Source organism: Leucobacter sp. GX0328 (genome assembly GCF_053567315.1).
This window is the reverse complement of the sequence record NZ_JBSGPC010000001.1, coordinates 284,044-339,341: the sequence shown is the minus strand read 5'-3', so window position 1 is coordinate 339,341 and position 55,298 is coordinate 284,044. Positions and strand designations below refer to the sequence as shown.

At 67.3% G+C, this 55,298-nt stretch carries 62 protein-coding genes (2 of these 62 only partly in view); 56 read left to right on the top strand and 6 right to left on the bottom strand.

Annotation, left to right across the window (positions count from 1 at the left end; translation table 11 throughout):
- Positions 1–597, top strand: partial view of a class II fructose-bisphosphatase gene (gene glpX / locus ACUYTF_RS01545; RefSeq protein WP_434141224.1) — the 3' portion only. Its footprint begins 390 nt before the window's first position; the window shows 597 of its 987 coding nt (coding positions 391–987); its start codon lies beyond the left edge, outside the window; its stop codon occupies positions 595–597.
- 8 nt (positions 598–605) lie between these two features.
- Here glpX and ACUYTF_RS01540 read toward each other — a convergent pair whose 3' ends face one another.
- Together ACUYTF_RS01540 and ACUYTF_RS01535 are read right to left on the bottom strand one after the other, a co-directional pair.
- A complete protein-coding gene (locus ACUYTF_RS01540; protein ID WP_434141226.1) occupies positions 606–2,018 on the bottom strand; it encodes a DNA recombination protein RmuC in 1,413 nt (470 codons plus the stop codon).
- Positions 2,019–2,102: 84 nt separating this feature from the next.
- Positions 2,103–2,687: an exonuclease domain-containing protein gene (locus ACUYTF_RS01535; protein ID WP_434141228.1), complete on the bottom strand. Its 585-nt coding sequence runs from the start codon at positions 2,685–2,687 to the stop codon at positions 2,103–2,105.
- Between the two features lie 79 nt (positions 2,688–2,766).
- Here ACUYTF_RS01535 and ychF point away from each other — a divergent pair, with 79 nt between their 5' ends.
- From ychF to ACUYTF_RS01465, 14 genes are all read left to right on the top strand, one after another.
- Positions 2,767–3,858: a redox-regulated ATPase YchF gene (gene ychF, locus ACUYTF_RS01530; protein WP_434141230.1), complete on the top strand. Its 1,092-nt coding sequence runs from the start codon at positions 2,767–2,769 to the stop codon at positions 3,856–3,858.
- Positions 3,859–4,051: 193 nt separating this feature from the next.
- Positions 4,052–5,770 (top strand): AIPR family protein, encoded by a 1,719-nt coding sequence (locus ACUYTF_RS01525; RefSeq protein ID WP_434141232.1) that lies wholly within the window; start codon positions 4,052–4,054, stop codon positions 5,768–5,770.
- Between the two features lie 303 nt (positions 5,771–6,073).
- Positions 6,074–6,424: a type II toxin-antitoxin system RelE/ParE family toxin gene (locus ACUYTF_RS01520; protein ID WP_434141234.1), complete on the top strand. Its 351-nt coding sequence runs from the start codon at positions 6,074–6,076 to the stop codon at positions 6,422–6,424.
- Between the two features lie 5 nt (positions 6,425–6,429).
- Positions 6,430–6,735, top strand: coding sequence for a helix-turn-helix domain-containing protein (locus ACUYTF_RS01515; RefSeq protein ID WP_434141674.1), 306 nt, complete (start codon positions 6,430–6,432; stop codon positions 6,733–6,735).
- Between the two features lie 69 nt (positions 6,736–6,804).
- Positions 6,805–7,443, top strand: a complete 639-nt coding sequence (locus ACUYTF_RS01510) for a methyltransferase domain-containing protein (RefSeq protein ID WP_434141236.1) — start codon at positions 6,805–6,807, stop codon at positions 7,441–7,443.
- On the top strand, positions 7,440–9,110 hold the full coding sequence (locus ACUYTF_RS01505) for an ATP-binding cassette domain-containing protein (protein ID WP_434141238.1): 1,671 nt from the start codon (positions 7,440–7,442) through the stop codon (positions 9,108–9,110). Before ACUYTF_RS01510 ends, ACUYTF_RS01505 begins: the two co-directional genes overlap by 4 nt.
- 60 nt (positions 9,111–9,170) lie before the next feature.
- Positions 9,171–10,268, top strand: coding sequence for a tellurite resistance/C4-dicarboxylate transporter family protein (locus tag ACUYTF_RS01500; protein WP_434141240.1), 1,098 nt, complete (start codon positions 9,171–9,173; stop codon positions 10,266–10,268).
- 55 nt (positions 10,269–10,323) lie between these two features.
- The gene (locus ACUYTF_RS01495) at positions 10,324–11,136 is read left to right on the top strand and encodes an alpha/beta fold hydrolase (protein WP_434141242.1); all 813 of its coding nucleotides are present in this window, start codon (positions 10,324–10,326) and stop codon (positions 11,134–11,136) included.
- Between the two features lie 292 nt (positions 11,137–11,428).
- Positions 11,429–11,800: a 30S ribosomal protein S12 gene (gene rpsL, locus ACUYTF_RS01490; RefSeq protein WP_434141244.1), complete on the top strand. Its 372-nt coding sequence runs from the start codon at positions 11,429–11,431 to the stop codon at positions 11,798–11,800.
- A complete protein-coding gene (gene rpsG, locus ACUYTF_RS01485) occupies positions 11,800–12,270 on the top strand; it encodes a 30S ribosomal protein S7 (protein WP_434141245.1) in 471 nt (156 codons plus the stop codon). Before rpsL ends, rpsG begins: the two co-directional genes overlap by 1 nt.
- A 133-nt stretch (positions 12,271–12,403) precedes the next feature.
- Complete coding sequence (gene fusA, locus ACUYTF_RS01480) at positions 12,404–14,524, top strand: elongation factor G (RefSeq protein WP_434141247.1); 2,121 nt, start codon at positions 12,404–12,406, stop codon at positions 14,522–14,524.
- Between the two features lie 164 nt (positions 14,525–14,688).
- Entirely contained in the window at positions 14,689–15,882 is a 1,194-nt protein-coding gene (tuf, locus tag ACUYTF_RS01475) for an elongation factor Tu (protein WP_434141249.1), read from the top strand.
- Between the two features lie 215 nt (positions 15,883–16,097).
- Positions 16,098–17,897: an SDR family NAD(P)-dependent oxidoreductase gene (locus ACUYTF_RS01470; protein WP_434141251.1), complete on the top strand. Its 1,800-nt coding sequence runs from the start codon at positions 16,098–16,100 to the stop codon at positions 17,895–17,897.
- Complete coding sequence (locus tag ACUYTF_RS01465; protein WP_434141675.1) at positions 17,897–19,003, top strand: UDP-phosphate alpha-N-acetyl-D-fucosaminephosphotransferase; 1,107 nt, start codon at positions 17,897–17,899, stop codon at positions 19,001–19,003. Before ACUYTF_RS01470 ends, ACUYTF_RS01465 begins: the two co-directional genes overlap by 1 nt.
- A gap of 13 nt (positions 19,004–19,016) precedes the next feature.
- On the opposite strand, the gene ACUYTF_RS01460 is transcribed toward ACUYTF_RS01465, so the two are convergent.
- Positions 19,017–19,265, bottom strand: coding sequence for a hypothetical protein (locus ACUYTF_RS01460; protein ID WP_434141253.1), 249 nt, complete (start codon positions 19,263–19,265; stop codon positions 19,017–19,019).
- Between the two features lie 51 nt (positions 19,266–19,316).
- On the opposite strand from ACUYTF_RS01460, the gene ACUYTF_RS01455 reads away from it, so the two are divergent.
- From ACUYTF_RS01455 to ACUYTF_RS01335, 25 genes are all read left to right on the top strand, one after another.
- Positions 19,317–19,763, top strand: a complete 447-nt coding sequence (locus ACUYTF_RS01455; protein ID WP_434141254.1) for a MarR family transcriptional regulator — start codon at positions 19,317–19,319, stop codon at positions 19,761–19,763.
- 625 nt (positions 19,764–20,388) lie between these two features.
- On the top strand, positions 20,389–20,697 hold the full coding sequence (rpsJ, locus tag ACUYTF_RS01450) for a 30S ribosomal protein S10 (RefSeq protein WP_025133701.1): 309 nt from the start codon (positions 20,389–20,391) through the stop codon (positions 20,695–20,697).
- Positions 20,698–20,711: 14 nt separating this feature from the next.
- A complete protein-coding gene (gene rplC, locus ACUYTF_RS01445; protein WP_434141256.1) occupies positions 20,712–21,365 on the top strand; it encodes a 50S ribosomal protein L3 in 654 nt (217 codons plus the stop codon).
- Between the two features lie 3 nt (positions 21,366–21,368).
- A complete protein-coding gene (rplD, locus tag ACUYTF_RS01440; protein WP_434141258.1) occupies positions 21,369–22,022 on the top strand; it encodes a 50S ribosomal protein L4 in 654 nt (217 codons plus the stop codon).
- Positions 22,019–22,318: a 50S ribosomal protein L23 gene (gene rplW, locus ACUYTF_RS01435; protein WP_434141260.1), complete on the top strand. Its 300-nt coding sequence runs from the start codon at positions 22,019–22,021 to the stop codon at positions 22,316–22,318. Before rplD ends, rplW begins: the two co-directional genes overlap by 4 nt.
- Positions 22,319–22,338: 20 nt before the next feature.
- Positions 22,339–23,175, top strand: coding sequence for a 50S ribosomal protein L2 (gene rplB / locus ACUYTF_RS01430; RefSeq protein ID WP_434141262.1), 837 nt, complete (start codon positions 22,339–22,341; stop codon positions 23,173–23,175).
- Positions 23,176–23,199: 24 nt separating this feature from the next.
- Positions 23,200–23,481: a 30S ribosomal protein S19 gene (gene rpsS / locus ACUYTF_RS01425; protein WP_434141264.1), complete on the top strand. Its 282-nt coding sequence runs from the start codon at positions 23,200–23,202 to the stop codon at positions 23,479–23,481.
- A gap of 26 nt (positions 23,482–23,507) precedes the next feature.
- Positions 23,508–23,888: a 50S ribosomal protein L22 gene (gene rplV, locus ACUYTF_RS01420; RefSeq protein ID WP_223044592.1), complete on the top strand. Its 381-nt coding sequence runs from the start codon at positions 23,508–23,510 to the stop codon at positions 23,886–23,888.
- A 4-nt stretch (positions 23,889–23,892) separates the two neighbouring features.
- Positions 23,893–24,651: a 30S ribosomal protein S3 gene (gene rpsC, locus ACUYTF_RS01415; protein WP_434141266.1), complete on the top strand. Its 759-nt coding sequence runs from the start codon at positions 23,893–23,895 to the stop codon at positions 24,649–24,651.
- A gap of 2 nt (positions 24,652–24,653) precedes the next feature.
- Positions 24,654–25,073 (top strand): 50S ribosomal protein L16, encoded by a 420-nt coding sequence (gene rplP, locus ACUYTF_RS01410; RefSeq protein ID WP_434141268.1) that lies wholly within the window; start codon positions 24,654–24,656, stop codon positions 25,071–25,073.
- On the top strand, positions 25,073–25,381 hold the full coding sequence (rpmC, locus tag ACUYTF_RS01405) for a 50S ribosomal protein L29 (protein ID WP_434141270.1): 309 nt from the start codon (positions 25,073–25,075) through the stop codon (positions 25,379–25,381). Before rplP ends, rpmC begins: the two co-directional genes overlap by 1 nt.
- A 2-nt stretch (positions 25,382–25,383) precedes the next feature.
- Entirely contained in the window at positions 25,384–25,656 is a 273-nt protein-coding gene (rpsQ, locus tag ACUYTF_RS01400) for a 30S ribosomal protein S17 (protein WP_434141272.1), read from the top strand.
- A gap of 31 nt (positions 25,657–25,687) precedes the next feature.
- Entirely contained in the window at positions 25,688–26,056 is a 369-nt protein-coding gene (rplN, locus tag ACUYTF_RS01395; RefSeq protein ID WP_434141274.1) for a 50S ribosomal protein L14, read from the top strand.
- 4 nt (positions 26,057–26,060) lie between these two features.
- The gene (gene rplX / locus ACUYTF_RS01390) at positions 26,061–26,423 is read left to right on the top strand and encodes a 50S ribosomal protein L24 (protein ID WP_434141276.1); all 363 of its coding nucleotides are present in this window, start codon (positions 26,061–26,063) and stop codon (positions 26,421–26,423) included.
- Positions 26,423–26,983: a 50S ribosomal protein L5 gene (rplE, locus tag ACUYTF_RS01385; protein ID WP_434141277.1), complete on the top strand. Its 561-nt coding sequence runs from the start codon at positions 26,423–26,425 to the stop codon at positions 26,981–26,983. The genes rplX and rplE overlap by 1 nt, the downstream gene beginning before the upstream one ends.
- 116 nt (positions 26,984–27,099) lie before the next feature.
- Positions 27,100–27,498, top strand: a complete 399-nt coding sequence (gene rpsH / locus ACUYTF_RS01380; RefSeq protein ID WP_434141279.1) for a 30S ribosomal protein S8 — start codon at positions 27,100–27,102, stop codon at positions 27,496–27,498.
- A gap of 6 nt (positions 27,499–27,504) precedes the next feature.
- On the top strand, positions 27,505–28,041 hold the full coding sequence (rplF, locus tag ACUYTF_RS01375; RefSeq protein ID WP_434141281.1) for a 50S ribosomal protein L6: 537 nt from the start codon (positions 27,505–27,507) through the stop codon (positions 28,039–28,041).
- Position 28,042: 1 nt separating this feature from the next.
- Complete coding sequence (gene rplR / locus ACUYTF_RS01370; RefSeq protein ID WP_434141283.1) at positions 28,043–28,417, top strand: 50S ribosomal protein L18; 375 nt, start codon at positions 28,043–28,045, stop codon at positions 28,415–28,417.
- A complete protein-coding gene (gene rpsE, locus ACUYTF_RS01365) occupies positions 28,414–29,121 on the top strand; it encodes a 30S ribosomal protein S5 (RefSeq protein ID WP_434141285.1) in 708 nt (235 codons plus the stop codon). Before rplR ends, rpsE begins: the two co-directional genes overlap by 4 nt.
- Positions 29,121–29,306, top strand: a complete 186-nt coding sequence (gene rpmD, locus ACUYTF_RS01360; RefSeq protein ID WP_434141287.1) for a 50S ribosomal protein L30 — start codon at positions 29,121–29,123, stop codon at positions 29,304–29,306. The genes rpsE and rpmD overlap by 1 nt, the downstream gene beginning before the upstream one ends.
- Positions 29,303–29,767 carry a 50S ribosomal protein L15 gene (gene rplO, locus ACUYTF_RS01355; RefSeq protein ID WP_434141676.1) on the top strand — a complete coding sequence of 155 codons (465 nt, stop codon included), beginning with the start codon at positions 29,303–29,305 and terminating at the stop codon, positions 29,765–29,767. Before rpmD ends, rplO begins: the two co-directional genes overlap by 4 nt.
- Before the next feature lie 191 nt (positions 29,768–29,958).
- A complete protein-coding gene (gene secY, locus ACUYTF_RS01350; protein ID WP_434141289.1) occupies positions 29,959–31,281 on the top strand; it encodes a preprotein translocase subunit SecY in 1,323 nt (440 codons plus the stop codon).
- On the top strand, positions 31,278–31,862 hold the full coding sequence (locus ACUYTF_RS01345) for an adenylate kinase (RefSeq protein ID WP_434141291.1): 585 nt from the start codon (positions 31,278–31,280) through the stop codon (positions 31,860–31,862). Before secY ends, ACUYTF_RS01345 begins: the two co-directional genes overlap by 4 nt.
- A 2-nt stretch (positions 31,863–31,864) precedes the next feature.
- Complete coding sequence (gene map, locus ACUYTF_RS01340) at positions 31,865–32,707, top strand: type I methionyl aminopeptidase (RefSeq protein WP_434141293.1); 843 nt, start codon at positions 31,865–31,867, stop codon at positions 32,705–32,707.
- Between the two features lie 5 nt (positions 32,708–32,712).
- On the top strand, positions 32,713–33,609 hold the full coding sequence (locus tag ACUYTF_RS01335) for a polysaccharide deacetylase family protein (protein WP_434141295.1): 897 nt from the start codon (positions 32,713–32,715) through the stop codon (positions 33,607–33,609).
- A gap of 15 nt (positions 33,610–33,624) precedes the next feature.
- On the opposite strand, the gene ACUYTF_RS01330 is transcribed toward ACUYTF_RS01335, so the two are convergent.
- The gene (locus ACUYTF_RS01330) at positions 33,625–35,061 is read right to left on the bottom strand and encodes a PucR family transcriptional regulator ligand-binding domain-containing protein (RefSeq protein WP_434141297.1); all 1,437 of its coding nucleotides are present in this window, start codon (positions 35,059–35,061) and stop codon (positions 33,625–33,627) included.
- Between the two features lie 197 nt (positions 35,062–35,258).
- Between ACUYTF_RS01330 and ACUYTF_RS01325 the strand changes: the two genes are divergently transcribed.
- From ACUYTF_RS01325 to rplQ, 9 genes are all read left to right on the top strand, one after another.
- Positions 35,259–36,566, top strand: coding sequence for an MFS transporter (locus ACUYTF_RS01325; protein ID WP_434141299.1), 1,308 nt, complete (start codon positions 35,259–35,261; stop codon positions 36,564–36,566).
- Positions 36,567–36,645: 79 nt separating this feature from the next.
- Positions 36,646–38,280, top strand: coding sequence for an amidohydrolase family protein (locus ACUYTF_RS01320; RefSeq protein WP_434141301.1), 1,635 nt, complete (start codon positions 36,646–36,648; stop codon positions 38,278–38,280).
- A gap of 3 nt (positions 38,281–38,283) precedes the next feature.
- Positions 38,284–39,282 carry an agmatinase gene (speB, locus tag ACUYTF_RS01315; protein WP_434141303.1) on the top strand — a complete coding sequence of 333 codons (999 nt, stop codon included), beginning with the start codon at positions 38,284–38,286 and terminating at the stop codon, positions 39,280–39,282.
- A gap of 135 nt (positions 39,283–39,417) precedes the next feature.
- Positions 39,418–39,639 (top strand): translation initiation factor IF-1, encoded by a 222-nt coding sequence (gene infA, locus ACUYTF_RS01310; protein ID WP_017885304.1) that lies wholly within the window; start codon positions 39,418–39,420, stop codon positions 39,637–39,639.
- A 68-nt stretch (positions 39,640–39,707) separates the two neighbouring features.
- Entirely contained in the window at positions 39,708–39,824 is a 117-nt protein-coding gene (gene rpmJ, locus ACUYTF_RS01305) for a 50S ribosomal protein L36 (RefSeq protein WP_132201997.1), read from the top strand.
- Positions 39,825–40,009: 185 nt separating this feature from the next.
- Positions 40,010–40,378: a 30S ribosomal protein S13 gene (gene rpsM, locus ACUYTF_RS01300; RefSeq protein ID WP_434141306.1), complete on the top strand. Its 369-nt coding sequence runs from the start codon at positions 40,010–40,012 to the stop codon at positions 40,376–40,378.
- A gap of 48 nt (positions 40,379–40,426) precedes the next feature.
- Positions 40,427–40,825 carry a 30S ribosomal protein S11 gene (gene rpsK / locus ACUYTF_RS01295; protein ID WP_053352811.1) on the top strand — a complete coding sequence of 133 codons (399 nt, stop codon included), beginning with the start codon at positions 40,427–40,429 and terminating at the stop codon, positions 40,823–40,825.
- Between the two features lie 117 nt (positions 40,826–40,942).
- Positions 40,943–41,929: a DNA-directed RNA polymerase subunit alpha gene (locus ACUYTF_RS01290; RefSeq protein WP_434141309.1), complete on the top strand. Its 987-nt coding sequence runs from the start codon at positions 40,943–40,945 to the stop codon at positions 41,927–41,929.
- Between the two features lie 46 nt (positions 41,930–41,975).
- The gene (rplQ, locus tag ACUYTF_RS01285) at positions 41,976–42,479 is read left to right on the top strand and encodes a 50S ribosomal protein L17 (RefSeq protein WP_449279223.1); all 504 of its coding nucleotides are present in this window, start codon (positions 41,976–41,978) and stop codon (positions 42,477–42,479) included.
- Positions 42,480–42,711: 232 nt separating this feature from the next.
- Here the strand turns inward: rplQ and ACUYTF_RS01280 are convergent, their stop codons facing one another.
- Positions 42,712–44,781, bottom strand: coding sequence for an acyltransferase family protein (locus ACUYTF_RS01280; RefSeq protein WP_434141313.1), 2,070 nt, complete (start codon positions 44,779–44,781; stop codon positions 42,712–42,714).
- Positions 44,782–44,922: 141 nt separating this feature from the next.
- Between ACUYTF_RS01280 and truA the strand changes: the two genes are divergently transcribed.
- The 5 genes from truA (at position 44,923) to ACUYTF_RS01255 (ending at position 50,907) form a co-directional block, all read left to right on the top strand.
- Positions 44,923–45,819, top strand: coding sequence for a tRNA pseudouridine(38-40) synthase TruA (gene truA / locus ACUYTF_RS01275; protein WP_434141315.1), 897 nt, complete (start codon positions 44,923–44,925; stop codon positions 45,817–45,819).
- Positions 45,820–45,829: 10 nt separating this feature from the next.
- Positions 45,830–46,564 (top strand): MazG nucleotide pyrophosphohydrolase domain-containing protein, encoded by a 735-nt coding sequence (locus ACUYTF_RS01270; protein ID WP_434141317.1) that lies wholly within the window; start codon positions 45,830–45,832, stop codon positions 46,562–46,564.
- A 36-nt stretch (positions 46,565–46,600) separates the two neighbouring features.
- Positions 46,601–47,908: a histidine--tRNA ligase gene (gene hisS, locus ACUYTF_RS01265; protein ID WP_434141319.1), complete on the top strand. Its 1,308-nt coding sequence runs from the start codon at positions 46,601–46,603 to the stop codon at positions 47,906–47,908.
- 73 nt (positions 47,909–47,981) lie between these two features.
- Complete coding sequence (locus ACUYTF_RS01260) at positions 47,982–50,276, top strand: bifunctional alpha,alpha-trehalose-phosphate synthase (UDP-forming)/trehalose-phosphatase (protein WP_434141321.1); 2,295 nt, start codon at positions 47,982–47,984, stop codon at positions 50,274–50,276.
- Positions 50,277–50,343: 67 nt separating this feature from the next.
- The gene (locus ACUYTF_RS01255) at positions 50,344–50,907 is read left to right on the top strand and encodes a TetR family transcriptional regulator (protein ID WP_434141323.1); all 564 of its coding nucleotides are present in this window, start codon (positions 50,344–50,346) and stop codon (positions 50,905–50,907) included.
- A 12-nt stretch (positions 50,908–50,919) separates the two neighbouring features.
- On the opposite strand, the gene ACUYTF_RS01250 is transcribed toward ACUYTF_RS01255, so the two are convergent.
- Entirely contained in the window at positions 50,920–52,986 is a 2,067-nt protein-coding gene (locus ACUYTF_RS01250; RefSeq protein ID WP_434141324.1) for an oxidoreductase, read from the bottom strand.
- Between the two features lie 123 nt (positions 52,987–53,109).
- Here ACUYTF_RS01250 and ACUYTF_RS01245 point away from each other — a divergent pair, with 123 nt between their 5' ends.
- Positions 53,110–54,087 carry an NUDIX hydrolase gene (locus ACUYTF_RS01245; RefSeq protein WP_449279222.1) on the top strand — a complete coding sequence of 326 codons (978 nt, stop codon included), beginning with the start codon at positions 53,110–53,112 and terminating at the stop codon, positions 54,085–54,087.
- Positions 54,084–55,298 carry the 5' portion of a quinolinate synthase NadA gene (gene nadA / locus ACUYTF_RS01240; RefSeq protein ID WP_434141326.1) on the top strand. The gene runs 102 nt beyond the window's last position, so the window shows 1,215 of its 1,317 coding nt (coding positions 1–1,215); it begins with the start codon at positions 54,084–54,086; the stop codon falls past the right edge of the window. The genes ACUYTF_RS01245 and nadA overlap by 4 nt, the downstream gene beginning before the upstream one ends.

Here is a 55,298-nt window from a genome sequence, read left to right as displayed (position 1 = left end):
TACATGGACAAGCTCGTCTGCGGGCCCGAGGGCGTCGGCGTCGTCGACATCCGCCGCCCCATCGGCGAGAACATCCGTGCACTGGCGCGCGCGAAGAAGGTCGATGTGACCGATATCCGCGTCGCGGTACTCGACCGTCCTCGTCACGAGCCGCTCATCGCCGAGATCCGGGAGGCCGGTGCCGGTACGCGTCTGCTCATGGACGGTGATGTCGCGGGCGGCGTGAACGCGGCCCGCTGGGATTCGCGCATCGACATGTGCGTGGGCGTGGGCGGCACTCCCGAGGGCATCATCACCGCCTGCGCGGTGAAAGCGCTCGGCGGCATGATTCAGGGCAAGCTGTGGCCGAAGGACGACGACGAGCGCCAGCGCGCCATCGACGCCGGCCATGACCTCGACCGGGTGCTCGAGTCGAACGACCTCGTCGCGAGCGACAACTGCTACTTCGTCGCCACCGGCATCACCTCGGCCGACTTCGTCGACGGCGTGCAGCGCCGCGGCCCCTTCGTGCGCGCGGAGAGCATCGTGATGCGGTCGCACTCGGGCACGATCCGCCACATCATCAGCGACATGGACCCGTCGCGCTGGGACGATTGAGCGACTGCTCAATCCTCGACGTCGGGCGTCTCCGGGTTTCCGGGGGCGCCCGACGTTTCCGCGTCACCGGTGCTCGCGGCCGCATCGAGCGCGTCGGCCGAATCGAATAGGCCCGACTCATCGACCGCGGGCAGCGGTACGAGACCGCCGGTCGTCTCGACCGAACGGAGGGTGCGCTCGACGGCGCGGGTGCGCACGCCGGCCTGATGCACCGTGTTCTGGGCGGTCTGCAGCTGCTTCTCGAGCTTCGCCCACACCTGGCCGTACTTCTGGAATTCGGCCTTCGCCGCTCCGAGCACCTGCCAGACCTCTGAGCTGCGCTTCTCGATCGCGAGGGTGCGAAACCCGAGCTGGAGGCTGTTCAGCAGCGACATGAGCACGGTCGGGCCCGCGACGGTGACGTGGTAATCGAGCTGGAGGCGACTCGCGAGCCCCGGCCGGCGCGCAACCTCGGCGAACAGCCCCTCCGTGGGCAGGTACATGATCGCGAAATCGGTCGAGTACGGCGGCGCGATGTACTTGTCGCGAATGAGCTTCGCCTGCGCGACGATCGCCCGCTCGATGTTCTTGCCCGCAGTCTCGACCTGTTCCTTCTCACCGCTCTCCTGCGCTGCGAGCAGCCGCTCATAGTCCTCCTGGGGAAACTTGGAGTCGATCGGCAGCCAGACCGGCGTCTCGCCGGCTTCGCGCCCCGGCAGTTTGACGGCGAACTCCACGCGCTCCGACGCGTGCGGGCGCACGGCGACGTTCTCGGCGAACTGCTCGGGGGCCAGCATGTCTTCGAGCTGGCGCGCGAGCTGCACCTCGCCCCAGCTGCCGCGGTTCTTCACGTTGGTGAGCACCCGCTTGAGGCCGCCCACGTCCGAGGCCAGCGTCTGCATCTCGCCGAGCCCCTTCTGCACCTGCTCGAGGCGGTCGCTGACCAGCTTGAACGATTCGCCGAGGCGGCGCTCGAGGGTGCCCTGCAGCTTCTCGTCGACGGTCGCGCGCATGCTCTCGAGCTTCGCCTCGTTGCCCTGACGCATCTTCTCGAGTTCGTTCTGCAGGGTCTGCAGCAGTTCGAGCTGCGAGCGCGATGACGATTGGGCGCTCCGGTGCATGCGGTCGCTGAGGTGCGCGAGCGCGCGCTCGAGCAGTTCGCGCTGCTCGCGCTCTCCCGCCTCGCGCGCGGCCCGGTCGCGGGCGAGCTCGCCGCTCTGCGCGGCGGCCACCGATTGCAGGCGCGAGTCGAGCTGCTGCTGGCCCGACGCGAGTGCCTGCGCGAGTTCGCCGCGCTGCGCCGCCAGTTCGAGGCGCAGCTCCCGACCGGCGGCCGGGGCGTCGGCGCTCGCCCCGCGCCCGGTGCGGAGCAGCAGGACGACGAGCACGGCGATGAGCAGGGCGAGGTTCGCGACGAGCAGTGCGACGGTGAGTGCGTTCATGATCTCTCGGGTTTCGTGGGGTCTGCGGCTGCTGGCGACCCTAGGCGCGACCGCCGACATCCGGGCGGCGCCTGGAGCGTCCGGTCAGAGCTTCAGCGGAATGGCCGTCAACTGGTGGATGCGCACGCCGGCGTGCTTCGCGAGCGCGGTGACATCGTCGGCTCCGTGACGCACGGCGGCATCGGTGATGATCGCGGCGCACGCCTCGGCATCGGCCAGCGCTTCGTGGTGCGAGAACTCGCCGTACCCGGCGGCGGCCGCCGCGAGCGGCAGGCGGTGCGACGGGATGTCGTAGGTCTTGCGCGACACCTGTACGCTGCAGAGGTAGCGGAACTTCGGTGTCGGCACGACTGATGCGGCGCATGCGGCCTTGATCACGCCCATGTCGAACGAGGCGTTGTGCGCCACCGCGACGTCCGTGCCGATGAACTCGCGCAGTTCTGCGAGCTGGTCGGCCCAGTCGCGCGCGTCGGCGACCATCTGCGGGGTGATGCCGTGGATCTTGATGTTGAAGGGAAGGAAGTCGGAGTGCTCGGCGGGCGGGCGGATGAGCCAGTCGGCGCGCTCGACGACGCGCCCCTCGCGAACCCTGACGAGACCCACCGCGCAGGCGGAGGAGGGGTGGCCGTTCGCGGTCTCGAAATCGATGGCGGTGAAGTCGACGGGCATGGAACAAGGGTGGCACATGCGGCTGACATGCGCGCCGCCGCGGAGGAACCGCCCGCGGCCTCGCGTAGACTAGACCCTCGTGGCTCTTACAATTGGCATCGTCGGACTCCCGAACGTCGGCAAGTCGACCCTCTTCAACGCGCTCACCCATAACGACGCTCTCGCGGCGAACTACCCGTTCGCGACGATCGAGCCGAACGTGGGCGTGGTCAACCTGCCCGACCCCAGGCTCGACAAGCTCGCCGAGATCTTCGGCAGCGAGCGCCTGCTGCCGGCGCCGGTGAGCTTCGTCGACATCGCCGGTATCGTGCGCGGCGCGAGCGAGGGCGAGGGGCTCGGCAACCAGTTCCTCGCCAACATCCGCGAGGCCGACGCGATCGCGCAGGTCGTGCGCGGCTTCGCCGACCCCGACGTGGTGCACGTCGACGGCCAGGTCGACCCCGCGAGCGACATGGAGACGATCAACACCGAGCTGATCATCGCCGACATGCAGACTCTCGACAAGGCGCTCGTGCGCTTCGAGAAGGAGCTGAAGAACCGCAAGATCGACGCCTCGGTCGTCGAAACCGCGAAGGCGGCGCGCGCGGCGCTCGACGAAGGCAAGGTGCTCTCGCAGGCAGGGATCGACCTCGAGCCCATCAAGGAGCTCGGCCTACTCACCGCGAAGCCGTTCCTCTACGTCTTCAACGTCGACGAGGGCGTGCTGCAGGATGCGGCGAAGCTCGAGGAGCTCGCGGCGCTCGTCGCGCCCGCGAAGGCCATCTTCCTCGATGCGAAGATCGAGAGCGAGCTCATCGAGCTCGACGCCGAGGACGCGGCCGAGCTGCTCGCGTCGATCGGCCAGGAGGAGAGCGGCCTCGACCAGCTCGCCCGCGTCGGCTTCGACACCCTCGGACTGCAGACCTACCTCACCGCCGGCCCCAAGGAGGCCCGCGCCTGGACGATCCCGAAGGGCGCCACGGCGCCCCAGGCCGCCGGCGCGATCCACACCGACTTCGAGAAGGGCTTCATCAAGGGTGAGATCATCTCGTTCGACGACCTCGTCGAGGCGGGCTCGGTCGCCGAGGCCCGCGCCAAGGGCAAAGCCCGCATGGAGGGCAAGGACTACGTCATGCAGGACGGCGATGTCTGCGAGTGGCGTCACGGAAATGTATCTGCTACGAAAAAGTGAGTAGGTTTGCGTAAGCGCTCATGAAGGTATGCGGCGCGCCACCACGATGATTCGGCAAGTAGCGTGCTCAACAAAGATCACTTCTTGTTGTTGAGCAAATCTTGGCTGGGGCCGGTAAGGGTTGCATTCCTGCTCCAAACGGTCTCATAGAGTTGAGATAGAAAATTGATGTTTCTGGTTGAAAGGAACGTGAATGGGTGCCAACGATGTCGTCTTGCTTGAAGACATGGTCGAAAGATCTCGGCTTGAGACTGCAGGGTTTAATGCTGCGGAGCAAGAGGCCTACTTCGTTTCTTCTAACTACTTGAACAAGTACCGACCCAGTCATGATGACGTGCTTTCCGGTATCGTCGATGGCACGCGTGATGGTGGTATTGACGCGATCCACATTTTCGCTAACGGTTATTACCTCAGAGACGGTGTGAATGCAGCCGCCCTTGGGCGGAACCCTCAGCTTGATTTGGTGTTAATTCAAGTAAAGAACACAAAAGGGTTTGGCGAGAGTGCCGTTGAAAAACTGATTATCCATCTTCCCAAACTGTTGGATTTCTCGCGTGACGATAGCGCGCTCGCAAAGGAATTTAATCCTCGGCTAGTTGAGATTACTCGACGGTTTCTCAACACATATCGAGCGATGGACCTCCCAAGGCTCAGGATTTCTGTTGCGTTCGCCGCACTAAAAGCTGAACACATACACCCCAACGTTGAGTTGAAAGCCACTCAGCTAGAGGGAACTCTTAAAGATTGCTTCGGGAACTGCGAGCCCGTGGTTGAACTGCTAGATGCGGCGAGTATCGCAGATCTCGTGCGCGACAAACCCCCTGTAACGGCAGAACTTACTTTGGCTGAGAACCCGATTTCTACTGATATGACCGGTGGTTATGTTGGATTAGTCAAGCTGTATGACTATCAGAAGTTCATTACCGATGAAACAGGTCAATTGGACGCGGCGCTCTTTGATGCGAACGTGCGCGACTATGACAGCGGGTCGGAAGTGAACAAGAGCATTGAAGGAACCCTCGGTACGCAGGACAACGAAGTTGACTTCTGGTGGCTTAACAATGGCGTCACGATTGTAGCTGACCGAGTGCAGCCTGCCGGAAAACTTTTGCATCTGGACTCGCCTCAGATCGTGAATGGGCTTCAGACGTCCCATGAGATCTACAAGAAAGGGTCGTCGAGCGAGTATGCGGATGACCGTGGCGTATTGGTAAAGGTGATCCAGGCTGGAGACGATCTAGTCAAGGACCGGATTATTCGCGCCACGAATAGTCAAACCATTCTTGGGTTGAGTTCGCTGCGCGCGACTGATCGCGTGCAGCGAGAGATCGAAGAGTTCTTGAGCATCCATGGCCTTTCCTACGAGCGGCGTAAAAACTTCTATCGAAATCGGCAGATCCCCCTCAGGAAGCTCGTGTCTATCGATCAAATGGGGCAGGCTGTGCTAGCGACACTGGTTCAATCTCCGCACATTTCTAGAGGTGAAGTATCGCGGATCTTTCAAGACGATATCTATCGCGTGGTCTTTAGCGGGACGCAACCGATGAATATGTATTATTCCGCCATCGCGATTGTGCGTACTTGCGAGGAGTTTTTACGAGCACGTCGGGACACTGGACAAGTCGAGGATTTTGTCTTTCATCTTTCGATGGCCGCTGCAATGGCGGTGACGCGGAAGAGGGAGCCCTCCGCGAAGGATCTGGCCTCGATTGGGGAAATGCCTTCTGAAGAAATGCTGACGAGGCTCATGAGAGTTGTGCAGCAAGCGTTCACCGAGGCTGCACGCGAGACTCGGGAGGTGCTATTCGAAAGGCTCGCTAAGGATGCGCGGGCCACGAAGACGCTCAAGGCCCATATGAGACGCTATCTTGCTTCTTCGCCGAGGCGGCGTAGAGAACCCATCTCGAGCTGATCGGATCTGTCATTACCTGGATTGCCGCTCTCCGATACCTTGAGGCGACGTCTGCGAGTGGCGGTTCAACGTCTGATAGGAAATCGGTGGAGCTCCGTATCGGACGAACGTCTGTGAGCGGCGAACAGTAATGCTTGCCTGGGAAGCCGAAGGCGGACGATCGCGCTCGAATCGTCGAGATGCTGGACGGAAATCCCTTCTCGCGAAAAGTGGTTGCATATTCGCTTTCGCACACGCCTCGAGCTGTGACTGGCTGATCCACGACCCATTGCAGGTAGACCCTGTGGGGTCTAAGCTGATGTCATGTGGAGCGTGGACATCGAGTTGATCGCAGGGTGGCTCGCTTCCTTGGACGAGGACTCGTACGTACAGGTGGTCGCTGCGATTGAGCTGCTTGAGGAGCGCGGTCCTCAGCTCGGACGGCTCCTTGTCGATACGGTGTCTTCGTCGAGACACCGCAATATGAAGGAACTCAGGCCAGGTTCGTCTGGCCGGTCCGAACTGCGCCTCCTGTTCGCCTTCGACCCGGAGCGCTCAGCGATCATGCTGATCGCTGGCGACAAGGCCGGCAATTGGACACGTTGGTATGGAAAGAATATCCCGCTGGCCGACGACACGTTCGACGACCACTTGCGCAGACTGAGAGGAAAGTGATCGAGATGGCTGTGTCGCTGAAGGATTTCGTCGCCGAGCGTCCCGTGGACCGGGAGCGCGTCGAGGCACACAAGGAGCGGCTGCTCGCAGAAGTGCGCGCGTACCGGCTGCGCGAGTTGCGCGAGGAAGCCGGCCTCACGCAGGCCCAGCTCGCCGAGCGCATCGGCGTTGGTCAGCGCCAGGTCTCCAAGATCGAGCACGGCGATCTCGACAGTGCGAAGATCGGCACGATCCGCAGTTACCTCAAGGCGGTCGGGGGCAGTCTGGCTATCGAATACGTTCTGGGCGACCAGCGTGTTCAGGTGGTCTGAGAGCAGACGTTCTCAGCCGCGGCGACGTCTGCGAATGGCACCTCAACGTCTGAGCGCAGGGACCTCATGATGCGCGACGCCCGCGAGGCGTACGGCGCCCGGGCGGCCGAGTACATCGACCTCCTCGGCGATGTCGGCGCGATGTCGCCGATCGATCGTCGCACGATCGAGGAGTGGGCTGCGAGTATCGACGGCCGCATCCTCGACGCGGGCTGCGGCCCCGGTCACTGGACCGCGCACCTGCGATCCCGCGGCGCTGACATCGAGGGCATCGACCAGGTTCCGGGGTTCATCGACAGTGCCCGCTCTCGCTTCCCCGGAACCGAATACCGCCTCGGCGGGCTGGAGGCGATCCCGGCGGAGGCGGGGGAGCTGGCCGGCATCCTCGCCTGGTATTCGGTCATCCATGTCGACCCAGTGAATCTGCCCGACGTGCTCGCGGAGTTCGCGCGATCCCTGGCTCCGGGCGGTCGCCTGCTGCTGGGCTTCTTCGAGGGGTCGCGCGTCGAGTCGTTCCCGCACGCCGTGACGACCGCATACTTCTGGCCGACCGAGGAGATGGCCCGTCTGCTCGAAGCGGCGGGGTTCCGGGTGCTCGAGGTGCAGACGCGAACGGACCCGGGCTGCCGCCCGCATGCCGCCATCTCCGCGATCCGCACTCCCGTAGGAGACGTGCGTCCTGGCGGCTCGCCTACAGTTGAGGGGTGACTGCAACGCTCGTGGCCTCAGGCCTCGCGGGAGGGTACGCCCACCGCACGCTCTTCGACGGCCTCGACCTGACCGTCGCCCCCGGCGACGTGATCGGCGTCGTGGGGGTGAACGGTGCCGGCAAATCGACGTTGCTGAGCATCCTCGCCGGCGCGATCGCCCCGCAGGAGGGCGCGGTTTCACTCGCCCCGGCCGACGCGTTCGTCGGCTGGCTGCCGCAGGAGCACACCCCGATCGAGGGTGAGACGATCGGCCGGTACGTCGCTCGCAGAACCGGCGTCTCGGAGGCGGCGGCGCGGCTCGACGCCGCCTCCGAAGCGTTCGCGAGCGCCTCGGAGCACGGCGACCCGGGCGGCAGCACGGCCGACGAGTACTCCGCCGCGCTCGACCGGTGGCTCGCGACCGGTGGCGCGGACCTCGACGAGCGGCTGCCCGCGGTGCTGGCTGATCTCGGCGTCGCCGTCGACGAGGTGGCGACCGATGCGCTCATGACGTCGCTCTCGGGCGGTCAGAAGGCGCGTGTGGCGCTCGCCGCACTGCTCTGCTCCCGGTTCGACATCGTGCTGCTCGACGAGCCGACGAACGACCTCGACCTCGACGGGCTGGAGCGTCTCGAGACGTTCGTGCGCGGGCTGCGCGGCGGCGTCGTGCTCGTGAGCCATGACCGCGAATTCCTCGCCCGCTCGGTCACCCGCGTGCTCGAGCTCGACTTCGCGCAGCGCACGAACCGCGTCTACGGCGGCGGGTACGAGGCGTACCTCGAGGAGCGCGCCACGCTGCGGCAGCAGGCCCGCGAGGAGTACGACGAGTTCGCGGCGAAGAAGGCCGATCTCGTCGGCCGTGCCCGTACGCAGCGGGAATGGTCGAGCAAGGGCGTGCGCAATGCGATGCGCAAGGCGCCCGATAACGACAAGATCAAGCGCAAGGCATCGGCCGAGTCGAGCGAGAAGCAGGCGCAGAAGGTGCGCCAGATGGAGAGCCGCATCGCCCGGCTCGAGGAGGTCGAGGAGCCGCGCAAGGAGTGGCGTCTCGAATTCTCGATCGGGTCGGCCCCGCGCTCGAGCTCGGTCGTCGCGACGCTGAACGAGGCCGTGGCGCGGCAGGGAGACTTCGTGCTCGGGCCGGTCTCGCTGCAGGTCGATGCCGGGGAGCGGATCGGGATCACGGGGCCGAACGGCGCCGGGAAATCGACGCTGCTGCGGCTGCTGCTCGGAGACCGCGCGCCGGACGAGGGTGCGGCGAGTCTCGGCAGCTCGGTCGCGATCGGTCGGATCGATCAGACCCGCACGCTGCTCACGGGCCCCGCACCCCTCGCCGAGGCGTTCGAGCAGCTCGTACCCGAGTACACGTCGGCCGAGGTACGCACGCTGCTCGCGAAGTTCGGGCTCAGGGCCGACCACGTGCTGCGGCCGCTCGACGGGCTCTCGCCAGGGGAGCGCACGCGTGCGGGGCTCGCTCTGCTGCAGGCCCGCGGCGTCAACGTGCTCGTGCTCGACGAGCCCACGAACCACCTCGATCTCGAGGCGATCGAGCAGCTCGAACAGGCGCTCGAGACCTACGACGGCGCGCTGCTGCTCGTGACGCACGACCGCCGTATGCTCGAGAACGTGCGCCTCGGCAGCCGCTGGGAGGTCGACGCGGGGCGGGTGACCCAGCTCGTGGTGTAACCCGGCGCGAACGGGCCGCGGACCGGGGGGCCGCGGACTGGGCGCGGTACGCTGGCTCCTATGACCGCACGCGATCGCACGCTCTCGGCAGCGGTGGCGCATCTCTCGCCCGGGTATTTCGCCCTCGTGATGGCGACCGGCATCGTCTCGATCGCGCTGCGCGATGCGGGGGCCGGGCTGCCGGCGCCAGCAGCGGCGCTCGCCGCCGGGCTCTCGGCCGCGCTCCTGGGCATCGCGATCGTCGCGTACCTCGTGCTCTGGGTGCTGTTCGCGTGGCGCGCGATCGCCTTCCCGCACCAGCTGCGCGCCGATCTGCGCAGCCCCGAGCAGGCCTTCGGATTCTTCACCGTGGTCGCGGGCACCGATGTGCTCGCGGTGCGGATCGCGCAGGCGGGCGCCGTGCCTCTGGCGATCGGGTTCGTGATCGTGGCCGTCGCGCTGTGGTGCGTATTCGGCTATCTGCTGCCGTGGCAGGTGCTGGTGGCGCGCGATCGCGAGGAGCGCATCCTGTCGCGCACGAACGGCAGCTGGTTCGTGTGGGCGGTCGCGAGCCAGTCGCTCGCGGTCGCGGCTGCCGAGATCCAGCCCCACGCGGGCCCGGCGGCCGTGCCCTGGCTCGGTATGCTGGCGGTGATGTCGTGGTCGGTGGGCGTGGCGCTCTACGCGGGTGTCGCGATGCTGGTGCTCCTGCGCATCGTGCATTACGGCATCGCTCCCGAAGAGTTCACGCCGCCCTACTGGGTCGCGATGGGGGCGCTCGCGATCGCGGTCGTCGCCGGGTCGGGAATCGTCGGCATGGCGTCGACGCCGATGGTCGACGCGGCGCGCGGCCTCATCGCGGCGCTCGTGGTGGTGTTCTGGTGCTTCTGCGCCTGGCTGACGCCGCTGCTCGTGGGGGCCGGTTTCTGGCGGCATGCCGTGCACCGCATACCGCTCGACTACGAGCCGGGGCTGTGGTCGATGGTCTTCCCGGTCGGCATGATCGCGGTCGCGTCGATGTCGATGGGCCGCGCCGACGATCTCGCGGTCGTGCATGAGATCGGCCGCGCGATCGCGATCGCTTCGGTGCTCGTGTGGGCCGTCGTGTTCGCGGGGCTCGTGCGCCGCATCGCCCGGGTGCTTGCGGCATCGTCGCGTGCGCGGCGCATCGCGGCATAGGCGGGGCCGCTCCCGACAGGGATCGCTTCTTCCCCGTATGCCCTAGGTTTGAGGGGTGACCGTCTCGATCTCCTGCCCCGTCCACTCGACCGTCATCGGCGATGACGGCGCCCCGGTGCGCGCCGTCTTCCTCCACGGCCTCTTCGGGCGCGGCAAGAACTTCACGACGATCGCGCAGGCGCTCGCCCCCGAGGTGCAGAGCCTCATGGTCGATCTGCCGAACCACGGCCAGTCGGGGTGGACCGAGCGCTTCGACTACGCGGACATGGCCGACCTGGTCGCCGAGCACCTGCGCGCCGAGTTCGCCGCGCGCGGTCCCGTCGCCGTCATCGGGCATTCGATGGGCGGCAAAGTCGCGATGGTGCTGGCGCTGCGCCACCCCGATCTCGTGCGGCGCCTCGTCGTGATCGACATCTCGCCCGACACGGGCGGCGAGGTGCGCGGCGAGTTCCCGCACCTGCTCTCGGCGCTCGCATCGCTCGACCTCCGGGCCGTGCACAAGCGGGGCGAGGCGAGCGCGGCGCTGCGCGAGCAGATCCCGAACAGCACGGTGCGCGGCTTCCTCATGCAGAACCTGAAGCGCGAGGGCGACGGCTTCGTCTGGGAGCCGAACCTCGCGCTGCTGCGCGCCGAGCTCGACACCGTCATGGGCTTCCCCTCGGATCCGGGGGAGCCGTACGAGGGCCCCGTGCTCTGGATGGGCGGCGAGAAATCCGACTACGTCACCGACGACGACGCCCCCGCGATGCGCGCGCTCTTCCCGCGCACGCAGCGCATCACGGTGAAGGGCGCCGGGCACTGGGTGCACGCCGAGCAGCCCGACACGGTCGTGGCTGCGCTGCGCCGGTTCCTGCTGCCCCGGGGCTGAGCGGAGACCGTGCTCGGCGATCCCTGGAGAAACCTTGCAGAAGCAGGGATCACCCCGTAAAGTGGCTTCTTGGTGTGTTCCACTGATTGAGCCGTGCCCAAACGGCGCAGCCAGGGGAGCGCGTCAGGGTCCCTCGCTCGAAGAGCTGACACCCCCACGGCATAGCTGCACTCGGTAGCCCCGATCGCCTCGGCGAAGAGGGCCGCAGCAGCTCCGCGGTCGTGCAAACGCCCGCACATGCTTGTCAATCAACGGCAATCCTGTCACCGTGCAGGAACAACTAGGAGAATCAGTGCCTACTATTCAGCAGCTGGTTCGCAAGGGCCGGACGCCGAAGGTCACCAAGACCAAGGCGCCCGCTCTGAAGGCGAACCCTCAGCAGCGCGGTGTGTGCACCCGTGTGTACACCACCACCCCGAAGAAGCCGAACTCGGCGATGCGTAAGGTCGCTCGTGTGAAGCTCTCGAACGGTACCGAGGTCACGGCCTACATCCCCGGTGAGGGCCACAACCTGCAGGAGCACTCGATGGTGCTCGTGCGCGGTGGTCGTGTGAAGGACCTCCCCGGTGTCCGCTACAAGATCGTGCGCGGCGCGCTCGACACGCAGGCGGTCAAGGACCGCCAGCAGGCTCGCAGCCGCTACGGTGCAAAGAAGGTGAAGTAATGCCTCGTAAGGGTCCTGCTCCCAAGCGTCCCGTCGTCGCCGATCCGGTATACGGCGCGCCGATCGTCAGCCAGCTCGTCAACAAGATCCTGGTCGACGGCAAGAAGGGTCTCGCGGAGCGCATCGTCTACAACGCGCTCGAGACCGTCGCCGAGAAGTCCGGCCAGGACGCGGTCACGGTGCTCAAGAAGGCGCTCGACAACGTGCGCCCCACGCTCGAGGTCCGTTCGCGTCGCGTCGGCGGCAGCACCTACCAGGTGCCCGTCGAGGTGAAGCCGCACCGTGCGAACACGCTCGCACTGCGCTGGCTCACCAGCTACGCGAAGGCCCGTCGCGAGAACTCGATGACCGACCGTCTCACCAACGAGATCCTCGACGCTTCGAACGGCCTCGGCGCCGCAGTGAAGCGCCGTGAGGACACTCACAAGATGGCCGAGTCGAACCGCGCGTTCGCTCACTACCGCTGGTAGAAGCCGAATCGTCGCCCCGGGTCCTTCCGCCCGTGCTGCATCCCGCAGGACGGCGGAGGGTCCGGGACGGCCTCGGGGCGAGCGATCCTCGCCCCACTCCCACAACTTTCATCCCCACACCTGGAGGAGACCCGTGGCACAAGACGTGCTCACCGACCTGAGCAAGGTCCGCAACATCGGCATCATGGCCCACATCGATGCCGGCAAGACCACCACGACCGAGCGCATCCTGTTCTACACGGGTGTCAACCACAAGCTGGGCGAGACCCACGACGGCGGCGCGACGACCGACTGGATGGAGCAGGAGAAGGAGCGCGGCATCACGATCACGTCTGCCGCCGTGACCTGCTTCTGGAACAAGAACCAGATCAACATCATCGACACCCCGGGCCACGTCGACTTCACCGTCGAGGTGGAGCGCTCGCTCCGCGTGCTCGACGGCGCTGTCGCAGTGTTCGACGGCAAGGAGGGCGTGGAGCCCCAGTCGGAGACCGTGTGGCGCCAGGCCGACAAGTACGGCGTGCCCCGCATCTGCTTCGTCAACAAGATGGACAAGATGGGCGCCGACTTCTACTTCACGGTCGACACCATCATCAACCGCCTCGGCGCGAAGCCGCTCGTGATGCAGCTGCCCATCGGCTCGGAGTCCGACTTCACCGGCGTCGTCGACCTGCTCACCATGCAGGCGTTCGTCTGGGAGGGCGACTCGAAGGGCGACGTCACCCTCGGCGCGAACTACGAGACCCGCGAGATCCCCGCCGACCTCCAGGCCAAGGCCGAGGAGTACCGCGCGCAGCTCGTCGAGACCGTCGCCGAGACCGATGACGCGCTGCTCGAGAAGTTCTTCGGCGGCGAAGAGCTCACGATCGACGAGATCAAGGGCGGCATCCGCAAGCTCGTCGTGAACAACGAGATCTACCCCGTGTACTGCGGCTCTGCGTTCAAGAACCGCGGCATCCAGCCGATGCTCGACGCGGTCGTCGACTTCCTGCCGAACCCGCTCGACGTGGGCGCCATCGAGGCGCACGACCCGCGCGACGAGTCGGTCATCATCGAGCGCAAGCCCTCGGCCGACGAGCCCTTCTCGGCGCTCGCGTTCAAGGTCGCCGTGCACCCGTTCTTCGGTCGTCTCACCTACGTGCGCGTCTACTCGGGCCAGGTCGATTCGGGCACCCAGGTCGTCAACTCGACCAAGGGCAAGAAGGAGCGCATCGGCAAGATCTTCCAGATGCACGCGAACAAGGAGAACCCCGTCGACGAGCTCACGGCGGGCAATATCTACGCCGTGATCGGACTGAAGGACACCACCACCGGTGACACCCTCTGCGACGCGAACAACCAGGTCGTGCTCGAGTCGATGACCTTCCCGGAGCCCGTGATCGAGGTCGCGATCGAGCCCAAGACCAAGGGCGACCAGGAGAAGCTCGGCACCGCCATCCAGAAGCTCGCCGAAGAGGATCCCACGTTCCGCGTGAGCCTCAACGCCGAGACCGGCCAGACCGTCATCGCCGGCATGGGCGAGCTGCACCTCGACATCCTCGTGGATCGCATGAAGCGCGAGTTCAAGGTCGAGGCGAACGTCGGCAAGCCGCAGGTCGCGTACCGCGAGACGATTCGCAAGACCGTCGCGAAGTACGATTACACGCACAAGAAGCAGACCGGTGGTTCGGGCCAGTTCGCGAAGGTCCAGATCGCGCTCGCTCCGCTCGAGGCGGAAGAGGGCAGCGACAAGATCTACGAGTTCGAGGACAAGGTCACCGGCGGCCGCGTGCCGCGCGAGTACATCCCCTCGGTCGACGCGGGCATCAAGGACGCCATGCAGTACGGCATCCTCGCGGGCTTCCCGATGGTCAACGTCAAGGCGACCCTGCTCGACGGCCAGTACCACGACGTCGACTCCTCGGAGATGGCGTTCAAGATCGCCGGCTCGATGGCCTTCAAGGAGGCCGCGCGCATGGCTCAGCCCGTGCTGCTCGAGCCGATGATGGCCGTCGAGGTGCGTACGCCCGAGGAGTACATGGGCGACGTCATCGGCGACCTGAACTCGCGCCGCGGTCAGATCCAGTCGATGGAGGACGCGTCGGGCGTCAAGGTCGTTCGCGCCCTCGTCCCGCTCTCCGAGATGTTCGGGTACATCGGCGACCTCCGGTCGAAGACCAGTGGTCGTGCCGTGTTCTCGATGGTCTTCGACTCCTACGCCGAGGTCCCCAAGGCCGTGGCCGAGGAGATCGTTCAGAAGGCTAAGGGCGAGTAATTCCGCCCGGAGGTCGGTGCCGACGGTTCCGTCGGCACCGACCTTGAGGCTCGGCTCGCGATCACCGGCCCGAGCTAGTAACATAAGTACACAAACCCCGTGCCCGTCCGCCTTCGAAACCATCGGAGGACAGCGGGTGCAACGACGTCCTGAGGAGGACCATAGTGGCGAAGGCCAAGTTCGAGCGGACCAAGCCGCACGTAAACATCGGAACCATCGGTCACGTCGATCACGGTAAGACCACCCTTACCGCGGCGATCTCGAAGACCCTGGCCGACAAGTTCCCGTCTGAGACCAACGTCCAGCGCGACTACGACCAGATCGACTCGGCTCCGGAAGAGCGCCAGCGCGGCATTACCATCAACATCTCGCACGTCGAGTACGAGACCCCGAAGCGCCACTACGCGCACGTTGATGCCCCCGGTCACGCTGACTACATCAAGAACATGATCACGGGTGCCGCTCAGATGGACGGCGCGATCCTCGTGGTTGCGGCGACCGACGGCCTCATGGCTCAGTCGAAGGAGCACATCCTCCTCGCCAAGCAGGTCGGCGTTCCCTACCTGCTCGTCGCCCTCAACAAGTGCGACATGGTCGACGACGAGGAGATCCTCGAGCTCGTCGAGATGGAGGTCCGCGAGGAGCTCTCGAAGAACGGCTTCGACGGCGACAACGCTCCCGTCGTGCGCGTGTCCGGCTACGGCGCCCTCCAGGGCGAGGAGAAGTGGGCCAACGCGATCCTCGAGCTCATGGAGGCGGTCGACGAGTCGATCCCCGACCCCGTGCGCGACAAGGACAAGCCGTTCCTCATGCCCGTCGAGGACGTCTTCACCATCACCGGCCGCGGCACCGTCGTCACCGGCCGCGCCGAGCGCGGTACGCTGAAGATCAACTCCGAGGTCGAGATCGTGGGTCTGCGCCCGACGCAGAAGACCACCGTCACCGGTATCGAGATGTTCCACAAGCAGCTCGACGAGGCATGGGCCGGCGAGAACTGTGGCCTCCTCCTCCGCGGCACCAAGCGCGAAGAGGTCGAGCGCGGCCAGGTCGTCGTCGCTCCCGGCTCGATCACCCCGCACACCAAGTTCGAGGGCTCGGCCTACATCCTCAAGAAGGAAGAGGGCGGCCGCCACAACCCGTTCGAGACGAACTACCGTCCGCAGTTCTACTTCCGTACGACTGACGTGACCGGTGTCATCACCCTGCCCGAGGACAAGCCGATGGTGATGCCCGGCGACACCACCGACATGTCGGTCGAGCTGATCCAGCCGATCGCCATGGAAGAGGGCCTCGGCTTCGCGATCCGTGAGGGTGGCCGCACCGTCGGTGCCGGCACGGTCACCAAGATCGTCGAATAAGGTTCTTCGAGTACTGCTCGAGTGAACGGGAGCCCCTGAGGAGTCATCCTCAGGGGCTCCTCTCGTTTTTCGCCGAGTCTTCTGCGGGAGCGGCCCCGCCGTGACCGCTCCTGCGGCGAAACGGCACCGCGTGAGCAGGCCGGCCGGTGCGGGCGCGGTATCCTCGTAGATGTAGACGGGCGGCGATTCTTGCGCCCGGGATGAACGGAGGGCGAGTGCCGCAAACAATCGGGCAGCGCTTCACCAATTTTCTGAAGCAGTACGGCGTGCTCTTCCTCGGCGACGCCTGCGCTTGGGCGATCGGCATTCTCGCCGCCCTCGTGCTGCGGTACGACTTCGAACTGGTGCTGATCCACAAGGGCTGGACCGCGGTGCTGATCGCGTTCACCATCCTGATCCAACTCATCGCGGGGTGGGCGTTCTGGCTCTACCGCAACCGATATGAGACCGGCAGCTTCGACGAGGTCAAGGCGATCGTCATCGACGTCACCGCCGTAATGGTGGTCGCGTGGGTGTTCGCCTACCTCGTGGGCTACGGCAACGGCATCCCGCGCAGCACGATGATCATCGCCGCCCCGATCACCTTCAGCGTGATGGGCGTCGTGCGCTACATCTGGCGTCTGCGCACCGAGCGCCAGCTCAAGCCGGGCCTCGAAGCCGAACGCACCCTGCTCTACGGCGCCGGCTACCTCGGCGTGCAGACCGCCAAGCGGCTGCTCACCGACCCGAAGGCGGCCGTGCTGCCCGTCGGGTTCCTCGACGACTCCGCGACCAAGCAGCACCAGGAGGTGCGCGGTGTGCGCGTGCTCGGCCCGCTCAGCGAGCTCACATCGATCGCACGATCGACCGGGGCCACGCAGCTCATCGTCTGCATCGGCGACGCCGACGTCGCGATGCTGCGCCGCGTCGACGAGGCTGCGGATCGTGCGGGGCTCACGGTGCTCGTGCTGCCGCCGCTCGACCAGATCCTGCACAATTCCTCGGTGATCTCGGAGGTGCGCGAGCTCTCGATCGAAGACCTCATCGGGCGGCACCCGGTGCGCCTGGAGACCGAGTCGATCGCCGACTACCTGCAGGACAAGCGGGTGCTCGTCACCGGTGCGGGCGGTTCGATCGGCTCGGAGCTGTGCCGTCAGCTCGCCCGCTTCGCGCCGCGGGAACTGATGATGCTCGACCGCGACGAGACGTCGTTGCAGGAGACGCAGCTCTCCATCAGCGGTCACGGGCTGCTCGACACCCGCGACGTCGTGCTCGCGGACATCCGCGACGCGGATACTCTGCAGCGCATCTTCGCCGACCGCAAGCCCGAAGTCGTGTTCCACGCCGCGGCCCTGAAGCACCTGCCGATGCTCGAGCAGTACCCCGACGAGGCGTGGAAGACCAATGTGCTCGGTACGCTCAACGTGTTGAACGCCGCGGCATCGGTCGGCGTCGGCACCTTCGTGAACGTGTCGACGGACAAGGCAGCGAACCCGACGAGCGTGCTCGGGCATTCGAAGCGGGTCGCCGAGAAGCTGACCGCCTGGATGGCTCAGCAGACGCAGCAGCGCTACCTCTCCGTGCGCTTCGGCAATGTGATCGGCAGTCGCGGCTCGATGCTGCCGACGTTCCGCTCGCTCATCGAAGCGGGCGGTCCGCTGACCGTCACCCACCCCGATGTCACGCGCTACTTCATGACCATTCCGGAGGCGTCGCAGCTCGTCATCCAGGCCGGTGGCATCGGCCGACCGGGCGAGGTGCTCATCCTCGACATGGGGGAGCCCGTCCTCATCCTCGACGTCGCCAAGCGCATGATCGCGCAGTCGGGCAAAGACGTCGACATCGTCTTCACCGGTCTGCGCCACGGCGAGAAGCTGCACGAGGTGCTCATCGGCGACGGCGAGGGCGACGAACGGCCCTTCCATCCGAAGATCTCGCACGCGCACGTCGATACGATCTCGCCGACGGTGCTCGACCACGCAGGCTGGGTCGCACGGCTCGACCTGACCGCGGATGCCGAGGAGCGCGTGCAGTGATGCTGCTCGAGCACACCGGGGGCTCGAGCTGGTTGGAGGCGAGCCTGACCCCCGTGCTCCTCGGTCTCATCGCCGGCGCGCTGACGCTCGCGGCGAGCCTGTTCCTCCCCTTCGCGGTGCGGCCCCTGCTCGAGCAGTGGGGCATCATGGACGTGCCGAACGAGCGCTCCTCGCACACGCGGCCGATCCTGCGCGGCCTCGGCCTGGCGGTGCTCATCGCGATGGTCGTCGTCGGCATCGTCTCGGTGCTGCTGCTCTGGCTCGCCGACCGGCCCGGCTGGGCGACGCTGCTCGTGTGCGTCGTCGGCTTCGCGTGCAGCGGGCTGCTCGGCCTGCGCGAGGATCTGAGCGGGCTCAGCGTGCGCGCCCGGAGCATCGCGCTGCTCGCGATCGGTCTCGTCACACCGGCCCTGCTCTTCCTCGTCTCCGACCCCGCACCGACGATCGCCTGGATCGCCGGCGCCCCCGGCGCACCGTCATCGGCGATCGCGGTGACCGCGCTGATCGTGTACGCCGTGCTCTTCACCTCGAGCTACATCAACGTCGCGAACTTCATGGACGGGCTGAACGGCATCAGCGGTTTCCACGGCACGATCGCCGGCGTCGCCTTCGCCGTCGCCGGCGCCGCGACCGGTCGCGAATGGCTGACGCTCGCGGGGCTCGTGCTCGCCGCGGGTTTCCTCGGCTTCCTGCCCTGGAACCTTACGAAGCCCGGCGCCTTCCTCGGCGATGTCGGCAGCTATCTGCTGGGCGGCGCGGTCGCGATCACGAGCTTCGCCGCGCTCATGTCGGGGGTGCCGTTCCTCGCGACGATCGGGCCGATGGTCATCTACTTCGGCGACGTCGGAGTGACGCTCGTCAAGCGCGTGCGCGCCGGCAAGCGGTGGGATGAACCGCACAAGGAGCACACCTATCAGCGCATCCAGCAGCTCGGCTACAGCCACGTCGCAGCGTCCGCGATGGCGGCGGGCTGCACGTTCGTGACCTCTGCGCTCGGTCTGCTGGCGATCGCCACCGGCCTCATCGGCACGCTCGTGCTGCTCCTCGGCGGAGTCGCCGTGCTCGTCCTCTACCTCGCGCTCCCGAAGCTCCTTCCGGCGCGCTGAACGAGCGGCCCCGTCAGGGGCAGATCAGATGGGTGCGCTTGCCCGGTCCGCCGCGGTCGATGCGGTGGCCGGACATGAGCTCGCTGCACACGGGGCAGACCGGCTTCGCCGGAGGCCGGTACGGCGGCTCGTTCCGGTCTCCGAGCTGCGCCGGGCCCTCGATCTGATAGAGGAATCGCAGGATCGCCGGGAAGAATCCGGGGACGCCGTCGTACGGGGTCTTGTGCCAGAGATGGTACTTCTCACGTTTTTGTTTGCCCACGAACGAAATCGTAACACGAACATTAGGGCACAAACGAGTTAGAATCGAACCATGGAACTTCTGCCGGACGATGCGCTCGAACTCGACCGACAGGTGTGCTTCGCCCTCGCGGTCGCGAGTCGCAGCGTCATCGGCGCATATCGGCCGATTCTGGAGCCGCTCGGCCTCACGCACCCGCAGTATCTGACCATGCTCGCCCTCTGGGAGCACGCGCCGCTGCGCTTCGGCGAGATCGCGGAGATGCTGCGGCTCGACCCCGCGACCCTCTCGCCCATCATCAAGCGGCTCGAGCACTCCGGCCTCATCGAGCGCGAGCCCGTGGCCGGCGATGAGCGCACTTTCCAGCTCGTACTGACCGAGCAGGGGAGCGCGCTGCGCGAGCAGGCGTTGAGCGTGCCGCCGGCGGTGATCGCGCGCCTCGGGCTGCCGGTCGAACGCCTCATGGCGCTGCGCGACGAGCTCGTCGTCATCATCGAGGCCGTGGAGCGCGGGCAGTAGGCGGCGAGCGTCTTGTGGTCGATCGCTCTCTGTGTGCACGGATAACGATAGGTCGGGCGTACGTCTTGTCCGCGGGCGGAGCGATTCGGATTGTGAGCGCATCGGGGTTGGCGTGGTGTGCTGAAAGCACGACAGCGCCGGGGGACCCCGCCCAAGCGAACAAACGAATCGCGGAGCGACACGCCTGCGGCCAGCGCTAAGAACGAAGGCCATTTCTGGCCTTCGTGCACTGGTCGGGGAGCCCGTCTCTGGCTCCCGTCGGGCCCGAGCGACACGCCCGGGTTGCGCGATCCCCGGGCGCGTGTCAGAATAGACAGGTTCAGTACTCCGGGCTTCGGCGCGGATCACTGCTCGTCCGGTGCAGAATGGCCGCGATCCCTGTGGGAGAGCGCGACTTTCTGCCGCGAGTAGCGAACGCACCGCGCACCATGATCGACCAGGTTTCGTACCTGGCCGTTTTCGTGTGCGCGACCGCTTCTCCTCCGAGAAGCGTTTTGACAGGTGAACAGAGACCCAGTACGAAGCGCGCATGAGCGCCGAAGTGCCACGGGCGCTGATACGCAAGACGTCCAATGCTGCAGGCCAGAAGCCTGCAGTACGACGCAAGTAGAAAGTTGAGAGTCACATGGCGGGACAGAAGATCCGCATCCGACTGAAGTCGTATGATCACGAGGTCATCGACAACTCTGCACGTAAGATCGTCGACACGGTGACCCGCGCGGGTGCGACCGTGATCGGCCCCGTGCCGCTCCCCACCGAGAAGAACGTGATCGCAGTGATCCGTTCGCCTCACAAGTACAAGGACAGCCGCGAGCACTTCGAGAAGCGCACGCACAAGCGTCTGATCGACATCGTCGATCCCACTCCGAAGGCCGTCGATTCGCTCATGCGTCTCGATCTGCCTGCTGATGTCAACATCGAGATCAAGCTGTAAGGGGGATTCGAAACATGTCTGCAGTACGCAATGTCAAGGGTCTCTTGGGCACCAAGCTCGGTATGACTCAGGTCTGGGACGAGAACGGCAACGTCGTTCCCGTCACCGTCATCGAGGTGGCTCCGAACGTCGTCACCCAGATCCGCACCCCCGAGATCGACGGCTACAGCGCCGTCCAGATCGCTGCGGGTCAGATCGATCCCCGTAAGGTGAACCAGCCGACCGCTGGTCACTTCCAGAAGGCGGGCGTCACGCCCCGTCGTCACCTCACCGAGGTCCGCACGGCAGATGCTGCCGAGTACACCCTCGGCCAGGAGCTCACGCTCGACGCCACCTTCGAAGCCGGTCAGAAGATCGACGTCGTCGGTACCTCGAAGGGCAAGGGCTTCGCCGGCACCATGAAGCGTCACAACTTCTCGGGCGTCAGCGCTTCGCACGGCGCGCACCGCAACCACCGCAAGCCGGGTTCGGTCGGCGGCGCAGCTACGCCGGGTCGCGTCTTCCGCGGCCAGAAGATGGCCGGCCGCATGGGTGGCGATCGCGTCACCGTGCAGAACCTCACCGTGCAGGCGATCGACGCAGAGAAGGGTCTCATCCTGGTCAAGGGTGCGGTTCCCGGTGCTCGCGGTCGTCTCGTTTTCGTTCGCAACGCAGTGAAGGGGGCGTAGTTCATGGCTACCGCTACCAAGCTCGAGGTGCTCGACGCGCAGGGCAAGAAGGCCGGTTCGGTCGATCTGCCCGAGGCGATCTTCGGCACCGAGACCAACGTCCCGCTGATCCATCAGGTGGTCACCGCTCAGCTCGCAGCTGCGCGCCAGGGTACGCACAAGACCAAGAACCGCGGCGAGCGCTCCGGTTCGGGCGTCAAGCCGTTCAAGCAGAAGGGCACTGGCCGTGCACGCCAGGGCTCGGTCCGCATGCCGCAGCACCGCGGTGGCGGCATCGTCCACGGGCCCGTGCCCCGCGATTACTCGCAGCGCACCCCCAAGAAGATGATCGCTGCTGCTCTGACCGGTCTGCTCTCGGATCGCGCCCGCGCGAACCGTCTGCACGTCGTCGAGGGCTTCGGCATCGCCGATAAGCCCAGCACCAAGACCGCTCGCGAGTTCCTCGCATCGGTCGCTCCGGGCAAGCGCGTTCTCGTGGTCGTCGACCGCGAAGACGAGCTGACCGCTCTGAGCGTGCGCAACCTGCAGTTCGTTCACGTGCTGTATCAGGATCAGCTCAACGCCTACGACGTGGTCGTCAGCGACGATCTCGTCTTCACCAAGGCCGCCTTCGACGCGTTTGTCGACGGCCGCGCCGCCAAGGAGGACACGAAGTGAGCCTGAACAAGTCCGCACACGACGTCATCATCCGCCCCATCGTTTCCGAGAAGAGCTACGGCCTCATCGACGCCAACGGTCAGTACACCTTCGAGGTGGCTCCGACGGCGAACAAGTCCGAGATCAAGCTCGCGATCGAGTCGGTCTTCGACGTGAAGGTCGAGAAGGTCCGCACCCTGAACCGTAAGGGCAAGACCCGTCGCACGAAGTTTGGCATGGGCAAGCGCAAGGACACCAAGCGCGCCATCGTCACGCTGAAGTCGGGTTCCATCGACATCTTCACGGCTGCGCTGTAGAGGGCGAGAAGGAATACAACATGGCTATTCGCAAGTACAAGCCGACGACCCCGGGTCGTCGCGGTTCGAGCGTCGCTGATTTCGCCGAGATCACCCGCTCCACGCCCGAGAAGTCGCTGCTCCGCCCGCTCCCCAAGACGGGCGGCCGCAACAACCAGGGTCGCATCACCACCCGCCACATCGGCGGTGGCCACAAGCGCCAGTACCGCGTCATCGACTTCCGTCGCAATGACAAGGACGGCGTGAACGCCAAGGTCGCGCACATCGAGTACGACCCGAACCGCACGGCGCGCATCGCGCTGCTGCACTTCGAGGACGGCACGAAGCGCTACATCCTCGCCCCGAGCAAGCTGAAGCAGGGCGACGTCGTCGAGTCGGGCGCCGGTGCCGATATCAAGCCCGGCAACAACCTGCCTCTGAAGAACATCCCGACGGGTACGGTCGTTCACGCGATCGAGCTGAAGCCCGGCGGGGGCGCCAAGATGGCACGTTCGGCAGGCGCCTCGGTGCGTCTCGTCGCGAAGGACGGCCCCTACGCCCAGCTGCGTCTGCCCTCGGGCGAGATCCGCAACGTCGATGCGCGCTGCCGCGCGACCATCGGCGAGGTCGGCAACGCCGAGCAGTCGAACATCAACTGGGGCAAGGCCGGTCGCATGCGCTGGAAGGGCGTGCGCCCGACCGTCCGCGGTGTCGTCATGAACCCGGTCGACCACCCGCACGGCGGTGGCGAGGGCCGTACCTCGGGTGGTCGCCACCCGGTCAGCCCGTGGGGTCAGAAGGAAGGCCGTACGCGCCGTCCGAACAAGGAAAGCGACAAGCTCATCGTTCGTCGCCGCACCGTTGGCAAGAAGCGCTAGTCGGCAGGTAGGAGAGAGTAGAAGATGCCTCGTAGTCTCAAGAAGGGCCCCTTCGTCGACAACCACCTGCTTGGCAAGGTAGTTGCTCAGAACGAAGCCGGCACCAAGAACGTGATCAAGACCTGGTCGCGCCGCTCGATGATCATCCCCGCAATGCTGGGTCACACCATCGCAGTGCACGACGGTCGCAAGCACATTCCCGTATTCGTCACCGAAACCATGGTCGGTCACAAGCTGGGCGAGTTCGCGCCCACTCGTACCTTCCGCGGTCACGTGAAGGACGACAAGAAGGGCCGTCGCCGCTAACGCGGTGACGTGAAGGAGGAAGAGAAATGGTGGAGTCGATCGCCCGCGTGCGTCATATCCGCATCACCCCCCAGAAGGCCCGTCGCGTCGTTGACCTGGTTCGCGGTAAGAACGCCCAGGAGGCACTCGCCATCCTGAAGTTCGCACCTCAGGCAGCTGCAGAGCCCGTGTTCAAGCTGGTCGCCTCGGCGATCGCGAACGCTCGCGTGAAGGCTGACAACGAGAACCTGCGCCTCAACGAGGACGAGCTCGTCGTAGCCCGCGCCTTCGTCGACGAGGGCGCGACGCTCAAGCGTTTCCGCCCGCGTGCACAGGGTCGCGCATTCCGTATCAACAAGCGCACGAGCCACATCACGGTCGTTCTTCAGACCGCCGATGAGCTCGCCGCCGCGAAGAAGGGAGCCTAACGGTATGGGCCAGAAGATTCATCCCTACGGCTTCCGCCTCGGGATCACTACCGACCACGTGTCGCGCTGGTTCTCGGACTCGACCAAGAAGGGTCAGCGCTACGCTGATTACCTGGCCGAGGACATCAAGATCCGCCAGCACCTGACCACGCAGCTCGATCGCGCCGGCGTCTCGCGCGTCGAGATCGAGCGCACCCGCGACCGCGTCCGCGTGGACATCCACTCGGCGCGTCCCGGTATCGTCATCGGTCGCCGCGGCGCCGAGGCCGAGCGCATCCGCGCCGACCTCGAGAAGCTGACCGGCAAGCAGATCCAGCTGAACATTCTCGAGGTCAAGAACCCCGAGGCCGATGCTCAGCTCGTCGCTCAGGGCATCGCCGAGCAGCTCGCCGCTCGCGTGGCTTTCCGCCGCGCGATGCGCAAGGGCCTGCAGGGTGCTCAGCGCGCCGGCGCCAAGGGCGTCCGCATCCAGGTCTCCGGCCGCCTCGGCGGCGCCGAGATGAGCCGTTCGGAGTTCTACCGCGAGGGTCGCGTGCCGCTGCACACGCTGCGCGCGAACATCGACTACGGCTTCTACGAGGCGAAGACCACCTTCGGCCGCATCGGCGTGAAGGTCTGGATCTACAAGGGCGACCTCACTAACAAGGAACTCGCACGCGAGCAGGCGGCCCAGAAGCCGTCGCGCGACCGCGGCGACCGCCGTCGCGCCCCCCGTGGCGCACAGGCCGAGGCTGCACCCGCTGCAGCAGGAGCGGAGAAGTAAGCATGCTGATTCCCCGTCGAGTCAAGTACCGCAAGCCGCACCACCCGGGCCGTTCGGGCCAGGCCAAGGGCGGCACCAAGGTCACCTTCGGTGAGTTCGGTATTCAGGCGCTCACCCCCGCTTACGTGACGAACCGTCAGATCGAGTCCGCTCGTATCGCGATGACCCGTCACATCAAGCGCGGTGGCAAGGTGTGGATCAATATCTACCCCGACCAGCCCCTCACCAAGAAGCCCGCAGAAACCCGTATGGGTTCGGGTAAGGGTTCGCCCGAGTGGTGGGTGGCCAATGTCAAGCCGGGCCGCGTCCTCTTCGAGGTCGCCGGTGTCGACGAGCAGCTGGCCCGCGAGGCGATGACCCGCGCGATCCACAAGCTGCCGCTCAAGGCCCGCATTATCAAGCGCGAGGAGGGCGACGCGTAATGGCGATCGGTACCAAGGAACTGGCCATCACGGAACTCGATACCTTCGAGAACGAGCGTCTGGCCGAAGAGCTGAAGAAGGCCAAGGCCGAGCTCTTCAATCTGCGTTTCCAGTCGGCCACCGGCCAGCTGGAGAGCCACGGCCGCGTGCGCCAGGTGAAGCGCGACATCGCTCGCATCTACACCGTGCTGCGCGAGCGCGAGCTCGGGATCCGGGCGACGCCCGCTCCCGCGGCTCCCGCCAAGGCCAAGAAGGCTACGAAGAAGACCGAGCAGGCGGACGCCGCCGCTGAAACGAAGGAGGCCTGAGTATGGCTGAGGTCGAGAAGGAACAGCGCGGCTACCGTAAGACTCGCCGCGGCTACGTCGTCAGCGACAAGATGGACAAGACCATCGTCGTCGAGGTCGAGGACCGTGTGAAGCACCCGCTCTACGGCAAGGTCATGCGCCGTTCGTCGAAGGTGAAGGCCCACGACGAGCAGAACACCGCCGGCATCGGCGATCTCGTGCTCATCCACGAGACCCGCCCGCTGAGCGCCTCGAAGCGCTGGCGTCTGGTCGAGATCCTCGAGAAGGCGAAGTAAGCCCCCGGCTTACTGATTGAAGGAGTAGCAAGTGATTCAGCAGGAATCCCGACTCAAGGTCGCCGACAACACCGGCGCCAAGGAGTTGCTCACGATCCGTGTCCTCGGGGGATCGAAGCGTCGTTACGCCGGTCTCGGCGACACGATCGTCGCAACCGTCAAGGATGCGATCCCCGGCGGCAACGTGAAGAAGGGCGACATCGTCAAGGCGGTCGTCGTTCGCGCTCGCAAGTCGACCCGTCGTGCCGATGGCTCGTACATCAGCTTCGACGAGAACGCAGCCGTCATTCTCAAGGCAGACGGGGAGCCCCGCGGCACCCGTATCTTCGGGCCGGTCGGCCGTGAGCTTCGCGACAAGAAGTTCATGAAGATCGTCTCGCTCGCACCGGAGGTGATCTAGTCCTATGGGCGCAAAGATCAAGAAGGGTGACCTCGTCGAGGTCATCTCGGGCCCGTCGCAGGAGCGCGGCGGCTACAAGGGCAAGCAGGGGCGCGTCATCGACGTCCTCACCGACAGCGATCGCGTCGTCGTGGAAGGCGTGAACTACGTCAAGAAGCACGTCGCGGCCGGTCAGACGAGCGGTGGCGCCCGCGAGGGCGGCATCGAGACCGTCGAGGCCCCGATCCATATTTCGAACGTCGCCATCGTCGACCCCGAGACGAAGAAGCCGACCCGTGTCGGTTTCCGCGTCGAAGAGGTCGAGAAGGACGGCAAGAAGAAGACCGTTCGCGTGCGCTACGCGAAGAAGTCTGGGAAGGATCTCTGATGGCCGAGGCTAAGGTTCAGCCCAGTCTGAAGCAGAAGTACCGCGGCGAGATCGTGCCGCAGCTGCGCGAGCAGTTCGACTACGCCAACATCATGCAGGTTCCCGGCCTCGTCAAGGTCGTCGTGAACACCGGTGTCGGCGAAGCCGCACGCGACAGCAAGGTGATCGAGGGCGCCATCGCCGACCTCACCAAGATCACCGGCCAGAAGCCCATGGTCACCAAGGCCCGCAAGTCCATCGCGCAGTTCAAGCTGCGCGAGGGCCAGGCCATCGGTGCGCACGTCACTCTCCGTGGCGACCGTGCATGGGAGTTCCTCGACCGTCTCGTCAACCTCGCACTGCCGCGCATCCGCGATTTCCGCGGTCTGTCGCCCAAGCAGTTCGACGGCAACGGCAACTACACCTTCGGATTGACTGAGCAGAGTGTGTTCCACGAGATCGATCAGGATAAGATTGATCGGGTGCGCGGTTTCGACATCACTGTCGTGACTACCGCTCAGACCGACGACGAGGGTCGCGCGCTGCTCAAGGCGCTCGGCTTCCCGTTCAAGTCCGAATAACTGAATAGTCCAAACGGCGAGGGTGTCCGGGGTTTCCCGGGCACCCGATCCGTGTGTCACCCAGGTCGGCGGTCGTGTAACGGCCGTCGATACCAGGCGAGAAAGAAGAGTCACTCATGACTATGACTGATCCGGTCGCAGATCTGCTGACCCGGCTGCGCAACGCAAGCGGTGCGCATCATGACGACGTTTCGCTTCCCGGCTCGAAGCTGAAGGAGCGGATCGCAGAGATCCTCAAGCGCGAGGGCTACATCACCGACTGGAAGGTGGAGCCGGCTCGCGTCGGGACCACGCTGACCCTGTCGCTGAAGTACGGCCCGAACCGCGAGCCCTCGATCGAGGGGCTGAAGCGCGTTTCGAAGCCCGGTCTTCGCGTGTACGCGCGTTCGACCGAGATCCCGAGCGTGCTCGGCGGCCTCGGCGTTGCGATCCTGTCCACCTCCTCCGGTCTGCTGACCGACCGCGAGGCCGAGCAGAAGGGCGTCGGCGGCGAAGTGCTCGCCTACGTGTGGTAAGCCGTCATGTCACGTATTGGAAAGCTTCCCATCACCGTTCCCGGTGGTGTTGATGTCAAGATCGATGGCCAGCAGGTCACGGTCAAGGGTTCGAAGGGCGAGCTCTCGCTCGTCGTCTCCGAGCCCATCCGCGTCGCTCTCGAGGACGGCCAGGTTCTGGTCACCCGTCCCGACGACGAGCGCGAGTCGCGAGCGCTGCACGGTCTGACCCGCACGCTCATCAACAACAACATCGTCGGCGTCACCGCGGGCTACTCGAAGTCGCTCGAGGTCGTCGGCACCGGCTACCGCGTGCAGCAGAAGGGCACCGGCATCGAGCTGGCGCTCGGCTTCTCGCACCCGGTCACCTTCGACGCCCCCGAGGGCATCGCCATCGCGGTCGAGGGCGCCAACAAGATCACCGTGAGCGGTATCTCGAAGCAGGCTGTCGGCGAAGCCGCAGCGAAAATCCGCAAGCTGAAGAAGCCGGAGCCCTACAAGGGCAAGGGCATCCGCTACGCGGGCGAGAACGTTCGTCGCAAGGCTGGAAAGGCTGGTAAGTAACATGGCCGCATCTATTTCCCGGGCTAAGGGCCGTACCGCGGCTCGCCTGCGCCGCCATGCCCGCCTTCGCAAGAAGATCGTCGGCACGGAGGTCCGCCCCCGTCTCGTCGTGACCCGCTCGTCGCGTCACGTCTTCGTCCAGGTCATCGACGACTCGAAGGGCCACACCGTGGCCTCGGCGTCGACCATGGAAGCGGATCTGCGCGTCTTCGAGGGCGACAAGACCGCCAAGGCGCACAAGGTCGGCGAACTCGTCGCCGAGCGCGCGAAGAACGCCGGTGTCGAAGCCGTCGTCTTCGACCGCGGTGGCAGCAAGTACGCAGGTCGCGTGGCGGCAGTCGCCGACGGCGCACGTGAGGGAGGGCTGTCACTGTGAGCAACGAAACTAAGGAGCAGCAAGTGACTGCAGAGGCCCCGGCCGAGACCCAGGCCGCAGCGGCACCCGCACAGGATCACCGCGGCGAGCCCCGCGAGCAGCGTCGCGGCAGCCGCGACCGCGGCACCCGTGGCGAGCGCGGCGGTCGCGACCGCAACGACAGCCAGTTCCTGGAGCGCGTCGTCACCATCAACCGCGTGTCGAAGGTCGTCAAGGGCGGCCGTCGCTTCAGCTTCACCGCGCTCGTCGTGGTGGGCGATGGCAACGGCACCGTCGGCGTCGGCTACGGCAAGGCGAAGGAAGTTCCCCTCGCCATCTCCAAGGGCGTCGAGGAGGCGAAGAAGAACTTCTTCCGCGTGCCTCGCGTCGGCAGCACCATCCCGCACCCCATCCAGGGTGAGGCAGCCGCAGGCGTCGTCCTGCTGCGCCCGGCCGCTGCCGGTACCGGTGTTATCGCCGGTGGCCCGGTCCGCGCCGTCCTCGAGTGCGCCGGCATCCACGACGTGCTGAGCAAGTCGCTCGGTTCGTCGAACACCCTGAACATCGTGCACGCGACCGTCGAGGCCCTGCAGAAGCTCGAGGAGCCCCGCTCCGTCGCAGCTCGCCGCGGGCTCGACTTCGACCACGTCGCGCCGGCTCGCATCGTGCGCGCCGAGGCGAAGGCGCTGGCCGACGCTGCCGCGAAGGCAAAGGCAGGTGCGTGATGGCGAAGTCCTTGAAGATTACGCAGAAGAAGTCCGTTATCAGTGAGAAGCAGAACCAGCGCGAGACGCTGCGCAGCCTCGGTCTCCGCAAGATCGGCCAGTCGGTCGTTCGCGAGGACACCCAGGCCAACCGCGGCTACATCCGTGCGGTCGCTCACCTGGTAGAGGTTGAGGAGATCGACTGATGAGCGAGAAGAACGAGGAGCGCCAGCAGGTGCTCAAGGCGCATCACCTGCGCCCCGCCGCCGGTTCGAAGACCGCCAAGACCCGCGTGGGTCGCGGTGAGGGCTCGAAGGGCAAGACCGCGGGCCGCGGCACCAAGGGCACCAAGGCCCGGTACCAGGTGAAGGCCGGCTTCGAGGGCGGCCAGATGCCGCTGCACATGCGTACGCCGAAGCTGCGCGGGTTCAAGAACCCGTTCCGCGTGGAGTACCAGGTGGTCAACGTCTCGAAGCTCGCCGAGCTCTACCCCGCGGGGGGCGACGTCACCGTCGCCGATCTCGTGGAGAAGGGCGCTGTCCGCGCGAACCAGCCCGTCAAGGTGCTGGGCGACGGCGACATCCAGGTGAAGCTCACCGTCGATGTCGACAAGGTCTCCGGCTCGGCCGAGCAGAAGATCGTCGCAGCCGGCGGTCAGATCAAGTAAGCGTTCGAGTCTGACTCGGAATGCGGGGGAGTCGCGGGCCGGCAGCACATGCCGGCTCGCGATATCCCCCTTTTTTCTTCCCAGCGAGTTGCGTACGCGGTCGATTACGACCTCGGTGCAGCGTGTAGGCTGGTGTGGTTGGTTATCGTCGTGAGGCGAAGCCCCATGACGACGTCCCCAGGAGGCAGGATTTGTTCAGCGCCATAGGACGGATTTTCCGTACGCCTGATCTCAGGCGGAAGATCCTCTTCACGCTCGCCATCGTCGCACTGTTCCGGCTCGGCTCATTCGTGCCGACGCCCTTCGTGCAGTTCGACAACGTCCAGTCGTGCCTCGCCGCGAACCAGGGCGGCACCTCGGGCCTGTACGAGATGATCAACATGTTCAGCGGCGGTGCGCTGCTGCAGCTCTCGGTCTTCGCGCTGGGCATCATGCCGTACATCACCGCATCGATCATCGTGCAGCTGCTGCGCGTGGTCATCCCGCACTTCGAGGATCTGCACAAGGAGGGCCAGGCCGGCCAGGCCAAGCTCACCCAGTACACGCGATACCTCACCATCGCCCTCGCCGTGCTGCAGTCGACGACGCTCATCACGGTCGCGCGCTCGGGGCAGCTCTTCGGCTCCGCCGCCAACCAGGCCTGCCAGAACCTGGTGGCGCAGGAGTGGTGGGCGGTGCTCATCATGATCCTCACGATGACCGCCGGCACCGGCCTCATCATGTGGTTCGGCGAGCTCATCACCGAGAACGGCATCGGCAACGGCATGTCGCTCCTCATCTTCACCTCGATCGCCGCGACCTTCCCGAACGCGCTGTGGGTCATCAAGCAGTCCGAGGGCTGGGAGGTCTTCTTCCTCGTCATCGGCGTCGGCCTGCTGGTCGTATGCGCCGTGGTCTTCGTCGAGCAGTCGCAGCGCCGCATCCCGGTGCAGTACGCGAAGCGCGTCGTCGGTCGCCGCACCTACGGCGGCTCGAGCACCTACATCCCGATCAAGGTCAACATGGCCGGCGTGATCCCGGTCATCTTCGCCTCGGCGATCCTCTACCTGCCGATGCTCATCGCGCAGTTCAATCAGCCGAAGATCGGCGAGGACCCGAAGGGCTGGGTCGTCTGGATCCAGAACAACCTCGTCTACGGCGATCAGCCGCTGTACATGCTGGTATTCTTCCTGCTGATCATCGGCTTCACGTTCTTCTACGTACAGATCACCTTCAACCCGGAGGAGGTCGCGGACAACATGAAGAAGTACGGCGGCTTCGTCCCGGGCATCCGCGCCGGCCGTCCGACGGCCGAATACCTCAACTACGTGCTCAACCGCGTCACGAGCGCCGGGTCGCTGTACCTCGGCGTGATCGCTCTGATCCCGCTCATCGCCCTCGCCTTCTTCGGCGCGAACCAGAACTTCCCGTTCGGCGGGGCCTCGATCCTCATCATCGTCGGTGTGGGGCTCGAGACGGTCAAGCAGATCGATGCGCAGCTGCAGCAGCGTCATTACGAAGGGCTTCTCAAGTGAGCGAAACCACCACCCGACTCCTCATCATCGGCCCGCCCGGCGCGGGCAAGGGCACGCAGGCCGGCCGCATCGCCGAGGCCTACGGCGTCCCCGCGATCTCCACGGGCGACATCTTCCGCGCGAACATCAAGGGCGGCACCGAGCTCGGCAAGCGCGTGCAGGCGATCATCGAGAGCGGCGAGCTCGTTCCCGATTCGCTGACCAACGAGATCGTTCAGGATCGCCTCGGTGCGGACGACGCCCAGGGCGGCTTCCTGCTCGACGGCTACCCCCGCAACGTCGAGCAGGTGCACGCCCTCGACGGCATGATCGACGGCGACGCGCTCGACGCGGTCGTGCTGCTCGAAGCCGACGTCGACGAGGTCGTCTCGCGCCTCCTGAAGCGCGCCGAGATCGAGGGCCGCGCAGACGACACCGAAGAGGTCATCCGCCACCGCCAGGACGTCTACGCGGAGCAGACGGCACCGCTCGTCGAGCTCTTCACGGAGCGCGGGATCCTCGTCGCCGTCGACGGTCTCGGCACTGTCGACGAGGTCGCCGAGCGCATCGCCGCCGGCCTCTCGGCCCAGCTGGGACGCTGAGCATGGCGCGTCGGGGGCTACTGCGCCGATCGATCTACAAGTCGCCGGCCCAGCTGCGGCTCATGATCGAGCCGGGGCGGGCCACCGGCGCCGCGCTCCGCGCGATGCGCGAGGCGGTGCGGCCCGGCATCACGCCGCTCGAGCTCGACGCGATCGCCGAAGATGCGATCCGCTCGCTCGGAGGCGCTCCGAACTTCATGCTCGAGCCCGGATATCGGCACACGATCTGCGCGAACGTGAACGCCGACGTGGTACACGGCATCCCGACCGACCGCCCGCTCGTCGACGGCGATATCGTCTCGCTCGACGTCGGCGCGGTGATCGGCGGCTGGAACGGCGATGCGGCGATCACCGCCGTGCTTCCCGACCCGCGCGACGCCGAGCGCACCGCGAGCAACACGAAGCTCAGCGAGGTCACCGAGCAGGCGATGTGGCGCGGGATCGCGACGCTCGCCCGCGCCACCCATTTGAACGAGGTGGGCACGGCCGTCTCGCAGTACGTGCGCAGCCACAGCGACTTCGGCGTGCTCGAGGACTACATCGGGCACGGTATCGGACGCAGCATGCACGAGGATCCGCCGGTCTTCAACGTGCCGGTCGCCCGCAAGGGTCCCGAGATCAAACCCGGCCTCGTCGTCGCGATCGAGCCGATCATCTCGGCCGGCACCATCGATACGGTCATCCAGAACGACGACTGGACCGTGACGATCGCCGACGGTTCGATGAGCGCGCAGTGGGAGCACAGCGTCGCGGTGCACGAGAAGGGCATCTGGGTGCTGACCGCAGACGACGGCGGCGCCGCCGGCCTCGAGCCGCTCGGCATCACCCCCGTCCCGATCCCCTGATCGAAGTGACCGCCGGGGGAGTCCCACTGACGAGGCGGAGCCTGGTCATCGGTTCCGTCGGTCTGCTGCTCGTCGGTTGCTCCCCGGAAGCGCCCGCCGACGTGCGCCCACGACCCGCTACGAGCACTCCGGCGCCGTTCGCTACACCGGAACCCGAACCGACGCCCGAGCCCGATCCCGTGCTCGAGACGCCGCCGCAGCCCGATGTCGAAGCAGTGATCGCCGCGCATGAGGGCCTGGCCCCGACGCAGTGGGGCATGCACTTCCCGGGCGTCGTCGGCACGGGGGTCGACGCCGGGAGCGCACAGCCCGGTGCGGTGCATCTCACGCTCGACGCGTGCGGCGGGCCCACCGGCTCGGGCTACGACGCCGCCCTCATCGACGGACTCGTCCAGGCCGGGATACCGGCGACCCTGTTCCTGAACCTCCGATGGATCACCGCGAACCCCGATCTCGCGGCGCAGCTCGCGGCGAACCCGCTCTTCTCCATCCAGAACCACGGCGCCCTGCATCGCCCGCTGAGCGTGACCGGCGCAGCGGCCTACGGCATCGCGGGCACGGCCAGCGCCCGGGAGGCCGCGTACGAGGTCTGGGAGAACCATCTCGCGATCGAGAACCTCGCCGGGGTCGCACCGCGCTGGTTCCGCCCCGGCACGGCGCACCTCGACGATGTCGGCCTGAGCATCGCGGCCTCGCTCGGCGAAGGCATCGCCGGCTTCGCGGTGAATGGAGACGGGGGAGCGACCCTTCCAGCAGCAGCCGTCACGGGCGAACTCCTCCGATGCGCGGGCGGCGAGATCGTGATCGCGCACATGAACCAGCCCGGCTCGGGCACCGCGGCAGGGATCCTGCAGGCCATCCCGCAGCTGCAGGCCCGAGGTCTGGCCTTCGCCGCGCTGTGATCCGCGCCGTCGGAATCACCTGCGCGCCTCGGAGGCGCGATAGGCCCAGAGCCCGATGCGTAGATCTGCCAGATCAGCGAAATCCAGAGGGTTCTTGCCGACGATGCTGTGAATGCGCGAGAGTCGGTGCCGCACCGTATTGATGTGCAGGAACTCCGCCTGCGCCGTCGCCTTCAGCGAACCGTTGTGCGCCATGAACGCTTGAAGGGTGCCCAGGAGGTCGCGCCCGCCGCGCACTTTCGGGTCGAGCAGTGGGCCGATGAGCTGATGGACGAACGGAGCGAGGAGCCCGGGCGGCTGCTGCTCGAGCAGGGTTTCGATAGTGGTGAGGCTCTCGGGTCCGCAGACGCGGCCCTGCTTGCGGGCGACCCTGAGGGCGGCACGGGCCTCGAGGATGCCGCGCTGCAGCTCGGGCTGCTCGATCGCGCTGCTGTATCCGCACACCAGCCCGAGTCTCTGCGCGATGCCGTGAGCGTCCGTGGGAGTCGCGGAAGCGACGAGGAGCTCGTCCCCGGTATCGGCGATGAGCCCGGATCCGAACTGCTCGACCAGCAGATGGAATGTGCCGCGGGGCCAGGCGGATACCGAGAGCGGAGCATCTTCCATGCCGCCGCTCGCGAGATCCGCGGCGAGGGAGCCCGGGCGGGCCAATCCATTCGCTACCAGCGTGAAGAGCTCCCCGATGCGACGCGATTGCTGGCGCAGCTTCTCGAACTCGTTGCGGTGCGCGACCTGCAGCACGCGCCCGATCTGGTGCAGGGCTCCGGTCTCGAGTGCTGGATGCGAATCATCGGGGGCCCAGAGCAGCGACTCTTCCGCGTTCAGCCGTACCCGATGCACGGATCCTGAGTCTTCGGGCGCGTTGAGGAGTTCGCGCGCAGCGTGCTCCTGCAGCTCGCCCCGGTGCCAGAAGAGGAATCGGCCGCCGAGAGCGCGTTCGCATTCCGTGATGAGCTCCGAGGTGAGCGCTCCTCCTTGGAGCAGCGTGAGCATCCCGGCGATGATCTGGTCATCGCGCTCTGTAGCGGCGGTATGCAAGCGCAGGCGGTCGTCGGCGAGTCTCACGCTGATCTCCGTGAACGGCGTTCCCGTCGCCATCTCCACCAGAGGCATGCCCGCTCTGCGGCACTCGTCGATGAGGGGCGTCGGGGCGTGCAAGTGCACCTCGCCGAGGCCGAGGCAGATCGCGACAGCTCCCGCACGGCTGACCGCATGCACGAAGTTCGCGCAGTTCGCGGCCGATGTCAGGGCCGTGCCCACCGTGCAGATGAGCTCGCCAGCGCGCACGTACGGGCTCGGGTCGATCGCCTCGGTAGTGTGCACATCGGTGATCATCACCGTCGCGGGCGGTTCAGAGGTGAGCACTGCCGTGATGTTGAGCCCTGGCTCGGCGAGGAGCGCCGAGAGCGGTTTCCCGGGCCAAGGGTCCAGCGGGGATGAGTCGTCGATCATCGGGCTCCTTCTCATTCCTCGTGGGGGCGGCGCAGCCGCCCCGCTTGCGCCGCTGATTGTATGTTCGCACAATAAACGCCGCTGTTCGATAGCACTCATCCAATCTGCTGCTGTTTCGCTTGTCGGATCGTCGTGTGGGTTCGCATAATGTTGCCGTCCGCATATTTGCGTCCGCTCAATGTCGAGTCAGGAGAATGATGAGTGAAACGAAGAACCGCACGACGCCTCGTCTCGCTGCAGGCGCCGCGCTCGCCGGCACCAGTATCGAGTGGTACGACTTCTTCATCTACGCCACGGCAGCGGCTCTCGTGTTCAGACACGTGTTCTTCCCGCCCGATATGAACCCCACGATAGGGCTGATCGTCGCCTTCGGTACCACCTCGTTCGGTTACCTAGGACGGCCGATCGGCGCACTGCTGTTCGGCTATCTCGGCGACCGGATCGGGCGCAAGCCGATCCTCGTCGCAACGCTCCTGCTCATGGGTATCGGCACGGTCGGTATCGGTCTGCTGCCGAGCTACGAGACTGCGGGCCCCATCGCGCCCCTGCTGCTCGTAACGCTGCGCCTCGTGCAGGGCGTCGCGATGGGCGGTGAGTGGGGCGGTGCCGCATTGCTCGCGGTGGAGCACGCACCGCAGGGGCGACGCACCTTCTACGGCTCGTTCGTGCAGCTCGGCTCCTCGGTCGGCGCCACCCTGTCGTCGGTGATGTTCTCGGTCTCGGAGCACATCGGAGGAGGCCTGCTCGAAGGCTCCTGGCGCATCCCCTTCCTCATGTCCGCCGTGCTGCTGGTGCTCGGCCTGATCATCCGGCTGAAGGTCGCGGAATCGCCTGAGTTCACCAATACGGCTGCGCTGGGGATCCTCGTGAAGAACCCGGCGAAGGAGGTCATCACGCGGATGCCGCGACGGCTGCTCATCGGCATCGGTGCGATGTTCATCGCCACGGGCGGATACTACGTGACGTCCTCGTTTTTCCTCGCCTACTCGACGGACGAGGCCGGGGTGCCGATCGATCTCGTGCTGAACGCACTCATCATCGCGGGGCTCTTCGAGATGGCGTTCATGCCGCTCGCCGGCCTTCTGGGCGACAAATGGAAGGCCCATTACGTCGTGGTCGTCGGGCTATCGGGAATCGCGATTCTGTGCGTCCCGCTGTATCTGCTCGCGCACACCGGGTCCATGTTCATCATCACGGCGATGCTGTGCGTCATCGCGCTCTGCACTGCCTTCAACTACGGCCCGATGGCGAGCATCCTCGCGCAGCTCTTCCCTGTGAATGTCAGGTACTCCGGTACCTCGCTCGCCTATCAGGGAGCCGCGCTCACCGCCGGCGTCGTCACGCCGATCGTGCTGCCGACGCTGCTGGGCATCGCGAACGGCTCTCCGTGGCTGATCTTCGCCTACCTCGCCGTCTTCTGCGGAGTATCGATCCTGAGCGTGCTCGCCATTATGCGCCTGCACGACAAGGGGCGCCGGGAAGCGGCACCGGACGTGCATGGCTGAAGCCGGGCGGGGAGCACAGGGCGCACTGATCCGCCCATCATCCATCGATGAATCGCAACACTCGAGAATGGAACCTCTGATGAGCATGGTCGAGACGCTGTTCGTGAACGGCACGATCCGCACCGTCGAAGACGTGGTGGCCGCCGACGCAGTACTCGTGAGGGATGACCGCATCATCGCGGTCGGTACGGAAGCCCAGTGCAGAGCCGCATCGCTGAGGCCACCGGAAGTCATCGATCTCGACGGCGGCACCATGCTCCCCGGATTCGTCGATGCGCATTGCCACCCGTTGATGCTCGGGCAGTTCGATTCGTGGGTCGATTGCAGTTGGAACGCGGCGCCATCGGTCGAGGATGTCGTCGCGCGACTGCAGGAGCAGGCGCAGTCGCAGCGGACCGGCCCGGTGCGGGGCGAGGGGTTCCATCACGGCAATGTCGCCGAGGGGCGCATGCTGACCCTGACCGACCTCGACCGCGTCGCGAGCGACCGGGAGGTGCTCGTTTTCCATTCGAGCGGGCACGGCGCGATCGTCAACTCCTGGGTGCTGCAGCAGGCGGGCGTCACCGAAGACACACCGGACCCCGATGGCGGGCACTTCGGGCGCGATGGGTCCGGCGCGTTGAACGGCGAAGTCTGGGATGCCGCCGCCGACGTCCTGACGGGCGCGGGCGGCGTGAAGATCGCGAACAACGGACCGAACTTCCATCTGCCTGAGGGGCTCGCGGAGCTCGCCGATCATCTCGGCGAGGCTCAGTCGCGCTTCCTCTCAGCCGGAGTGACGACCGTGGTCGACGCGCAGGTCACAGCCCGGGAGCTGCGCGCCTACTTCGCGCTCCGACGTCGGGGCGAGCTCACCATGAGGGTCGAGATGCTCGTGATCTCGAGCCTGCTGGACCAGATGGAAGCGCTCGGACTCGGCGACCGGCTCGGCGACGATCTGCTCGCATTCTCCGGGATCAAGCTCTATGTCGACGGCGCGCTCACCGGCGCCACAGCGCGGTTCAGCGAGCCCTACTGCTGCTCGACGGAGGACTTCGGCTATTACTACCATTCCCCGGAGGAGATCTCGGAGCTCATCGCGCGGGCGGACCGGCTCGGCTTGCAGACCGCGACGCATGCTCAGGGCGACGCGGCGATCGAGGTCGTGATCGACGCGCACGAGGTGATCCGTGCTTCGGGGGGACGCACCGATGCGAGGCACCGCATCGAGCACTTCGGAGCCCCGACCTCCGAGCAGGTGCGCCGCGTCCAGAAGCTCGGATTGTGGCCGGTCACGCAACCGCAGTACATGCGCCGCTACGGCGAGGAGCTCTCGAAGGCGCTCGGCGATCGCGCGCAGCGCCTGTGTCCGCTGGGGGAGATGCGCGACAACGGGGTGCCGCTGGTCCTTTCGTCAGATGCGCCCGTCTGCCCGCCCGACCCGATGGAGGCGGTGTGCACGGCAGTCGCCCGCATGACTTCGACGGGAGAGGTGCTCGGCGGCCCGGAGCTGCGATTGACGGTCGCCGAGGCGATCGAGGCGCACACGCTCGGCGCGGCGAGATCGATCCATCGAGAGTCATCGGTCGGGTCGATCGCTGCGGGGAAGCTCGCGGATCTCATCGTGCTCTCCGCCGATCCCTATGCCGTTGCACCAGAAGCGCTGATGCAGATCGAAGTTCTCGAGACCTGGGTCGGCGGGCATCGCGTATTCGAACAAGAGAGAGGGAACTGAGCCATGGATGATTCGAAAGACCGGAGCAGCGCGAGGCCAGCGCCCGTCGGGCAGGTCGACGGACAGGTCTCGCCGCGATATGCGGGCTTCACGACGTTCGCGCGTCTGCCGCGCATCGACGATGTGCAGGCGCACGATGTTGCGATTGTCGGCGGCCCCTTCGATGCCGGGGTGACATTTCGGCCAGGAGCCCGCTTCGGACCATCGGCCATCCGCGAGGCATCGCGACTGCTCAGGGCGTACAACCCTGCGCAGCAGGTGCACCCATTCGACCAGGTGCAGGTCGTGGACGCCGGCGACATCGCCTGCAATCCGTTCAGCATCGAGACGGCGATCGACGAGGTGCAGGCCGGGCTCGCAGAGCTGATGGGCGGCGAGCAGCGCCCCTATGTGCTCCTCGGCGGCGACCACACGCTCGCGCTGCCGTCGCTGCGGGCCGTTCATTCGGAGCATGGTCCGGTAGCGCTGGTCCATTTCGACGCCCACCTGGACACCTGGGGCACCTACTTCGGAGCATCGATCACGCACGGTTCGCCATTCAGGCGGGCCTCCGAAGAAGGCCTAATCCGCAAGGATCGCTCAGCGCATGTCGGCATCCGGGGGTCGATCTACCAGCCGGAGGATCTGGAGGATGACGAGCAGCTCGGATTCACCATCATCCACTGCCGCGACTTCGACAGGATCGGCGCCGAGGGCGCGCTCGAACGCATTCGGCGACGGGTCGGTGACGCACCGGTGTACATCTCGATCGATATCGACGTGCTCGACCCGGGCTTCGCGCCGGGCACCGGCACCCCCGAGGCCGGAGGGATGACTTCGCGCGAGCTGCTCGAGATCCTGCGCGGCATGAGCGACCTGCACATCGTCGCAGCCGACATCGTCGAAGTCGCGCCCGCGTACGATCACGCGTCGATCACCGCAGTCGCGGCATCGAACCTGGCGTATGAGCTCGTGAGCATCATGGCGACGCAGTCGAACCGGGCGCGAGGCGCGAACTCCTGAGGGAACGCGTGCTTGCGCGAGCGGGATCGCCGGTGTAGAGTAACTCTTTGGTGCTTTGCGCCTGTTTTCGTGTTCTCGAAAACGGTGCCGAGCATTCGCAAGACCAGTACATCCTACTCAAGCGATAGTGAGGCTATGGCGAAGAAAGACGGCGTCATCGAGATCGAGGGCCAGGTCGTTGAGGCACTGCCCAACGCCATGTTCCGTGTCGAGCTGACCAACGGTCACAAGGTACTCGCTCATATCTCGGGCAAGATGCGGCAGCACTACATCCGCATCCTCCCGGAAGATCGCGTAATCGTGGAGCTGACGCCCTACGACCTCACGCGCGGTCGCATCGTCTACCGCTACAAGTAGGCCGCTGGAAAGTAACGACTCGCGGCATCCCGCGAGTACGAGGACAGCGAACCACTAGAGGAAACATCATGAAGGTTAAGCCCAGCGTCAAGCCCATCTGCGATCACTGCAGGGTCATCCGTCGCCACGGCCGCGTCATGGTCATCTGCAAGAGCAACCCGCGTCACAAGCAGCGCCAGGGCTGATCCCCTCGCCGCTCGCGCTTCCCGGCCTCGGCCGGAAACGCGGACGCACCGCTCTCGCAGAGCAGACAAGTCAATACTCACAGCGCATCGAAGAAGCCGAGCCCAGCGGGCGCGGTGGACACCTCGGGCGGAGGCTCGAACCCCCGATGCGCACCACACCTCCACAATCCGCAAGGAGAGCCACCATGGCACGTCTCGCAGGAGTCGATATCCCGCGCGATAAGCGCGTCCAGATCGCACTGACCTACATCTACGGCGTCGGCCGCACGAGCGCACTCAAGGCGCTCGCCGACACCGGCATCGACGGCAGCATCCGCGTCAAGGATCTGACCGACGATCAGCTCGTCGCGCTCCGCGACTACATCGAAGGCAACTTCAAGGTTGAGGGCGACCTCCGCCGCGAGGTCGCAGCCGACATCCGCCGCAAGGTCGAGATCGGCAGCTACCAGGGTCTTCGCCACCGCAAGGGCCTGCCCGTGCACGGTCAGCGCACGAAGACGAACGCTCGTACCCGTAAGGGCCCGAAGCGCACCGTCGCCGGCAAGAAGAAGTAATCGCCGGTTCACTGACCGAACACACAGAGCTTTTCAGGAGAATACTCAATGGCTGCACCGAAGACGGCGGCTCGTAAGCCGCGTCGCAAGGACAAGAAGAACGTTGCAGTGGGCCAGGCCCACATCAAGTCGACGTTCAACAACACGATCGTTTCGATCACGGACACCACCGGTGCTGTGATCAGCTGGGCCTCCTCGGGCGGCGTCGGCTTCAAGGGCTCGCGCAAGTCGACCCCGTTCGCCGCGCAGCTCGCCGCAGAGTCGGCTGCCCGCAAGGCGCAGGAGCACGGCATGAAGAAGGTCGACGTTTTCGTCAAGGGTCCCGGCTCGGGCCGCGAGACCGCGATCCGTTCGCTCCAGGCTGCAGGCCTCGAGGTCGGCTCGATCAATGACGTCACCCCGCAGACGCACAACGGCTGCCGCCCGCCGAAGCGTCGTCGCGTCTAACCAGCACGCGTGTGCGATTGAGCGCGGTCGGGTCACCGGCCCGCCGCGCTCCGTCGCAATTCCTCATTCCCGATACCGCATGAGTCATATAGCGGACTCCAGCGAAAGGACACCACCGTGCTCATTGCACAGCGCCCCACTCTGACTGAAGAATCGATCTCCGAGTTCCGTTCGCGCTTCGCCATCGAGCCCCTCGAACCGGGCTTCGGCTACACGCTCGGCAACTCGCTGCGTCGCACGCTGCTCTCCTCGATCCCCGGCGCCGCTGTCACCAGCGTCCGCTTCGAGGGCGTTGCCCACGAATTCACCACGATCCCCGGCGTGACCGAGGACGTGACCGAGATCATTCTCAACATCAAGTCCCTCGTCGTCTCCAGCGAGCACGACGAGCCGATCACCGCCTACCTGCGCAAGACCGGTGAGGGCGAGGTGACCGCCGCCGACATCTCCGCTCCCGCTGGTGTCGAGGTGCACAACCCCGAGCTCGTCATCGCGACGCTCAGCGACGCGGCCCAGTTCGAGCTCGAGCTGACCATCGAGCGCGGCCGCGGCTACGTCTCGGCAGCCCAGAACCGCAACGAAGACGCAGAGGTCGGCCGGATCCCCGTCGATTCGATCTACTCGCCCGTACTGAAGGTCACCTACCGCGTGGAGGCCACGCGCGCCGGTGAGCGTACCGACTTCGACCGCCTCGTGGTCGATGTCGAGACGAAGCCCGCCATCAGCCCCCGCGACGCCATCGCGTCGGCCGGTTCGACCCTGGTCGAGCTGTTCGGCCTCGCACGCGAGCTGAACACCGCCGCCGAGGGCGTCGAGATCGGCCCCGCGCCGGTCGAGGCGGCCACCGAGGGCGAGCTGTCCATCCCGATCGAGGATCTGGACCTCTCCGTGCGCAGCTACAACTGCCTCAAGCGCGAGGGCATCAACACGGTGAGCGAGCTCGTCGCGCTCTCCGAGGCGCAGCTCATGAACATTCGCAACTTCGGTCAGAAGTCCGTCTTCGAGGTGCGCGACAAGCTCACCGAGATGGGCCTCTCGCTGAAGGATGCCGTGCCCGGTTTCGACGGCGCGCAGTTCTACAGCTACGAAGACGACAACAACTAACGATCCGGCCGTCACCGACCCGATCGCACATCCACTGGAGTAAACAATGCCGAAGCCCAACAAGGGCCCCCGCCTCGGAGGCGGCCCCGCTCACGAGCGCCTGATGCTGAACCAGATGGCTGCGCAGCTCTTCGAGCACAAGCGCATCCAGACGACGGAGACCAAGGCCAAGCGTCTGCAGCCCGTCGCCGAGCGCCTCGTCACCTTCGCGAAGCGCGGCGACCTGCACGCACGCCGTCGCGTCATGCGCCAGATCCTCGACAAGTCGGTCGTGCACGAGCTCTTCACCGAGATCGCACCCCTCGTCGAGAACCGTGAGGGTGGCTACACCCGCATCATCAAGACCGGTTTCCGCAAGGGCGACAACGCTCCCCTCGCAGTGATCGAGCTCGTTCTCGCGCCCGTGAACCCGAAGCCGAAGAAGGCTGCTGCGGCTCCGGCCGAAGAAGCACCCGTCGAGGCCGAGGTCGTCGAGGAAGAGGTCGCCGAGACCGAAGCCGCCGAGACCGAGGCTCCCGCTGAGGAAGCCGCCGAGGAGAAGGCCGAGTAAGGTCTTCGTCCCGTCGCACGAGCGAACGCCCCGCGCATCCGAGAGGAGACGCGGGGCGTTCGTCGTTGTACGCGGCGTCCGGTGCGGCGCGGGCGTTTCGGACCAGGCGGCGCGACGACTGGAGTGGCGCGGCGCCTCAGAATAGCTGCGGCACGGTACTCCGGCTATACGGCGGTCGCGGGGCTATACGGCGGATCCTGCGCGGCATGCAGTGGGCCCTGACGGCCTGGAATCAGCGGCGGGGGATCGCGTAGCCGAGCGCCTCGCCGGGCTGCTGCAGTGCGTCGAGCGCCTGCTGCACCGACGCCGCGTAGATCGCGCCGCCGCTCGGGTTGGGATGGATGTCATCGCCCGCGAGTGCGCCTTCGACGCCGGTCACAGACCCTTGCCAGTCGGCGACGACGACGCCTCGATAGCTCGCAGCGAAGCTCTCGAGCGTCTGGTTGACGCCGGGAATCCAGTCGCGTTCGCCGTACGCGTTCACGAGCACGATGAGGCGCGTCCCGGCGAGGCGGTGCAGTTCTTCGAGCTCCTCGGGGTCGACGGTGCCGTTCGTGCCGAGCCCGACGACGACCACGGAACGCAGTGCGCCCTGGTCGGCCTCCTGCTGCGCCAGACCGACGCCCGGTCCCATGCCGCGCGAGACGGCGGCGTCGATGGCGATGCCCGGGAACGCCTCGGTGAGCTCGGGGAGGCTCGCGAGCATCACGGAGTCGCCGATCGCCGAAATATCGGCCCCCTGCGGCGCCACCGGCGGGAGCGCCTTGCGGCATTCCTCGGCAGAGCGTTTCGCGTCGGTGTCCTTCGAATCAGAGCTCTTCGCGTCGGTGCTCTTGGCGTGGGTGCTCTCGGCGTCAGCGCTCCGGGTGCCGGCGCCCGCGTCGCTCTGCTTCTGGTCGCCGGCGTCCTGCGCATCGCCCTTCGCGGCGGAGGCACCGGCGGAATCGCACGCGTGGGCATCGGCGTCGGCACCGGATGCGGCGTCGGCACCGGTATCGGCGCCGTCGGCCGCGCCCTCGGCCTGCTCGTCGAGCGCAGCTTGGCCGCGCGCGATGGCCTCCGCGGCGGTGCTCAGCGACGGGGCCGTCGCGATCGTGTACGCGGTCGCGGGCACGGTGACGACGAGCAGTGCGGCGAGCACTGCGGCGACGGTGCGGTTGCGGCGCGTACTGATCTTGAACGTGCAGAGCTTCTTCAGCGTGGCGCGCAGGCCGAGGCTCCTGATCGGCTGCTCGACGTAGCTGTACGAGAGCGCGGCGAGCGCGATCGTCACGGCGAACGTGAAGACGCCGGTCACCCAGGGCTCGAGCGCACCCGCGAACGCCGCGCCGAATACGATCAGCAGCGGCCAGTGCCACAGGTAGATGCCGTATGAGCGCTCGCCCACCCAGCGCATCGGCAGGATGTCGAGCGCACGCCCCGCCCACGCCCCCGGGCGAGTGATCGCGCAGACCACCACGATGGCGGCCGCGGTCGCCAGCTGGAAGCCGCCTTGGAAGCTCTCGGGGCTGGCCTCGTCGAGGTCGACCGCGAGCCAGCCGAGCACCGCCAGGCCCGCGAGCGCGATCGCGAGGATGCCGAGCTGGCGCATCACGCCGAGTCGGCGTGCCGGCGGTGCGTCCGGCGAGCGGTGCAGCAGTGCGGCCGCACCGGCCCCGAGCAGCAGGCCGAACGTATGCGTGTCCGACCCGAAGTAGATGCGGGTCGCGTCGGCGCCGAGCATCGACATGATCGCCATCCACGCCGCGGAAGCGCTGCCGAGCCCGAGCAGTACGGCGGCCCGGCTCCACCGGCCGCGCATGCGGAACAGCAGGAGCAGCAGCAGCGGCAGCACGATGTAGAACTGCTCTTCGATCGCGAGTGACCATGTATTGCGGTACAGCTCGGGGTTGTCCCTCGCGAAGTAGTCGGCGCCCAGAACGATGTAGACCCAGTTGCTCACGAAGAACGAAGCGCCCGCGATCTGCTTGCCGATCGAGACGAGGATGTCGCCGCCGACGAGTCGGGCGAGCGACGTGCAGACGAGCAGCACCAGGGCGAGAGCCGGTAGCAGACGCCGAGCTCGGCGCCGCCAGAAGTTGATCAGGCCGATGCGCCCCCGGGCGTCGAGCTCGCGCAGCAGTAGCGAGGTGATGAGAAACCCGCTGATCGCGAAGAAGACGTCGACGCCGAGGAAGCCGCCCGGCAGCAGCGTCGGCCAGAGGTGGTACACGAGCACCAGCCCCACGGCGACCGCGCGCAGCCCGTCCAGTCCGCCGAACCTCGCCGTCGCGATGTGCTGCGATGTGGCTCGGTCGGGCATGCAGGGGGCCTTTCAAGGGGTGCGTCGGGGCGGCCGTCCGGCCGCGGGCATACCGGGACATTGTACGCGGGTGTGCTGACAGAGCCGGTCCGGCTCCGGGGCAGGGGCGTCGGGCGAGGCGCGATCTGGCAGGATCGAAGCGTGACCCCAGAGAACATCAGGCTCCGTTTCGATCTGTCGTACGACGGCACCGACTTCTCGGGCTGGGCGGTGCAGCCCGGGCTGCGCACGGTGCAGGGGGAGCTCGAGCGGGCGATCGCCGTGCTGCTGCGCACCGACGCCGTGCGGCTCACGGTGGCCGGGCGCACGGACGCGGGCGTGCACGCACGCGGCCAGGTCGCGCACCTCGATGTCACGCCCGAGCAGTACGCGAGGTGGCAGGGGCGCGGCTCATCGGCCGGCACGGATCGGGCGGATGCCGAACTGCGCGCCCGCCGGCTGAACGGCGTGCTCGGGCGCAGCGCCCCCGACGCGGTGGTGCACTCGGTGCGCGCGGTGCCCGGCGCGTTCGATGCGCGCTTCTCGGCGCTGCGGCGTCGGTACGAGTACCGACTGCGCGATCAGCGGTCGCGGCGCGACCCGTTGACGGCGCGCTTCACTGCAGATGTGCCGAGGCGCCTCGATGTCGCCGCGATGCAGCGGGCCTCGGACGAACTGCTCGGGCTGCAGGATTTCACGACGTTCTGCAAAGCCCGTGAGGGCGCGACGGCCGTGCGCGAGCTGCTGCGCTTCGACTGGCGCATCGCCGACGACGGCGCGATCGTCGCGGCGATCGAGGCCGATGCGTTCTGCCACTCGATGGTGCGGGCCCTGGTCGGAGCCGCGGTCGCGGTCGGCTCGGGGCGCATCGACGGGGCCGAGGTGCCGGTGCTGAGGGATGCGCGAACGCGCACGAGCCGGTTCACGGTGATGCCGGCGCACGGGCTGAGCCTCGAGGAGATTGCCTACCCGGCCGATGAGGATCTGGCGGCGCGCGCCGAGCAGACGCGGGCCCGGCGCGATGGGCTTCCCGGGGACCTCCCCGGCGCTTCGCTCTAAGGTGGAAGGCATGGGCTTCGAAGCAGAAGGTGATGAACCGGCGACCGAGACGAGCATCGAACCGGGCGGCGACCCTCTCAGACGCGCGCAGGCCGTCGTGCGGCGCATGGTCGAGCCGGGCGGCTGCGCCTGGCACGAGGAGCAGACCCACGAGAGCCTGACCCCGTTCCTCATCGAGGAGAGCTCGGAGTTCGTCGACGCCGTCGAGCGCGGCCTGCCCGCCGACGAAGTGCGCTCGGAGCTCGGCGACGTGCTCTACCAGGTGCTCTTCCATGCGGCGATCGCAGAGCGCGACGGCGAGGGCTACGATCTCGACGAAGTGGCAGGCAGCCTCGCCGACAAGCTGATCGCCCGCCATCCCCATGTCTTCGGCGACCGCGGGTACATGACGGTCGAAGAACTGCATGACGAATGGGAGCGCCTGAAGGAGGACGCGGCGGGCGAGGAGCGCGGGTCGCGCGGCGCGCTCGACGGCATCCCCGCCGGCATGCCGACCCTCGCTCGCGCGGCGAAGGTCGTCGAACGGTTGCGACGGGCGCGGCTCATCGACCCGAGCGACGCGGCCGGCCATTCGGACGACCCGCTGGCCGCTGCGATCGGCCCGGACGAGCAGCGCCTCGCCGAGCTCGCGATCGGCGATTCGATGCTCGCCCTCGTCATGCGCGCGAACGCCGGCGGCATCGACCCCGACCGGGCCCTGCGCCTCGCGGTCGACCGCCTCGCCGAGCGCACGGCCGGCGAGTAGCGGCCGCCGGGGCAGCGCCGTGAGAGAATGGCGGTCATGGCCAATGTGAACCCGCCGCGCGGCATGCGCGACTTCCTCCCTGCTGACAAGGCCCGGCGCGAGCACGCGCTCGGCGTGATCAGAAGCGTCTACCGGGCGCACGGATTCGACGAGATCGAGACGCCGGTGGTCGAGGATTACGGACGGCTCCACGCGGGCCTCGGCGGCGATAACGAGAAGCTGAGCTTCTCGATCCTGAAGCGGGGGATCGGCGCCGAGGCGCTCGCCGCCGCGGCCGAGTCGGGCGACGTCGCAGAGATCGCCGATCTCGGTCTGCGCTTCGACCTCACCGTGCCGCTCACGCGCTTCTACGCCACGCACCGGGCGGAGCTGCCGCCCGTGTTCCGATCGATCCAGATCGCGCCGGTCTGGCGGGCCGAGCGGCCGCAGCGGGGCCGCTACCGCCAGTTCGTGCAGGCCGATATCGATATCATCGGCGAATCGGGGCTGCTCGCCGAGATCGAGCTCGTCACCGCGACGTCGGAGGTCTTCGCCTCGCTCGGCCTCGAGGGCTGCGTCATCCGCGTGAACGACCGCCGCATCCTGTTCGGTCTGCTCGCGCACTGCGGGTTCGCCCCCGCGACGCACGATCACGCGCTTATCGTCATCGACAAGCTCGACAAGATCGGTGCCGCCGGAGTCGTCGAGGAGCTGCGCGGCATCGACTCGACGGCCGCGGAGCGCATCGGGGAGGTGCTCGCCGCCGTCGAGCCCGCGCTCGAGGGCGAGGGCATCGCTCTCGACGGCGACGCCATCCGCGCGGTGCTGCCCGACGGGGCCGCGGAGGAGGGCATCGAGAATCTCGCCGCACTCGGAGATGCGCTCACCGGCTCGTTGCCCGGCGGCGTCGAGGTGCGGTTCGACCCGACGCTCGTGCGCGGCATGGGCTACTACACCGGCACCATCTTCGAGGTCGCCCACCCCGGCTCGGGCAGCTCGGTCGGCGGCGGCGGCCGCTACGACGGCATGGTCGGCCGCTTCCTCGGCCAGGATGTGCCCGCGGTCGGTTTCTCGATCGGGTTCGAGCGGGTCGTCGATCTCGTCTCGATTCCCGGCGCAGACGGCCCCGAATCCGTCGTGCTCGTGTACGACGCGAAGGGCGGCGACGCGATCGCCTCGGCAGACCTCCTGCGGCTCAAGCGCGAGCTCGTCGCACGCGGTCACCGTGTGCGCCTCGAGAAGCGGCAGAAGAACATGAAGACGCTGCTCGCCCGCATTGAGGGCGAGGGGTTCACGAGCTTCGCGAACGCGCGCGCCGGCATCGCCTCGGCAGACGATCTGGAGTGGCGCCCGCTCGGAGGATGACGGTCGTATGACGTGCGGTTCGCCCGCCTCGGGGCGAGCGCGCTACCCTGGCCGTGGAGGCGAGGAGGCGTTCATGAAACCGCGCAAGCGCACACTCAGCGAGGTCGTAGGCCGTCGTGAGCTGGTCATGGTGTCGAACCGATTGCCCGTCGATCGGGTCACCGGCCCGGACGGGGAGGTGACCTGGCGCACCTCGCCGGGCGGGCTCGTCACCGCAGTCGAGCCGATCGTGCGCGAGCTGGGCTGCGTGTGGGTCGGCTGGGCTGGCGTCGCCGATGAGGAGGTCGCGCCCTTCGCGATCGAGACGATGCGTCTCGAACCCGTGCGGTTGAGCGAGCACGAGATCGAGGAGTACTACGAAGGCTTCTCGAACGGCACCCTCTGGCCGCTCTACCACGACGTCATCGCGCCGCCGGAGTTCCACCGCGAATGGTGGGACGCCTATCAAGCGGTCAACCAGCGCTTCGCCGAGCGCGTCGCGAGCAGCGCCGGTCGGGGAGCCATCGTCTGGGTGCACGACTACCAGCTGCAGCTCGTACCGCAGATGCTGCGCGAACTGCGCCCCGACCTCACCATCGCCTTCTTCCTGCACATTCCCTTCCCGCCGGGCAGCCTGTTCGCGCAGCTGCCGTGGCGCAAGCAGATCATGCGGGGCGTTCTCGGCGCCGATGTCGTCGGGTTCCAGCGCGCACAGGACGCGGTGAGCTTCCGGTTCGCCGCCGAGCGCTATCTCGGCACGCCGGTGCTCGGCAACACGTTGGGCGTGCAGGAGGTCGACGGCAGCATGCGCCGCGTGCTCGCGCAGGAGTTCCCGATCTCGATCGACGCCCGGAGCTTCGAAGCCCTCGCCCAGCGTCCCGACGTGCAGCAGCGCGCACGGGAGATCCGCGCCGAACTCGGCGACCCCGAGACCGTTATGCTCGGCGTCGACCGGCTCGACTACACGAAGGGCATCAGGCACCGCTTGAAGGCGCTCGACGAGATGCTCTCGTTCGGCGATATTCCCGCGAAGGAGACGGTGCTCGTGCAGGTCGCGAGCCCGAGCCGCGAGCGCGTCGGCGCCTATCAGCAGCTGCGCGACGACGTCGAGGTGACGGTCGGCCGCATCAACGGCACGCACGGTTCGATCGGCAGCACTCCCGTCGTGTATCTGCACCAGGGCTACGGTCGCGAGGAGATGGCGGCGCTGTACCAGGCGGCCGACGTGCTGCTGGTGACGCCGCTGCGCGACGGCATGAATCTCGTTGCGAAGGAGTACGTCGCGGTGCGCGGCGATGAGCGCGGGGTGCTGGTGCTCAGCGAGTTCGCGGGTGCGGCCGACGAGCTGCGCGAGGCGCTGCGCGTGAACCCCCACGACATCGAGGGCCTGAAGTCGGCGATCCTGCGCGCCGTGCATATGCCGGAGGGCGAGCAGAGTCGTCGCATGCGCGCCCTGCGCGAGGTGGTGTTCCACAACGACGTCGCGCACTGGGCCGACGAGTTCCTGGGCGCGGTGGGCGCTGCCGCCTCGCTCCACGACGTCGCCACGGGCGGCGACGCGATCACCGGGGAGCTCGCCGTGCACCACGCGGCGTTCGTGCCGCGCGGAGTCGCCGAGCGCATCCGGCGCCTCGCCGCGCAGCCGACCCTCACCGTCGCCACCGACTTCGACGGCACGGTCGCGCCGATCGTGTCGCGCCCGCAGGATGCGCGCATCCTGCCGCGGGCGCAGCAGGCCCTCGACGTGCTGAGCCGCGCGCCGGGCGTGCACGTGGTGGTGCTCTCGGGCCGATCCCTGACGGGGCTCGCGGAGACCGGCCTCGACACCTCGGCCTGGACGGTCTCGGGGTCGCACGGCGCCGAACTGTTGATGCCCGGAGCCGCGCGCACCGAGGCGGCGCCCGAACTGTCGGTCGAGGACGCCGAACGCATCGAGGCGCTCGACCGGTTGCTGAAACGGGTGCTCGGCGGCGAGCCCGGTCTGCGCTTCGAGCGCAAGCCGTTCGGCGTGGCGGTGCACACGCGCCAGGTGCGCGACGAGACGCGGGCCGAGGAGCTACTCGAGGCAGCCGTCGGGCTCGCGGCCTCGGCCGGGTTCGCGCATCGCGTCGGCAAGCGCGTGCGCGAGTTCTCGGTGCGCGAGAGCGACAAGGGCACGGCGCTCGCCGCGATCCGCTCCGGGCTGCCGGCGGCGCCCGCGCTCTTCCTCGGCGACGACGTGACCGACGAGGACGTGTTCGCCCGCCTCGGCCGGGATGATCTCGGCATCAAGGTGGGGGCGGGCAGGACGCAGGCCCGCGAACGGGTCGACGATCCCGAGGCGGCCGCGGCCGTGCTCGCGCTGCTCGCGGAGCTGCGCACGGGCACCGTCATCGGATCATCGGAGTAGCACCGGCTGCCGTTCGGCCGGCCCGGCCGAACGGGAGCCGGTCGCTCCGGGCGCTAAGGTGAGACGCATGGCAGCCAATACGCGTGGACGACCCCATGCCTCGTCGCGCGAAGTGCTCGCCGATGCGGCCTGCGAGCTGTTCCTGGAGCAGGGCTACGACGCGACCTCGATCACCGAGATCGCTCGCCGCGCCGGGGTGAGTCGGTCGAGCTTCTTCAACTACTTCGAGTCGAAGCCCGGCATCCTGTGGTTCGTGTTCGACGAGCACGTCGACCGGCTCGAGACGGCGCTCGGCGACGGCGGCATTCCGCTCGCGGCGGCCCTCGCCGGGTTCGGCGACGGTGCGCCGCCCGAGACGCTGGCGCTCGCGATCGTCGACGCCCGCAACATGGGCGTCGAAGAGGAGCTCGCGAGCGGTCGGGCCGTGCGGCAGCTGCGCGTCGCCGGGGCGATCGCCGAGCGCATGGTGCGCGCGGGCGAGGCGCCGATCAGCGCCGAGGTGCTCGCGGCGGGCTACGCAGCGGCGCTCGTCGGAGCGGTGTGGCGCTGGGCCATGCAGGGCGCCGGGCGCCACTCGATGCAGCAGCTCGTCGGCGAGGCGCTCGATGTCGCCGCAGCGCTGCGCGGCTGACCCGGCGGCGTTTCAGAGACGGGCGGCCAGTCGCATGCCCTGATCGATGGCGCGCTTCGCGTCGAGTTCGGCGGCCACGTCGGCCCCGCCGATGAGGTGGCTCGCGATGCCCCGCTCGGCGAGCGCGTCGTGCAGGGACCTCTCGGGCTCCTGCCCCGCGCAGACGACGATCGTGTCGACCTCGACCAGCTGTTCGGTGCGGGCCGGGTCAGCGGCGCCGTCTGCCGTGCCCGCACTGCCGGGAACGCTGATGCGCAGGCCGGCATCGTCGATGCCGAGGTACTCGGCGCCCGCGACCTGGTGCACGCCGCGCCGCACGGCCTCGAGCCGGTGGATCCAGCCGGTCGTCTTGCCGAGGCCCGCACCGAGCTTGCCCGGCTTCCGCTGCAGCATCGTCACCTCCCGGGGCGATCTCGCGGGAGCCGGGGCGGTGATGCCGCCCGGCTGCAGGTGCTCCGGGTCGACGCCCCAGCGGGCGAGGAAGCCGGCGATGTCCGCGGGATCCTCCGGCCCGGTCGCGGTCAGATACTCGGCGACATCGAAGCCGATGCCGCCGGCTCCGATGATCGCGACGCGCTCGCCCGCCTCGACGCGGCCGCGCAGCACATCGGCGTAGCCGACCACGCTCGTGTGCTCGAGACCGGGGATCGCGGGCCGGCGCGGATTCACTCCGGTCGCGACGACGATCTCGTCGAAGCCGGCCTCGGCGAGGTGCGCCGCGTCGACCCGCTGCCCGAGCCATACCTCGACGCCGGTCTCGCGCAGGCGCACGCCGAAGTAGCGCACGGTCTCGTCGAACTCGCTCTTGCCGGGCACTCGTCGCGCAAGGTTCAGCAGGCCGCCGATCTCCTCGGCCGCGTCGAAGAGCGTGACGGCGTGCCCGCGCGATGCCGCCGTCGTGGCGCACGAGAGGCCCGCCGGGCCCGCGCCGATGACGGCGATGCGCTTCGGGGCGGTCGTCTGCTCGATCACGATCTCGGTCTCGTGGGCGGCCCGCGGGTTCACGAGGCAGGAGGTGATCTTGCCGACGAAGGTGTGGTCGAGGCAGGCCTGGTTGCAGCCGATGCAGCTGTTGATGCGCTCGGGGGCGCCCGCCCGCGCCTTCGCCACGAACTCGGGGTCGGCGAGGAAGGGGCGGGCGAGCGCGACGAGATCGGCGCTGCCGTCGGCGATGAGCCGCTCGGCGACATCGGGGGTGTTGATGCGGTTCGCCGCGATGATCGGGATGCCGACGTGCTCGCGCACGCGGCGCGTCACCCATCCGAAGGCGCCGCGGGGCACCGATGCCGCGATGGTCGGAATGCGGGCCTCGTGCCAGCCGATACCGGTGCCGAGCAGCGTGGCTCCGGCCCGCTCGATGAGGCCCGCGAGCGCGAGCACCTCGTCGAGCGGGGCGCCATCGTCGACGAGGTCGAGCATGGAGAGGCGGTACACGATGATGAAGTCGGGTCCGACGGCCGCGCGCACGCGTCGCACGATCTCGAGGGGGAGGCGGCTGCGGTTCTCGAACGAGCCGCCCCAGCGGTCGTCGCGAAGGTTGGTGCGGGGCGCCGTGAACTGGTTGAGCAGGTACCCCTCGGATCCCATGATCTCGACGCCGTCGTACCCGGCGGTGCGGGCGAGCAGCGCGGTGCGCACGTAGTCGTCGATGGTGCGTTCGATGCCGGCTTCGTCGAGCTCGCGCGGCGTCAGGGGGGAGATCGGGGCCTGCAGGGGGCTCGGGGCGACGAGGTCGGGGTGTGCGGCGTAGCGGCCGGCGTGGAGGATCTGCATGGCGATGCGCCCGCCCTCGCGGTGCACGGCGTCGGTGATGAGCCGGTGCGGCGCGATCTCTCCCTCGTGTTGGAGCGTCGCGGCGCCCGGAGTGAGGCGACCGGCCTCGTTCGGCGAGATGCCGCCCGTGATGATGAGCGCTGCGCCGCCGCGCGCGCGTTCGGCGTAGAAGGCGGCCATGCGTTCGAAGCCGCCCGGCACCTCCTCGAGCCCGAGGTGCATGGAGCCCATGATCACCCGGTTCGGCAGCACGGTGAAGCCGAGATCGAGCGGGGCGAAGAGGTGGGGTGCGGTCTGCGCTGACATGGTTCCCTGTCGGTCGGAATCGATGCTTCGAATCTACGGCCGCGGCCGGAGCCGGTCGAACCGTTGGTGGGATTCGCACAATCCAGCGTTTGACGGCACCGGCGCAGGGGCGTATTCTCACTTATGGTCAATATGACTATAAGTGCGGGGGTGGAGATGCAGTACGAGAGCGCGAGCGTGAGCGAACGGCGCACGATGCCGCCCGCGGTCGCCGTGTCGACCGTTGCGTTCGCCCTGCGCCCCCCGCTCGGCGCCGTGCTGGGCTCCACCGCCGGGGCGGAAGGGGTCGGCTCGGGTCGCGCCCCGACCCTCTGGATTCCGCTCGTGCGACGCACCCGAGCACCTTTCCAAGGCCTTTGGGCGCTGCCCGGCGGTCCCACCCGCTGGAACGAGACGCTCGCCGACACCGCGCTGCGCAGCCTGCACGCGGCGGTGCTGCGGCCGCCCGGCTACCTCGAGCAGCTCTACTCGTTCGGCGGGGTCGAACGATCCGCCGAGGCGCAGCGCCTCGTGACGATCGCCTACTGGGCCCTGTACGGAGAACACGATCTCGCGGCCTCGCCGAGCCTCGCGGCTCCGTCGCCCGCGGACGACGACGGGGCGCCATCGGCGGCCGCGCGCTGGGACGACGCCGCGCCCGCGGCGGGTCTCGAGCCCGACCCGGCGGACGCCGACGAAGCCGGGGACACGGAGCCGGCCGACCCGAACGTCGCCTGGTTCTCGGCCGACGACCTGCCGGCCCTCGCCTTCGACCATGCCGAGATCGTGGCGTACGCGCTCGAGCGTCTGCGGTCGAAGACCGAGTACTCGGCCATCGCGCACCGCTTCCTCGGGCCCGTGTTCACGCTGGGCCAGCTGCGCGCCGTGCACGAAGCCGTGCGCGGTGAGCCCGCCGACCCCGCCAACTTCCGGCGGCAGGAGCTCGCCCGCGGCACGCTCGTCGACACCGGCGAGTTCGAGACGGGCACTCCGCATCGCCCCGCGCGCCTCTACCGCTTCCGAGACCCGCACGAGCCCGGCCCGCGGCGACCCGCGTCCGGGCCCACCCCGCCGCAGCGCACGGCACCGAACTCCGAACTCCCGAAGAAGGGCACATCATGACCAGCGTGCAAGAACTCCTGCGCACCGCGAGCCGCATCGAGACGGCCGCCACGCCCGCGCCTTCGCGCCGCCCCATCGCCCTCCGTGCGACCGGCCTCTCGAGCTGCGATTCCGGCCTCACCGCCGACCCGTGGGCGATCGATCGCGCCCTGGGGTACGGCCCGGGCGCCTCCACCGGCGACCGGATTCCGGGCGATGCCCCGCGGCAGGGCCCGCTCCCCGCGCGCTACACCGAGGCGAGCGACGACGAGCTCCACGACCGGATCATGGCGGCGAAAGCGGAGCTGGGAGAGCGCGTGCGCATCCTCGGCCACTTCTACCAGCGGGACGAGATCGTCCGGTACGCCGACTTCGTCGGCGACTCGTTCATGCTTGCCCAGGCCGCCAAGGCGAGCCCCGAGACCGAGGCCTTCGTCTTCTGCGGCGTGCACTTCATGGCCGAGACCGCCGACATCCTATCGGCACCCGAGCAGGCCGTGATCCTGCCGAACCTCGCCGCCGGCTGCTCCATGGCAGACATGGCCACCATCGAACAGGTCGAGGACTGCTGGCGCGAGCTCGCCTCGGTGCTCGGCGAGGGCCCGACGGCGGACGGCCTGCAGCCCGTCATCCCGGTCACGTACATGAACTCGTCTGCCGCGATCAAGGCCTTCTGCGGCCGGAACGGCGGCATCGTCTGCACCTCGTCGAACGCGCGCACCGTGCTCGAATGGGCCTTCGCCCGCGGGCAGCGCGTCGTCTTCTTCCCCGACCAGCACCTCGGCCGCAACACCGCGAGGGCGATGGGCGTGACCGAGGCCGAGATGCCCCTGTGGCGCCCGCACCTGCCGCTCGGCGGCAACTCGACCGAGCAGATCGAGAACGCCCGCGTCATCCTCTGGAATGGTTTCTGCTCGGTGCACAAGCGCTTCTCGGTCGCACAGATCGAGCAGGCCCGCGCGGACTACCCGGGGGTGCGGGTCATCGTGCACCCCGAGTGCCCGGCCCCGGTCGTCGACGCGGCCGACGGCGCAGGGTCCACTGAATACATCCGGGGGGCCGTCGAGGCCGCGGCTCCCGGCGACGTGCTCGCCATCGGCACCGAGATCAATCTCGTGAACCGATTGCAGCAGCAGCGCCCCGACCTCACGATCTTCTGCCTCGACCCCGTCGTGTGCCCCTGTTCGACGATGTACCGCATCCATCCGGCGTACCTCGCCTGGACGCTCGAG

Bases quoted from the DNA above. Each gene is read 5' to 3' on its own strand.
- ACUYTF_RS01540 (WP_434141226.1), bottom strand. From the start codon at position 2,018: ATGAACGCACTCACCGTCGCACTGCTCGTCGCGAACCTCGCCCTGCTC.
- rpsJ (WP_025133701.1), top strand. From the start codon at position 20,389: ATGGCGGGACAGAAGATCCGCATCCGACTGAAGTCGTATGATCACGAG.
- rplC (WP_434141256.1), top strand. From the start codon at position 20,712: ATGTCTGCAGTACGCAATGTCAAGGGTCTCTTGGGCACCAAGCTCGGT.
- ACUYTF_RS01465 (WP_434141675.1), top strand. From the start codon at position 17,897: ATGCTGCTCGAGCACACCGGGGGCTCGAGCTGGTTGGAGGCGAGCCTG.
- speB (WP_434141303.1), top strand. From the start codon at position 38,284: ATGGATGATTCGAAAGACCGGAGCAGCGCGAGGCCAGCGCCCGTCGGG.
- rpsM (WP_434141306.1), top strand. From the start codon at position 40,010: ATGGCACGTCTCGCAGGAGTCGATATCCCGCGCGATAAGCGCGTCCAG.
- rpsQ (WP_434141272.1), top strand. From the start codon at position 25,384: ATGGCTGAGGTCGAGAAGGAACAGCGCGGCTACCGTAAGACTCGCCGC.
- ACUYTF_RS01525 (WP_434141232.1), top strand. From the start codon at position 4,052: ATGGGTGCCAACGATGTCGTCTTGCTTGAAGACATGGTCGAAAGATCT.
- ACUYTF_RS01320 (WP_434141301.1), top strand. From the start codon at position 36,646: ATGAGCATGGTCGAGACGCTGTTCGTGAACGGCACGATCCGCACCGTC.
- rplP (WP_434141268.1), top strand. From the start codon at position 24,654: ATGCTGATTCCCCGTCGAGTCAAGTACCGCAAGCCGCACCACCCGGGC.
- rpsH (WP_434141279.1), top strand. From the start codon at position 27,100: ATGACTATGACTGATCCGGTCGCAGATCTGCTGACCCGGCTGCGCAAC.
- ACUYTF_RS01270 (WP_434141317.1), top strand. From the start codon at position 45,830: ATGGGCTTCGAAGCAGAAGGTGATGAACCGGCGACCGAGACGAGCATC.
- ACUYTF_RS01455 (WP_434141254.1), top strand. From the start codon at position 19,317: ATGGAACTTCTGCCGGACGATGCGCTCGAACTCGACCGACAGGTGTGC.
- hisS (WP_434141319.1), top strand. From the start codon at position 46,601: ATGGCCAATGTGAACCCGCCGCGCGGCATGCGCGACTTCCTCCCTGCT.
- ACUYTF_RS01535 (WP_434141228.1), bottom strand. From the start codon at position 2,687: ATGCCCGTCGACTTCACCGCCATCGATTTCGAGACCGCGAACGGCCAC.
- rplX (WP_434141276.1), top strand. From the start codon at position 26,061: ATGGGCGCAAAGATCAAGAAGGGTGACCTCGTCGAGGTCATCTCGGGC.
- ACUYTF_RS01330 (WP_434141297.1), bottom strand. From the start codon at position 35,061: ATGATCGACGACTCATCCCCGCTGGACCCTTGGCCCGGGAAACCGCTC.
- ACUYTF_RS01260 (WP_434141321.1), top strand. From the start codon at position 47,982: ATGAAACCGCGCAAGCGCACACTCAGCGAGGTCGTAGGCCGTCGTGAG.
- rpsG (WP_434141245.1), top strand. From the start codon at position 11,800: ATGCCTCGTAAGGGTCCTGCTCCCAAGCGTCCCGTCGTCGCCGATCCG.
- rplR (WP_434141283.1), top strand. From the start codon at position 28,043: ATGGCCGCATCTATTTCCCGGGCTAAGGGCCGTACCGCGGCTCGCCTG.
- rpsK (WP_053352811.1), top strand. From the start codon at position 40,427: ATGGCTGCACCGAAGACGGCGGCTCGTAAGCCGCGTCGCAAGGACAAG.
- infA (WP_017885304.1), top strand. From the start codon at position 39,418: ATGGCGAAGAAAGACGGCGTCATCGAGATCGAGGGCCAGGTCGTTGAG.
- ACUYTF_RS01500 (WP_434141240.1), top strand. From the start codon at position 9,171: ATGACCGCACGCGATCGCACGCTCTCGGCAGCGGTGGCGCATCTCTCG.
- ACUYTF_RS01325 (WP_434141299.1), top strand. From the start codon at position 35,259: ATGAGTGAAACGAAGAACCGCACGACGCCTCGTCTCGCTGCAGGCGCC.
- rplB (WP_434141262.1), top strand. From the start codon at position 22,339: ATGGCTATTCGCAAGTACAAGCCGACGACCCCGGGTCGTCGCGGTTCG.
- rpmC (WP_434141270.1), top strand. From the start codon at position 25,073: ATGGCGATCGGTACCAAGGAACTGGCCATCACGGAACTCGATACCTTC.
- rplD (WP_434141258.1), top strand. From the start codon at position 21,369: ATGGCTACCGCTACCAAGCTCGAGGTGCTCGACGCGCAGGGCAAGAAG.
- ACUYTF_RS01245 (WP_449279222.1), top strand. From the start codon at position 53,110: ATGGTCAATATGACTATAAGTGCGGGGGTGGAGATGCAGTACGAGAGC.
- rplF (WP_434141281.1), top strand. From the start codon at position 27,505: ATGTCACGTATTGGAAAGCTTCCCATCACCGTTCCCGGTGGTGTTGAT.
- rplV (WP_223044592.1), top strand. From the start codon at position 23,508: ATGGTGGAGTCGATCGCCCGCGTGCGTCATATCCGCATCACCCCCCAG.
- map (WP_434141293.1), top strand. From the start codon at position 31,865: ATGGCGCGTCGGGGGCTACTGCGCCGATCGATCTACAAGTCGCCGGCC.
- rpsS (WP_434141264.1), top strand. From the start codon at position 23,200: ATGCCTCGTAGTCTCAAGAAGGGCCCCTTCGTCGACAACCACCTGCTT.
- rpmD (WP_434141287.1), top strand. From the start codon at position 29,121: ATGGCGAAGTCCTTGAAGATTACGCAGAAGAAGTCCGTTATCAGTGAG.
- rplQ (WP_449279223.1), top strand. From the start codon at position 41,976: ATGCCGAAGCCCAACAAGGGCCCCCGCCTCGGAGGCGGCCCCGCTCAC.
- ACUYTF_RS01255 (WP_434141323.1), top strand. From the start codon at position 50,344: ATGGCAGCCAATACGCGTGGACGACCCCATGCCTCGTCGCGCGAAGTG.
- ACUYTF_RS01510 (WP_434141236.1), top strand. From the start codon at position 6,805: ATGCGCGACGCCCGCGAGGCGTACGGCGCCCGGGCGGCCGAGTACATC.
- rpmJ (WP_132201997.1), top strand. From the start codon at position 39,708: ATGAAGGTTAAGCCCAGCGTCAAGCCCATCTGCGATCACTGCAGGGTC.
- rplE (WP_434141277.1), top strand. From the start codon at position 26,423: ATGGCCGAGGCTAAGGTTCAGCCCAGTCTGAAGCAGAAGTACCGCGGC.
- ACUYTF_RS01515 (WP_434141674.1), top strand. From the start codon at position 6,430: ATGGCTGTGTCGCTGAAGGATTTCGTCGCCGAGCGTCCCGTGGACCGG.
- ACUYTF_RS01250 (WP_434141324.1), bottom strand. From the start codon at position 52,986: ATGTCAGCGCAGACCGCACCCCACCTCTTCGCCCCGCTCGATCTCGGC.
- ACUYTF_RS01280 (WP_434141313.1), bottom strand. From the start codon at position 44,781: ATGCCCGACCGAGCCACATCGCAGCACATCGCGACGGCGAGGTTCGGC.
- rpsC (WP_434141266.1), top strand. From the start codon at position 23,893: ATGGGCCAGAAGATTCATCCCTACGGCTTCCGCCTCGGGATCACTACC.
- ACUYTF_RS01520 (WP_434141234.1), top strand. From the start codon at position 6,074: ATGTGGAGCGTGGACATCGAGTTGATCGCAGGGTGGCTCGCTTCCTTG.